Here is a 56603-nt window from a genome sequence, read left to right as displayed (position 1 = left end):
CGATCGTCACCTTCCTGATGGTGTTCCTGATCCAGAATGCGCAAAATCGGGATGGCTCAGCCATTCAGGCGAAAATGGACGAACTGATACGCGCCCTTTCGACAGCACGGAACGAGTTCATCGGTATCGAACATCTGACCGAAGCAGAACTGGAGCAGATAAAGTCCATGCTGGAAAAGGAATGCGGTGACGATGCAACGCATCATGAATCGATAGCGCGACTGATCAACCGGCTTTGACAGAGGGGTCGTCACGACCAGAGTATCGTGGGGAAATGCGGGGACGCTTAATGGGTCAGATCGACCAGATTTTCATTCTGACGCCTGTAGGCATCGATCTGATCCGTATAGCCGCGCGCAAGACCCTCATAGGCTTCCCGGCCCTTCGCCGACCGGCTCATCTGCGCACGGATCAAGGCGACCTGCTGCCTGTGCAGCAGATAATTTACATCCATCTCCCTATTCATATTCACCCTCCTACCTGATCGTTGAAAAGATTGGCTGGAGTTCGCATCAAGTGCGATTCGCTCTGCGGCAGCGTCAGGATAACACCGGCCCAGTAGCTATACGATTCCGTCCGACGCATGGGAAAGGCGGCTGGACGAGTAAATCAGGATCTTCAGCGGTATTTGGCACGTCGCAGGACAAGATATCCCGTCACGGCCGAAAGCCGCAAGCCAGCGAGAATGCTGCCGAAGATGCCGATCTGCTTGCCCAGACCGCGCTTCAATTCCGGCCCGGCCTCCGCATGAACAAAGGCATGATGGAGATGCCCCGCAGGCCCCGGCAAATTGGCGAACAGCATGGCCAGGGCGACAGCCCCCATCAGCAGGAGGCGGCCGCCCGCCCCGCTTCGCTTTTCAGAAAATCACGCAGCGCCGAGGAGCGCCGATTGATCATGCTGCTTGCTCCTGTGGGAGTGGGCTGGAAGAGGGCTGAAGATCGATGTTCATTCCGATGTCGCAACCAATAAATGTTTGAGAATCAATTCTTTGCTGCCATAGCGCGTCCGGGGAATACAGGGAGCCGCATTCCGTGGGGGAGACCATCTTCGTTATTCTGGGGAGGGTTCATCATGAAATTCTGCTGTTCGCGGTTGTGGGACTGGCGATTGGCGGGATCGATGATTTCATTATAGACTCAGTTTTCCTGTGTCGTCGGCTGTGGCGCAAGCTGATTGTCTATTCGCGCCACGAGCGAATGACGACGGCGACCCTGCCGGCTTCGCGGCAGCCGGGCCGCATCGCCATCTTCATTCCCGCCTGGCAGGAGGCCGATGTGATCGGCCGAATGTTGCGCAATGCGCTGAACCGCTGGGGTAATCAGGACTACCGCATCTTTGTCGGCATCTATCCCAATGACCGAGCCACTCTGGATATACTGACGCCCCTCGCTTCCGGCGAAGAGCGGCTGATCCTGTGCATCAACGAACGCGACGGGCCGACCACGAAGGCCGATTGCCTGAACCGTGTCTGGCGCGCCATGCTTCAGGAGGAAAGACGTACCGGATCGCGCTTCAAGGCGATCGCCCTGCATGACGCGGAAGACGTGGTTCACCGCGATGAAATCCGACTGTTCGACGTGATGACGGACCGATTCCAGCTCGTTCAGCTTCCGGTCCTGCCCCTGCCCGGCAATGGCGGCTGGTGGTCGAAGCTTATCGCCAATCATTATTGCGATGAATTTGCGGAGAGCCACGGCAAGTTCCTGACCGTGCGTGAAGCCATGGGCGCCTCCATGCCCTCGGCTGGCGTAGCGTGCGCATTTGAACGGCAGATGCTGGAGCGGCTGGCGAATGCCGGCCCCGGCGGACCATTTGATCCGGAATCGCTAACGGAGGATTATGAGGTCGGCCTGCGCATCAGCAACATGGGCGGACGGGGCATCTTCGTACGTATGCGCGACGGAAATGGCGATCTCGTCGCCACCAGGGAATATTTTCCCGACAATCTGAAGGCAGCCGTCAAGCAGAAGGCGCGCTGGATGGTCGGCATCTCACTTGCTGGCTGGGACCGCATGGGCTGGCAGGGCGGCCCTGCCGAATGGTGGATGCGCATGCGGGACCGCGCCGCCGCCCTTTCCGCCTTCGTCCTGTTTACCGCCTATCTCGCGCTTCTGCTCTGGGGCGTGCTGCTCGTCGCAGGCCTGTTCAGCGATGTCACTTTCGCCAGGATCTCCCCCGTCATCGAAGTCCTGCTGTGGATCAATTTCGGGTTCATGAGCTGGCGAATGGCGATGCGGGCGATTTTTTCCGGCATGGCTTATGGATGGGTTTTCGGACTGGGCGCCATACCGCGCACGCTGATCGCCAATATCATTGCCATGATGGCCGCCAGACGGGCCATGCTCCTCTATCTTCGGTCGCTCATCGGCAGGCCGCTGACCTGGGACAAGACACAGCATCGTTTTCCGGATCTGGAATCCCAGGCATGAACAAGGCGGCCAGCGGACGCCCGGTCCGCTTCTTCACGCTTGTTATAGCCGATTGGGTCGCCATCCGTCTGGCGGGGACCGGCTTCGACCTTCTCGGCGGCGCAATGGGCGGTCCCGGTGAGGGTCCATTCCGTCCTACGACTTATGCGACCAACGTAGGAATCACAGCCGAAGGGCATGGTCCGCCAGTTCGGCAGAGCGGGCCGCCGCAAAGGCTGACATCTGCCGCCGCAGCGCCGGGACTGGCGCTCATGGCATCGTCACCATGGGCCAGAGCAACAAGGATCAAAGCAGCCTTGGCACCCGCCGCACCCGCTACAAGGGAAGCGGCGTCGACCGAGGAGGTTTCGGGCAAGGTCATGGGAGCCGCTCCATCGATCAACCCTTCACCTGCCTTGCCCATGGCCTACCCGCCAGCCGCTGGCACCAGCCGTTGGCATGGCAGTGCCTGGCTGCTGTGGCGCGACGACAGTGCCCCCCGCGCCGATGCCGCGACCGGCGGACGGCTGGGCGGATCACAGGCGGGTTTCCGCCTCGATTTCGACCTGACCCCGCGCGCCTCCAGCCGAGCGACCGCTTATGCTCGCGCCAGTGCTGCATTGAACAAGCCGGTCTCTCCCGAAGGCGCGCTGGGCTTGGCATGGCAGCCAGCGCGCACCGTCCCCGTCAGCTTCGCCGCTGAACGACGGTTTGCCCTGGGCCAGGGCGGACGCAACGCCAATGCCGTGCTGGCGGTCGGCGGTTTCGGCCCGACGCGGGTCGCGCCGTCCCTGGAAGTCGAAGCCTATGCGCAGAGCGGCATGGTCGGTTTCCGGTCACGCGACCTGTTCGTGGACGGCAAGATCTCGCTGCTGTCGCCCCTCGGCAACGCGCCCGTGCGGCTTGGCGCAAGCCTTTCCGGCGGGGCGCAGCCGCAGGTGGAGCGACTGGACATCGGCCCGGAACTTCAGATCCGCCTGCCCATAAAGCCTGTCGGCACCAGGCTGAGCGTCGAATGGCGGGAACGGATCGCGGGGCGTGCCGCGCCGGCTTCCGGTCCGGCAGTAACGCTTGGGGCTGATTTTTAAGGCAGAGCGCCTTTATCTCTCCGCATATTGGGCTTAACCCAGGGATTGCATGGATCTCTATCTGCCCATCGCCAACCTGTCGGTGAATGCGCTGGTCATCATTGCCCTGGGCGGCGTGGTGGGCCTGCTTTCCGGCATGTTCGGGGTGGGCGGCGGATTCCTGACCACGCCTTTGTTGATCTTCTACGGCATTCCTCCGACCGTCGCCGCGGCTTCGGCGGCCAGCCAGGTGACAGGCGCCAGCGTATCCGGCGTCTTCACCCATATGTCGCGCGGCACGGTCGACTTCCGCATGGGCGGCGTGCTGATCGCCGGCGGCGTGGTGGGCGCGGGCCTGGGCGTGCTGATCTTCCGTCTGCTGCAGGCCATAGGACAGATCGATACGGTGATCGGCATTCTTTACGTGCTGATGCTGGGCGGCATCGGATCGTTGATGGCAAAGGAATCGATACAGGCGCTGATAGCGCTGAAGACCGGCAGGAAGATCCAAGCGCGCAAAAGGCGGCACCATCCGCTTGTCGCGGCCTTGCCAATGCGGTGGCGCTTCTATCGGTCCGGGCTGTATATTTCGCCGCTGGCACCACTACTGCTGGGCATGGCGACCGGCATACTCACCATGTTGCTCGGCGTCGGCGGCGGGTTCATCCTGGTTCCGGCGATGCTCTACCTGCTGGGGATGACGACCCAGTCCGTGGTTGGCACGTCGCTGTTCCAGATATTGTTCGTGACCATGGCGACGACGATGATGCACGCCATGACCACGCATGCGGTTGACCTTGTCCTGGCCCTGCTGCTGCTGATCGGCAGCGTGACCGGCGCGCAGGTCGGAACGCGCATCTCGATGACGATCCGGCCGGAATATCTGCGCATCCTGCTTGCCGCCATCGTGCTGCTGGTGGCGGCGCGGATGGCGCTGGGCCTGGGGTTCCGACCGGACGAAATCTATACGGTGGAGCTGCGGTGAGGCGCCGGGCGCTTCTGGCCCTTCTCCCCGCCCTGCTGCTGCTGACGGCGGCAGACGAACCCATGCTCGTGCCCGACGTGTCCCAGCGCGAGGTGGAAATACAATATAGCTTCACGGGTGCGGACCTGCTGCTGTTCGGCGCGATCGTCTATCCCGACGGGCGTCGGCCCAGCAAGCCGCCGGACATCATGGTCGTTCTGAAGGGGCCGGATCAATCGATCACGATGCGCGAAAAGCAGAAGGTCGCCGGCATATGGATCAACGCCGACAGCGCGCGTTTCCGCTCCGCTCCCAGCTTCTACGCCATCGCATCGTCCCGCCCGATCGACAGGATGGTCGATGAACGGACGGCGGCGATCTATGAAATGGGCGTGGACAAGCTCCAGCTTTCGCCCTCTTCGCTCAATGAAAGCGCGGAGCTGGATCGGTTCCAGAAGGGTTTGATCGACCTCAGGGAAAGGGCCGGTCTCTATGTCGAGCGCCCCGGAACGGTAGAGATCACGGACGGCGTGTTATACCGGGCGCGACTGCCGCTTTCGGCCCGGGTAATCGTCGGCGATTACACGGCGGAAACCTTCCTCGTGCAGGACGGCCGCGTGGTGGCCGCCGCCGTGCGCGACATCACCGTCCGAAAGTCGGGGTTCGAGCGGTTCATGGCCGTCTCTGCCGAACAATGGCCCTTCGCCTATGGGCTGGCGGCGATCATGCTGGCGGTCGGCATGGGATGGGCGGCGGGCGCCATTGCCAGACGGGTCTAGCTCGCACCGTTCGAATGTCGTTCAGCCGCGCTTCCCCCTATGCACGCCAGGCGCGGCGTCGTGCCCGTCATCGCCGTGCCGCTTTCCTGGGCCGCAGCGCATCGCGCATCGCGATGCTGCTGTTGATCCGGGTGACGCCGGGCATGCGGGAGAGGATCTCGCTATGGATCGCCTCATAGGCCGCCACGCTCTCCGTTTCCACTCGAAGCCAATAATCGACGCCACCGGTCATCAGGAAACATTCCCGGATTTCCGGGCATTGCCGCACGGCATGCTCGAAACGGGCAAGATAATCCTCCGTCTGCCGATCGAGCGTCACCTGCACCAGCACATCGACGGCGCGGCCTTCCTTTTCCATAGGCGTCGTCACGATAGTATAGCCGCGGATCACGCCGGCATCCTCCAACATCCGGATACGCCGGTGACAGGCCGAAGGCGAAAGACCGACCTCCGCCGCGATTTCCGAATTGGGCCGCCGTGCATTCAGCCGGAGCAGGCGGATGATCGATCGGTCGATGGCGTCCAGCGATTCTGACATTTTATTGCATTTCCTACGAATAACCTTCGAAATATTTGCTCTTATTAGACGATCCTTCTGTCATTTGAGAGCATTTTCGCAAGGAGGCACGCTACTTTCCCCTTGAAGGGGGAAGGATATGCCGTCCATCGATACCGCCGCAGCCGTGCTCCGCATCGATCTCGACGCGCTGGTCGAGAATTACCGGATGATCCAACGGCAGGTAGCCCCCGCCGCCGTTGCCGGCGTGGTCAAGGCGAATGGCTACGGCCTGGGTGCGGACATCGTCGCGTGCAGTCTGCAAGAGGCGGGATGCCGCCACTTCTTCGTCGCGCATCTCGGCGAAGCCATGGCGCTCCGGACCATGCTCGACAACGGCACCGCCCTGTTCATCCTCAACGGGCTGCAGCCCGGCATGGAAAGCGATTGCGCGGCCATCGGCGCCATTCCGGTTCTGAACTCGCTCGATCAGATCGCGCGCTGGTCGGAAATGGCCCGGACCCTGAATCGACGCTTGCCCGCAGCGTTGCAGGCAGACAGCGGCATGTCGCGGCTCGGCCTGCCCCCGGAGGAGGTCGCCATCCTGCGCGCGGAGCCGGAACGCCTGGCGGGCATCGACCTCCGCCTGCTGATGAGCCACTTGGCCTGCGCCGACGATCCCGATGCCCCTTCCAACAACAAACAGCGCCAAAGTTTCGAGACATTCAGCAAGGATTTCCCGGATGTGCCCCGCTCGCTGGACAATAGCGGCGGCAGCTTCCTGCATGCGAGGCATTTCGACATGGTGCGTGCCGGCATCGCCCTTTATGGCGGGGCCCCCCAGGGCGATGGCCCGATAATGCAACCGGTCGTCTCGCTGAATGCCGGGATCATCCAGTTGCGGACCGTTCCGGCCGGCGCGGCCGTGGGCTATGGCCTGACCCATGTTTGCGAGCGGGCGACGCGCATCGCCACGATTGCGGTGGGCTATGCCGATGGCTGGCCGCGCCATCTCAGCAACAGGGGCTCGGCCTATATTGGCGGCCATCGCGCGTCGATCGTGGGACGGGTGTCGATGGACAGCATCACGCTGGACGTGACCGACATACCCGACGCCCTCCTTTATCCGGGTGCGCCAGCTGAACTGCTGGGCCCCCATCAAACGGTGGATCAGGTGGCGGCCGACGCCGGCACCATCGCCTATGAAATCCTGACACAACTCGGACATCGCTATCACCGCACCATCCAGGGCGCGGCGACGATCCGGCACCAGCGGAGCATGAAGGCATGAAGATCGCCATTCTGGGGAGCGGCGTCATCGGCGTCACCTCTGCCTGGTATCTGTCGCAGGCAGGGCATGAAGTGACGGTGATCGACCGTCAGGACGGCCCGGCGTTGGAGACCAGCTTCGCCAATGCCGGCGAGATTTCGCCCGGCTATGCCTCACCCTGGGCGGCGCCGGGGATACCGATGAAGGCACTGCGCTGGCTGTTCATGAAGCACGCCCCTTTGATCCTGCGGCCCCAGATGGACATGGCCATGCTGCGCTGGATGGCGGCGATGTTGGGCAATTGCAACGAACGCGCCTATGCGATCAACAAGAGCCGGATGGTGCGGCTGGCCGAATATAGCCGTGACCGGCTGATCGACCTGCGGCGCGAAACCGGCATTTCCTATGACGAACGGTCGCAGGGCACCTTGCAGCTTTTCCGCGAGCAAAAACAACTCGACGGCATCGCCAAGGACATCGCTGTTCTGCAGGCGGACGGCGTGCCCTTCGAAGTGCTCGACGCAGCAGGATGCATCGCGGCGGAACCGGGCCTGGCGGGCAGCGGCGTGCCTCTCGCCGGGGGCCTGAGGCTCCCCAATGATGAAACCGGCGACTGCTTCAAATTCACCAATGCGCTGGCGGAGATGGCGAAGGCGAAGGGCGTGACCTTCCTCAACGGACGCACCATCGGCCGGATCGCCGTCACGGACGGGAAGGTCAGCCATGTCGAGACCGATAGCGGCCCTGTCCGGGCCGATGCCTATCTGGTCGCCATGGGCAGCTATTCCCCGCTGTTGCTGGCGCCCTTGGGGATCAGGCTACCGGTCTATCCGGTGAAGGGATATTCGATCACCGTCCCGATCGTCGATGAAGCGCGGGCGCCGGTATCGACGCTGCTGGATGAAAGCTACAAGGTCGCGATCACGCGGCTGGGCGACCGTATCCGGGTGGGCGGCATGGCGGAACTGTCGGGCTATTCCAAAGGACTGCCCAGGGCGCGGCGGGATACGCTGGAATATTCGGTGGGTTCGCTGTTCCCGGGCGCAGGCGATCTGGGCCGCGCCAGCTTCTGGTCCGGACTCCGTCCGATGACGCCGGACAGCACGCCGGTGATCGGCGCCACCAAAATCCCCAACCTCTTCCTCAACACCGGCCATGGCACATTGGGTTGGACCATGGCATGCGGGTCGGGGCATGTGATCGCGGACATCATCGGCGGGCGCGAGCCCCGGATCGAGACCGCAGATCTTGCAATCAGCCGCTATTCATAACCAGAAAAGGAACCTTCCTGCATGACCATCTCCCGCATCGGCCGCGGCCCGCGCATGAGCGAAGCCGTCATTCATGGCGACACCATCTATCTGGCAGGGCAGATCGGCGCGCCCGGCGAAAACGTCACCGCCCAGACCCGCGCCGTGCTGGCAGAGATCGACGCGCTGCTCGAACAGACGGGCAGCAGCAAGAATCATATGCTGATGGCGCAGATCTGGCTTGCCGACATGAATGATTTTGCCGAGATGAACGCGGTGTGGGACGCATGGATCGCCGATGCCGAGGCACCCGCCCGCGCCACGGGCGAGGCAAAGCTCGCCAGCCCCGACTACAAGGTCGAGATCATCGTCACCGCTGCCAGGGCCAGGTGAACCATATGGGGATTGCCGTGCCTAAGGGCATGGCAATCCTCACAAGGCCCCGCAAGATGCAAACGGTAATTTGGAGATTCGGCACGTGGTCGGATGCCGCCATCTGCCCGGCCTCTGATGCAGCACCGGAGGCTGCGGGCCCCGTCTCGCCAACTGTTGCGCCATACCCTCCTTCGACCGCCTGCGCCTCCGACGACCTTTAGCCCGCCTGGGCCTACGCCATGGCCGCGACCGGAGCCTTGCAATCCTCCTGCCTGGTGAGCAATGCCCGGGCGGCAGGAAAGGCGATCATTCCCGGCGGCGAAGTCATCGTGCTGCAGGCGATCGAGCAATTCGCGCTCTACACCGGCATCCGCCCGACACCGGAACAGCTGCGCGAGGCCGCGCTGTTCGCACATGGACCGGCGTGGCGGCCAGTCTGGAACCGTGAACGGATCGTCCCGCGTCCCGGGAGTACCACGAATTGGCGCTTTGCCGATGCGCGCGGGACCGCTACGGCATCGCTGGTCCCATGCATGGCGAGCGTCCGCGCGCCATATTTTCTTGAGCGAGTAACCCGCCCTATGCAGTCTGTAACCCTCACCCGCTTCCTGATCGAGCAGCAGCGCCAGGCGAACGCCATCCCGCCGCAATTGCGCCTGCTGATCGAAACCGTCGCGCGCACCTGCAAGACGATCAGCCATAGCGTGTCCAAGGGCGCGCTGGGCGAAGTGCTGGGCAGCCTGGGCAGCGAGAATGTGCAGGGCGAGGTGCAGAAGAAGCTGGACGTCATCGCCAATGAACTGCTGCTGGACGCCAATGAATGGGGCGGACATCTGGCCGCAATGGCTTCGGAGGAGATGGAGACGCTCCATCGCATCCCCAACCGCTATCCGAAGGGGGAATATCTGCTGCTGTTCGATCCGATCGACGGGTCCAGCAATATCGACGTCGACCTGAGCGTGGGCACCATCTTCTCCGTGCTCAAGGCGCCGGAGGAATGTTCCGGTCGCGAGGTGATCGAACAGGACTTCCTCCAGCCCGGCACGCAGCAGGTGGCGGCCGGCTATGCGATCTACGGGCCGCAGACGCTGCTGGTGCTGACCATCGGCACGGGCGTCTTTGAATTCACGCTCGATCGGGAAATCGGGTCCTGGCGAATGACCGACGGCCCGATGCAGATGCCGCAGGGCAATGCCGAATTCGCCATCAACATCGCGCGGCGGCGGCAATGGTCGCCCGGCATCGCGCGCTATGTAGAGGAGCGGATCCAGGGCACGGAGGGGCCGCTGGGCAAGGATTACAACATGCGCTGGACCGCTTCGATGGTAGCCGACGTCCACCGTATCCTGAAGCGCGGCGGCATCTTCCTGTATCCCGCCGATCACCGCCAATCGGGCAAGGCCCGGCTGCGGCTGATGTATGAGGCGAATCCGATGTCCTTCCTGATCGAGCAGGCGGGCGGGGCCGCCAGCGACGGCCATCAGCGGATCATGGAGGTGACGCCCACCGGCCTGCACCAGCGCGTCGGGGTCGTGCTGGGCGACAAGGCCGAGGTGGAGACTGTCACCGCCTATGGAAGGGCCGCGTAGAGCAACGCTCCCGCGACCCGTAGAATTCCGCCATTTTTCGTCGAAGTTCACACCATATGCGCGCGCGTGCCGGGGCGCGCGTATGCGTGTGAGCGCGATATGCCTGACGTTTCAAAGAGGAGCGCGGGATAGAACCGCGAACGCGGAATAGGACAGAGCGATTTCACGCCTGTTCAGGAAATAGGATGTTTTTTGAGGGACCTGTTGCTGCTGGGTCACATGATGCTGATGGAGCCATGCCGTCCGGGCCGGGATGTTAGGGGGACGGTCTGGAAGCGACCATTTTTGGACATTTGGCTGCGTCGTTGAATCGCCCAAAAGCTGACATGCAGCGGTTTCAGGTGCTATCGTAAATCTTCAGCGCGCACGCGGATTACGCTCGTGCCAGGCGCGGGCGCCCAGCGAACTGGAGGCAAATTAAGCCAATGAAAAATTGCCCTGCCATTCCGCTCGAAAGGAGCAACCTTGTTGAGCAGGGATGGCGTGAATATCTTCAATGTAGCAAATGCCATCCGAAAGCGCGAAATCTGAGGATCGGGTACCTCGGTATATAGTATGGTTCCGGTTGGATCGACAAGCGCCCGTGCTGTCACCACGCCTCTTATTGCATCCAACTCTTCTTTCTGGCCTGCGAGAAGAAGCTTCTTTCCTCCTAACTCGTCCAGTGTGACTTGTTGGGGAGAAGTCGGGATGTCTTGCTCCGGGGCGTTATATTGCCGGGCGGCTCGCAGCATCAGATCGTAATAGGGTCGACTGAGGCGCTGAAAATGAGCCATCGCCCTGACTGCCTCTTCGGGATGAGGGGATCCAAATTTGCCCTCCATCTCGAATTCTGCGAATTTCCGTGCCGCGAATATATCGTCTGGTTGCGCCGACAGAAGAGAGCGTGCCCGTGCAGGTTCGCGATCAACGACCATCTCAGCCAACAGCACGATACTGCCCTGCTTTCCGGCAGCAGCGGCCGCTTCAATCCATCGGAAGTTTTCCGGCTTACGCGCTACAGTGAGCAGTTGGTCGTTGGGAGATGTGCCCCAGTCTTCCGCAGTCAGGTTCCAGATGCCCAAAGCCCTTGCTTGCAAAAAATATTGCCTCGCGCGCACCGCGTCGGCGGAGACACCGACACCACGACGATTTGCAATACCGAGCCAATAATAAGCGTTGTTTGGCCCCTTATTCCGCCCTGGCTCATCCCCTATCAAAAATTCCATCAGTTTTACCCCTAGGGCGGGGTTGGGCGGGCATTTCACAAGTGAGGACGGATCGAGGGCGCGTTCGGGGTTTGCTATGCTCGGCTTTAGGAGCGCGCCCGCATAGAGGTACACATCGTGTGCCCGTTTCTTGTCCAGTAGGTTTGCCTCCTCGCCTGCCCTTGGCAAAGATGCGGCAATCATTTGCGCAGTTCGCGTTTCTCCATCACTATATTCACCCCCTGAACAGCTTGACGCGATTTCAGATAGGAGGCGGGCATCCTCGGTACTCCATGGCGCTCCTGCAATGGCGTTTGTCGGGATGGCTAAAGCCAAAAAAGAAACCAGAATAGTCCTGATGGTCATCAGCCGCCCGCATTCATATTCTACTATCGGCCATGTCGGCTATTCAGGAACAAAGCTCAATAGCCGACCGTCCCATAACCACCCAAATCAGCCGTTCCCGCGACGGCCGAAATCGCGTGTCAAAAGAAGCACCCTCCCCTGAGATCCAGCCTTCACTGGCGCGGCCAGTTGTGGGGGGATACTCCCTTCCCCATCGTCCAGGCGGCGTCGTCAGGAGCCGGTCAGCACGCCGTCATAGGCGCGGTCTTCCAGAGCGCGACCTGCTCCCATGGCGACGCAGATCAGGGGCTTTTCGGCGACCGTGACGGGCAGGCCGGTCGCGTCGGAAAGCGCCTCGTCCAGACGCTGGAGCAGCGCGCCGCCGCCGGTGAGCGTGATGCCTTCCTCGATGATGTCGGCGGACAGTTCCGGCGCGGTCTGTTCCAGCGCGGTCATCACCGCCATCTTGATCTGGCCCACCGGCTCCGACAGGGCATCGGCGATCTCCGCCTCGCTGATGGACATTTCGGACGGGCGGCCGTTCACCAGGTCGCGGCCCTTCACCACCATGCGGCGGCCCTCGCCCTCCGGCGGGGTGGCGGCGCCGAGCGCGCATTTCACCCGTTCCGACGTGGCTTCGCCGATCATCAGATTGTGGGTGCGGCGGATGTGGGAGGCGATTGCGTCGTCCAGCCGATCGCCGCCGACGCGCGCGCTGTTGCTATAGGCGATGCCGTTGAGGGAGAGGACCGCCACCTCCGTCGTTCCCCCGCCAATATCGACCACCATCGCCCCGCGCGGTTCGGTGACGGGCAGTCCGGCGCCGATCGCAGCGGCCATGGGTTCCTCGATCAGCTGAACGCGATAGGCGCCTGCATTGGAGGCCGCGTCGCGCAGCGCACGCCGCTCCACCATGGTGGAGCCTGTCGGCACGCAGATCACCACTTCATGGCGGCGGCCGAAGCGGCTGTGGCCGTCCAGCGCCTTGTCCATGAAATGCTTGATCATCTGCTCCGCAACGTCGATGTCCGCGATCACGCCATCGCGCAGCGGGCGGATCGCCTGGATGCCATTGGGGGTCTTGCCCATCATCAGCTTGGCTTCGTTGCCGACGACCTTCACCTTGCGGATGCCGTCGCGCGTCTCGATCGCAATGACCGAGGGCTCGTTGAGCACGATGCCCCGGTCACGCACATAGATGACCGTGTTGACGGTGCCCAGGTCGATGGCCATGTCGCAGGCGGACGAGGAAAAGAAGCGCGGCAGTTTCATGCGGATGATGGACATTCTGTGCAGGGGGAGCGGGATGGCTCCCCCTGCACAGCCCCCTTGTCAAGCAGAAGCAGGGTGCGACAACACGTCCGGTATCCGGGTCCAGTTGAGGTTAATAGGACCGGCGGGTATAGCTGATCGACAAGGCCGGCGTCTGATACACAATGAAGTTCAGCGGCCGGGAATAGGTCATGGTGATTTCGGTATAGGGCAGGCCATATTGCGTGCCGTGGGTAATCGTCGGATCGTTGGTATAGGCCGGGTCCAGACCGAATTCGCGCGCATTGACCTTGGCGATGATGGCGGCATCGGAGGGCGTGGGATAGATGCTGGCATAGCGGGCACCTTCATCCACCGCATGTTGCAGGCCAGTGCGCGCGCAGGCGATGATGCCCATTTGCAGCGCACCCATAAGCAGAATGATGAAAGGCGGCACGGCAAGGACGAATTCGATCGCCGCGGCCCCCCGCTCGTCGCGTACCAGCCGGATCATTGCAGCCGCACCGATGCGGAGCCGGTGAGCGCGATTCCCTGCGACGACCATCGGCTGTTGGGCGCGAGTTGGGCGAACATCGGCGTGTAGCTTCCCGAAATGTTGATCGCGACATAGCGCTTGGTCTGCTGACCATCGGGGCATGGCACTTCGGGACTGGCGGTCTGGACGGTGGCGTCGCAGAGCAGCGTAGGCGTGATGGTGACGTTGCTGGTCGAAACGCCCGCCGCCGCCGCCGCGTCGGCGGCCAGATTGTTATAGGCCGCCTGCGTCCTTGTGGTATCGTTGGTGTAGCCGCCCGCCGCCGCCAGTTGCGCCGTGCGCTCCGCCGCGCGCTGAAGCCCGATCTTCGCCTTGAACGCCATGGCGACATCCCCCGCCAGGCAGGTCAGCAGCACCAGGACCGGCATGATGATCGCCAGTTCGATGGTGCTGTTCCCGGCTCGGTCCGAAATCAGGCGCATCATCATCCCACCAGCCTCACCAGCGTGGCGGTGATCTTGTCGACGCCCTTGTTGGTGCATTGATTGACGATATTGCTGTTGCCGATGAAGGTCACCCGCTTGCTCACCATCTTCACGCAGTCAGTGGTCATTCCCGACGTGCCGCTGAAGGACAGGGCCTGGCCGGGGAAATAGAAGGCGCCCTGCAGTACCGAACTCGCATTGCCGTTGATGGTGTTGGTTCCCGAATCCACGGCGCGCCGATCCTGGTAGAAGAGGACGCCATGATAGGGGTTGGTGGTGTCCGTCGGCGCCTTCAGGTTGAGCGTCGCGCCGCCGTTGATATTGACCGTCGCGATGGAGCTGGGGTTGGTCACCGCGTTGCTGCTGGTCAGGATGATGGTGACGTCCGTACCGTTGATGACCGCCTGCGAACCGGCGTTGAAGGTGCCGCCGTCGATATAATATACGCCGGGCGCCAGGTTGAGCGTGCCCTTGACGTCGAAATTCTTGTAGCAGCCAGCCGTGATGGAAGTCGTGTCGCCGGGTTTGTCATTATAATTCTTGCAACCCGTCAGCTCCACCGCAGTGGGTGTGGGTAATCCAGCATAGGGATCCTGTACGGGCAGGCTGTAGGGCAGCAGGGTGGTCGGGGAGACATAGTTGGAACTGGATGAGAGCCCGCCCACCGCCGCCACGGGCGTTGCCGTCACAACGCTGCTGCCGCCTGCATAGACCGCGTTGGATGCCCGCGAGTTGGTGGCGATGCCGCAGCCCAGATTGACCGTGGCACTGCCCTGAAGCGTGATGCCGACCGTGCTCGTCTTTTCCAGCGCAACGACGCAATAGTCGCCGCTGCCCACCACGGCCGCGGTCGCTTCGCCATAGATGACCGGCGCCTTCACCCCCAATATCTTCGAAAAGGGCAGTTCCGCCCATGTTTGCAGCACCACCCGCACAGCCTTGTTGTTGCCGGCATAGGCACCTGTCGTGGGAGCATTTTCGATCGTGGGCGTCTGCGTCAGCGTGACAAGCGACATGCGGTTGATATCCGATGTCGCGCTGTCGGAGGCGCTGAAGCCCTGCGCCACCGCATAAGCGCCAGCGAGCGCGGCGCTGTCCGCCTGACGCTGGATCTGCCGCTTCCACAGGGTCCATTGCACCGTATCGGTGGCCAGTCCCGCCGCCCCGATGAATATGGGCATGGAGGCCGCAGCCATCATCAGGACATTGCCCGTCCTGTCACGCAGCAAACGCCCCACTGCTCCGCCCAACATTCCCATATCCCTTTCGAGAAGCATTGCTCCGGACCGAGGCAGGAATTTAAATAATGTGGGTTAATAAAATATGATCTTGTCACAAAAATTGACTATAATATTAAATATATATCTTTTGATATAAATGTATATTACTCTTAATGATACAATATATTGTGAATATATATCTCGAATTTTCCATTATAAATTCAATTATAATGCATCCATTAGATCTACATTTATAGATTTTTTGCACGCAAACATTATAGTTGATCACAATATTGCGGAAATCGTCCTTCCGATCACACGGATCGTTTCAAGGCAAATTTCAAAGCGACTGACGCGCCATGGATTTACCGATCGCTCATGCTGTCGGAAAAGGCGACGGGCTGCGATGCATCCGACAGGCTTTCAGCCAGGGATACGGCCCGGCAATGCCATCGACCTGCCAGCGCAATATGTCACTGCGCGAAACAGCGCCTAACGGTCCTTCACCGTTTCCATCGCGACGAAAGTCGAGGTGCTGGCGACATGCGGAAGGCTCGATATCTTTTCGCCAAGCACGAAGCGGTAGCGGCGGATGTCGGCGGTGCGGACTTTCAACAGATAGTCGAAACTGCTCGCGATCATATGGCATTCCTCCACCTCGGGAATGCGGCGCACAGCAGCATTGAATTCGCTCAGAGCATCTTCCCGCGTGTCCGACAGTTTCACTTCGGTGAAGGCGACATGGTCCAGCCCCATCTTTGCCGGATCCAGGGCAGCATGAAAGCCCTTGATCACGCCGGAATCGATCAATCTGCGCATCCGAACCTGGCAAGGCGTCTTGGAGAGACCGACGCGCTGGGCGAGATCGGTCACGCTGATGCGGCCGTCCTCCATCAGAACGGCGACGATCTTATGATCGAACCCATCCATTTCGACTTCCGATCCGCTATTTCTTGTCACTATTTCCTCCTGATCTGACCATCATAAGTCAAATAACCAGAAGTTTCACAATATTTCGGTCGGATCGACAAGCCGTTGGTTGCTATATTGCCAGCATGACAGAGCAGACTCCATTCGCCGCTTTCGCCCCCGCCATTCGAGAGCAGACCGTGCTCCGCAAGCATATCACCGCTGCTTACCGGCGCGATGAGGCGGAATGCATGGCGCCCTTGCTCGCTGCAGCGACGCTGGATGACGCGACGAAACTCGCCATCCACGATACCGCCCATAATCTGGTCGCAACGCTTCGCGCCAATCACAAGGGGACCGGCGTCGAGGGCTTGGTCCAGGAATATTCCCTGTCGAGCGAGGAAGGCGTGGCGCTCATGTGCCTTGCCGAGGCGCTGTTGCGGATTCCCGACGCGGCAACCCGCGATGCGCTGATCCGCGACAAGATCGCAGAGGGCGATTGGGGTTCGCATCTGGGCGGTGGCAAATCGATGTTCGTCAATGCCGCGACCTGGGGTCTGGTCGTCACCGGCAAGCTGGTCGGCAGCGTGGACGATCGCGGCCTGGGTGCGGCGCTGGCCCGGTTGGTGGCGCGCGCCGGTGAGCCCGTGATCCGCCGCGGCGTCGATCTCGCGATGCGCATGATGGGCGAGCAGTTCGTCACCGGCGAGACGATCGGCGAGGCGTTGAAGCGCGCCCGCGAGCTGGAGGCGAAGGGCTTTCGCTACAGTTACGACATGCTCGGCGAGGCTGCCACCACAATGGCCGACGCAGAGCGTTACCATGGTGATTATGAACGCGCGATCCATGCGATCGGCAGGGCGTCGAACGGGCGCGGCGTCTATGCGGGGCCCGGCATCTCCATCAAGCTGTCGGCCCTCCACCCCCGTTATGTCCGTGCCCAGGCCGATCGCGTGATGGGCGAACTGCTGCCGCGCGTGCGCGCGCTCGCGCTACTCGCCAGGGACTATGATATCGGGTTCAATATCGATGCTGAGGAGGCCGACCGGCTCGAACTGTCGCTCGACCTGCTGGAGGACCTGGCGCTCGACGCCAAGCTTGCCGACTGGGACGGACTAGGCTTCGTGGTTCAAGGCTATGGCAAGCGCTGCCCCTTCGTGATCGACTGGATCGTCGATCTCGCGCGCCGGGCGAAGCGGCGGATAATGGTGCGGCTGGTGAAGGGCGCCTATTGGGACGCCGAGATCAAGCGCGCGCAGGTGGACGGACTGGCCGACTTCCCTGTCTACACGCGGAAGGTCCACACCGACGTCGCCTATATCGCGTGCGCGCGCAAGCTCCTTGCCGCCCCCGACGCGGTGTTCCCGCAGTTCGCGACCCACAATGCGCAGACGCTGGCCACCATCTATCATCTCGCCGGGCCGGATTTCGCGGTGGGGCGATATGAATTCCAGTGTCTGCACGGCATGGGGGAGCCCCTCTACGAGCAGGTGGTCGGCCGGTCGAAGCTCGATCGGCCCTGCCGCATCTATGCGCCGGTGGGTACGCATGAGACCTTGCTCGCCTATCTCGTGCGCCGGCTTCTGGAGAACGGCGCCAATTCCTCCTTCGTCAACCGCATCGCGAACCCGGCGGTGCCGATCGACGAGATGGTGATCGACCCGGCCGACCAGGTGCGCGCAATGCCGCACCCGGGCGCTCGGCACGATCAAATCGCGCTTCCCGCAAATCTCTATCCGGATCGCCGCAATTCGGACGGTATCGATCTCAGCGACGAAACCGCGCTCGCCGCACTCAGCAGGGCGCTTCGCGAGAGCGCCACGCTCGCCTGGAAGGCGGCGCCGGCCGACGGGGTGGGCCAAGAACGGCCGGTGCTCAATCCGGCGGATCATCGCGATCTGGTCGGCCGCGTTGTCGAGGCATCCCCCGACCAGGCGACCGCCGCCGTCGCTGCCGCCGCGCGCTCATCCTGGGGCCGGACGCCGGTTGGCCAACGTGCTGAGATACTCGATCGCGCGGCCAACGCGATGCAGGCGCGCATGCCGACCCTGCTTGGGCTGATCGTGCGGGAAGCCGGGAAGTCGCTGCCCAATGCCATTGCCGAGGTGCGCGAGGCGATCGACTTCCTGCGCTATTATGCCGCTCAGGCCCGCTCGACCTTCGGCAGCGACCAGCAGCCTCTCGGCCCGATCGTCTGCATCAGCCCCTGGAATTTCCCGCTCGCGATCTTCACGGGCCAGATCGCCGCCGCGCTCGTCGCCGGCAATCCGGTCTTGGCCAAGCCGGCCGAGGAAACGCCGCTGATCGCCGCCGAGGGGGTGCGCCTGCTGCACGAGGCCGGCATTCCCGCCGATGCGCTCCAACTGCTGCCGGGTGACGGCGCCATCGGCGCGGCGCTGGTGGCGGCGCCGGAGACGGCCGGGGTGATGTTCACCGGATCCACCGAAGTCGCCCGCCTGATCCAGCGCCAGCTTTCCACGCGCCTCGCCCAGGGCCGACCTGTTCCGCTGATCGCCGAGACAGGCGGCCAGAATGCGATGATCGTGGATTCCTCCGCGCTGGCGGAGCAGGTCGTCGCCGACGTCATCGCCTCCGCCTTCGACAGCGCCGGCCAGCGCTGTTCGGCGTTACGCATCCTCTGCCTGCAGGAGGATGTCGCCGATCGCACCCTGATCATGTTGAAGGGCGCGCTCAAGGAGCTGCGGATCGGCCGCACCGATGCACTCAGGGTCGATATCGGCCCCGTCATCACGGCCGAGGCCAGGGAAACGATAGAGAAGCATATCGCCGCGATGCGGAACGCGAGCGCACCCGTCGAACAGCAGGCGCTTCCGACCGAAGCGGCCCACGGCACCTTCGTCGCGCCAACGATCATCGAGATCAGGGATATTTCCGAACTGAAGCGGGAGGTGTTCGGACCGGTCCTGCATGTCATCCGCTACAGGCGGGAACATCTCGACACGTTGATCGACGCCATCAACGCAACGGGCTACGGCCTGACCTTCGGCCTCCACACCCGGCTCGACGAGACGATCGCGCATGTGACCGGGCGCGTGAAGGCAGGCAATGTCTATGTGAACCGCAACGTGATCGGCGCCATTGTCGGCGTGCAGCCATTCGGCGGCCGCGGCCTGTCCGGAACGGGTCCGAAGGCGGGCGGACCGCTCTATCTCGGCCGCCTGGTCGCGCGGCCGCCCATGTTCAGCGCGCGAGCAGGCCAAATTGATACGCCGCTCCACGCATTCGCCGACTGGCTGGAGGCGGAAGGCGAAATGGAGAGCGCCTCCATCGCGCGGCGCTATGGCGAGGCTTCGGCCCTCGGCCTTGCCCTCACCCTTCCCGGCCCGGTCGGCGAGCGCAATCTCTATGCCCTGCACCCGCGCGGCCTGATCCTGATGGCGCCGGCGACCCGGACCGGACTTTTCGAGCAGATGGCCGCCGTGCTCGCGACAGGCAATCGCGGCGCGGTGGAGGACATGCCGCTCCCGACGGGCCTGCCGGCCAGCGTCGCGGCCTGCTTCCCGGCAAGGACGAACGAACCGTTCGCCGCGGCACTGGTCGAGGGCGACGCGAGCGCAGTCAACCGGCTGGTGGCGAAGGTGGCGGCCTTGGCTGGTCCAATCGTCTCCGTTCACGCCGCGCAGACGGGCGAGCCGCTCGCCTACCCGCTGGATATGTTGCTGGAAGAGGTATCGACCTCTATCAACACCACGGCGGCGGGCGGCAATGCCAGCCTGATGATGATAAGTTGATATGGGTCAGACGTTCAGTTTCCAAATATGGAGGGATAGCTTGCCATGCGGGAATCTCCACGGAACGGGGACACCGCAATCCGGCGCCGCATCCGCTACGACGAGACGAGTGTCCCCCGACCTTAGTTCGGATTGAGGACCATCGGCTCGCGCTGCGGCATCATATCCGTCCGATCCTCCCCACCTACCTGCGGCACGCATGCGCGAAGGAACCGAAAGAGACCAATAACCGGGGCCAATCTTGGCCAGGTTTCGCGATAGAATGGCCGATTTTTGACATGTCAGCACGACCCGTATCCGGCAGTGTCCGGCCCAACATCATTGCAGGCTCGGCAGGTTTGCGCGCCGGCTGAGCTGAACTCGTCCACTCGGCTTTTCCGATCGCCGCGGCTGAAAAGGCCATCGCGATTATGGTGCCGGTGAGTTGAATTTCGGTTGATCGTTACAATCGAAAACTCGGGACAGTTTTGAATTTGAACGGAGCCAAGCCATGGCCGAAATGCGCCATCGTGGATTTTGTACGCTTTGCCGGTCCCGCTGCGGCGCCATTTTCGTCACCCGGGATGGGCTGCTCAAGGAAGTACTGCCCGATCCGGAGCATCCGACCGGCGGCGCCTTGTGCGCCAAGGGTCGCGCCGCGCCCGAAATCCTGGCCGACCGTGGCAGGCTGACCCGACCCCTGCGCCGCACGCGGCCCAAGGGCGACCCGGATCCCGGATGGGAGCCCGTATCCTGGGACGAGGCGCTGGCGGATATCGCGCGACGATTGTCGGAGATACGCGATACGCATGGGCCGAACGCCATGCTGTTCACCAGCACGACGCCAAGCGGCACGGCAATCGGCGATTCGTTCGAATGGATAGAGGGCTTCGTACGCGCCTACGGATCGGCGAATTTCGTCGCGGCGATGGAGATCTGCAATTTCCAGAAGGACTTCGGTACGACGCTGACGACGGGCGGCTCGCTGGGAACTCCGGACTATCTCCATGCGGACGCGATCGTCCTGTGGGGCCATAATCCCGCGCGGACCTGGCTCGCGGCATCGTCGCAGATCAGCGCGCGCCCCGCCGGCGTGCCGCTGGTCGTCATCGACCCGCAAAAGCAGGGCAGCGGCACCGACGCCGATCTCTGGCTCGGACTAAGGCCCGGAAGCGACGGCGCCCTGGCATTGGGGGGCATCCGTCACCTGCTGGCCAGCGGAACTTTCGACAAGGACTTTGCGAGAGATTGGACCGACGCGGCGCTGCTCGTGAATCGCGCCACTGGCCGGAAAGTCGTTCCCCGGGACATCGGCATCGATGCCGATGGATTTCTGGCGATGACCAAGGCCGGGCCAATCGTCGTGGACACCAACCAGCCGCCGGCGCCGGACCTGGCGCCCGAACTCTTCTTCAGCGGCACGGTTGCAGGCATGGAATGCGACAGCGCGCTGGAGTTGCTGCGGCAGTGCGCCCAGCCGTGGACCTTGCCCGCCACCGCCGAAGCCACGGGATTGTCTGAAGCAGCCATTTCCCGCTTCAATGATCTGCTCTCAAGCGATGCGCGCATAGCGCTGGCGCATTGGTCGGGCCTGTCGCAAAGCGCCGCTTCGAGCCAGACGGTCCGGGCGATCTCCTGCCTGTTCGCCCTGCGCGGCGATGTCGATCGCGCGGGCAGCAACCGCTGGTTCCCTGGGCCGCCGCTCCGCCCCTTCGCCGCGGCGTCGCGCGCCGATCCGCTGGGCACCGAGCGGATTCCGCTGGGGCCTCCACGGTTCGGCTATGTCGTGACGCGCGACGCGATCGAGGCGATCGAGACGGGGATTCCCTATCGCCCGCGCGGGCTGTTCAGTCTGGGAACCAATCCCGCGGCGTCCTATCCCGATTGGGCGCGCGCCGCAGCCGCGCTCGCCAGCCTCAACTTCCGGGTCCATTGCGACGTGCGCATGACCCCGATGGCGGACAGTGCGGACTATCTGCTCCCGGTGACCTTGCCGTGGGAACATGCTTCGCTCCGGCCGGGGTTCGAACTGGACGCCGAAAGCGCGCTGCACGTGCAGTATCGCCCGGCCATGGTGGAGCCGACCGGCGACCAGCGGCCCGACTATGCCATATTGCGGGAGATCGCGCAGCGAATGCAGTTCGCCGATCCGCTCTGGCACGGTTCGATAGATGAAGCCTGGGAGATGCGACTGGCGCCGAGCGGGCTTGATCTCGCGACGCTCAAACAGAATCCGGGTGGCCTGACCCTTCCGGTAGCTCAAGTCGACCGGAGCTACGCCGCCGTTGCCGCGGACGGCCGGGTCAAGGGTTTCAACACGCCATCCCGCCGTGTCGAATTCCATTCCAGCCTTCTGGCAAATGTCGGTGAACCAGCAATTCCGCTGTGGACGCAGCCGCCGGCCGATCCCGCCTTCCCGCTCCTGCTGACCACCGCCAAGCGGGGGGTCTATACCCAATCCTCGCTGCGCTATGTTCCCTCGCTGGCCAGGCGCGCGCCCGCGCCCGAACTCGCCATGTCGCCAGCGACGGCAGATGCAGCATCGCTGGTGCCCGGCGACTGGGCAAGGATAGTGATCGCCACCGGCAGCGTCAGCATGAAGGTGCGGGTGGACGACACCCTGGCTGACGGCGTGCTGGTGGGCGAACATGGCTGGTGGCAGCAGGCCGATGCCGGTGACCGGCTGACCAGTGGAACGAACCTCAACAGCATTTTGCGCAACGGCGACGATGATCCCGTCAGCGGCGCGGTCGAATTGCGGCGCATAGCGTGCCGTGTCGAACGCGACGAGGAACGCTCGCGCGGCAACTGGAACGGCAAGCGCGATTTCCGCGTCGTCACGCGGCGCGACCATCCGGGCGACATCGTGGAACTGGTGATGGAGCCAGAGCATGGCGACTGGGTGCCGACCTTCATCCCAGGTCAGCATGTCGCCTTCTCGATTCCGGGCGTCGAACTCGAACGCCATTATTCTCTGGTCTCGCCGGGGCGGCAAAGTGCAACGTCGCTGGCCGTGGCAATCCGGCGTTCCGGGGCGGGCGGCCTTTCCGACCACATATTCGCGAACATGCGCGAAGGCGAAAAAGTGCAGTTGACCGTCCCGTCGGGGCGGTTCCGCCTGCCGCTGGAAGCCACCCGGCCCGTACTGCTCCTGGCGGGTGGAATCGGGATAACGCCGTTTCTCGGCTATTTGCGCGCCCTGGCTGGCGGAGTGGGCCACCCACCCCCTTCCGTCACGCTGGTCTACGCCACCCGCGACAGGGCTTTCGATCCTGAACTTCGATCTCTCGACATCCCGAACTTTGCCTATCGGCAAGTGGATTCGGGACGAAATCTCGCCGCATTGCTCGATGGGGTTGCCCCAGGCACGCGGGCGTTCCTATGCGGCTCGGAACCCTTCATGGGCGCGGCGCGGGAGATCCTGCTCGAACGAGGTGTCGACGCGCAGTCGATCCAGCAGGAGCACTTCACAGCCCATACCCCAGTCACGACTGGCCTCGCGCCGGCCATCGTGACCCTGGCCACGTCCGGCGAGAGCTTCGTCTGGCAACCGGACCAGCCTTCGATCCTGGCGGCCGCGGAATCGGCGGGTTTCCGGCTGGCTGCGGGATGCCGCGCAGGCGAATGCGAAAGCTGCGCTCTTCGTTTGATCGCCGGCACGGTCAGCCATGCGCGCGAGGTCGAGGAGGGCAACTGCCTGACCTGCTGCGCCATTCCGATCGGAGACATCACGCTGGACGCCTGAGCGCGAAGCCATTGGCGTCTCACCGCGCTCGACAATAATGATGTGCAAGCCTAATCTGGGTGAGCAGTCGCTCAACAAGTTGCAGGGAAGGAGCAACGGAGCGGGCACCCGGAGAAATGGCGTGACGTCGAACTCTTTTGATCTGCATTACCCTGACACCATTGCCAGGCCGGTTTTGGGATTTCAGGTCAGGACCGACGAATCCCGCGCCGACCGCTCGCACAGTCATGCGAAAGCGCAACTGCTTTATACGGTGTCAGGCTTTGTGGAGATCGAGTCCGACGCCGGCAATCTGGTCGTCCCGCCCGGATCCGTAACCTGGATACCCAGCGGAGTCGCGCACTGCGTGCGTGCCGGCGTGCTCGCGCGATTCGGGTGCGTGTATCTGGATCCTGACCTGTCATCGGACCTGCCGGACAGGACCGAATTGTTTCAGATCAACCCCCTGGTGCGGGAACTGCTTCTGCGGTTCAGCGGTGGCCCTTCGCAAGATGAAGGAGACGAAGGCAAGCAAGCCCGCATGGCCGGGGTGCTTGTCGATGAGCTTGCATCCTCTCGTTCACCCGCAAACGCCTCGCCCCTTCCGCGAGACCCCCGATTGTTGCGCCTCGTCAATGCATTGCTCGCCGAGCCGGAACGCCGCCTGACGATAGAGCAATGGGGCAAGCAAGTGGGCGCGAGCCACCGAACGCTGAGCCGCCTGTTCCAGAAGGAAGTCGGCAAGTCCTTCTCAGCCTGGCGACAGGAACTGCACGTGGATCTCGCGGTTCGCGCGCTGGAGGCGGGCACGCCAGTCGCCACCATCGCGTTTCAGCTCGGATATGACAGTCCGAGCGCGTTCATCGCCATGTTCAAGAAGAACACGGGGCACACGCCAGGCAATTATGCCGGCGCAAGGCTTGGTGGGGTGCGGCGTCCGTAGACGGATTTCGTCGCGATTTCATGTGAGCAGTTAACCCACCCCGGCGTGGGCGGAGACCCGACTCCCGAGAGGAAGGGCCAATGTACGCGAAATCAGCGCGAGCGACGACCCGATCCCGTCTCCCACCTTAGTGGCAGCATTTCGATGCCGTTCACTTGCGCGGTCTGATGAATGACAGGATATTTGGAATCCACCTCGAAGTCAGGAATGCGCGACAGCCATTCCTGAAGGAGAATACGCATTTCCATCCGAGCCAGATTGGCCCCGGCGCAGCGATGGGGGCCAAAACCGAACGTACCCGTCAGCCCAGGCTTGCGGGTAAAATCGATCTCCTCCGGATTGGGAAAGAGGTTTTCATCCAGCCCGTGAACACAATTGGGAAGCAGAACATGCTCGCCCTTGTGGACCATGACTCCATCGATCTCGACATCCTGAGTGGCGGTACGGGTGTTGTTGGCCACTCCGTGCCTGCGCATCAACTCTTCTGTCGCAACCGACACCTGGCTGGGGTTTTCCACGATCCAGCGCCGAACTGCGGGGTGCCGCGCGAGATAGTGCATCACGAAGGACATCATGGCCGCCACTGTATCCAACCCCGCGGCCATAAGCAGCACGCTGGTGCCGAGTTGCTCCTCCTCGGAAAGTGGACGGCCATCCACCTCCGCCCGTATCACCTGAGATAAGATGTCGTCGCCCGGCTTCGCCCTGCGTTCTGCCAGGCGCTGAGACACATAACCGAACATGCTGATATTGGCTTCTTCGATTGCCTGTCGGGTCTTGCCGCGCGTGGCGGCATGCACCCAGCGCTGGAGCATGGCCCGGTCCTCCATGGGCAAATCCACCATCCACAGGAAGACTGACAGCGGCATGACCAGCGCGAAATCGGCCACGAACTCGCATTCGCCGGTCGGCCAAAACCCCTCTATCAGGTCGATGGCAAGTTTCCGCGCGCGCACGGCGTAGCTTTGCACCGCTGCCGGCCTGAGCGCCGGATCAATGATGGCGCGAAAAACGCGGTGTTCGTGACCATCCAGTTGCAACGGTCGGAACTTGAACGGAAGCGGTTCCGGCGGCAGGTTCGGCACGCTGCTGGAAAACAGATCGGGCGAACGGTAAATCTGCTCAACCACCGCTCCGTTCGTCGCGATCCAGTGACCCTTTTGCCGCGGCGTCCAGATTAGCCCATATTTGCTGCCAAGCGCCCGCCAGGCCTTTTGCGCGTCCTGGGCGCCACCCGGCACAGCCAGCATGTCCACGTCCACGATCCGGTCGGCTGGCACCTGCTCCTGCGGGAGCGCTACGGTTGAGTTCATACTTGCCTTCCTGCTTGCAACTGGCTCCGGCTCGGCGGCGCGCTTCCCGCAGCAACTCTTCGGCCAAATGACTGGCTGTTCGAAGCGCGGCACATGGGCCTCTACCAGCGTGCGATGGCTTGTAAGAGTAGCATTATGTAAAGGGGTTAAGTAGTTTCAGGCATTCCGGGTGTAATTATCCGGTCGAGTTCATGGTGCAGCCTGCCGATGATACGGGTGAAGGCGCCAAGATCATCCGCAGAAAGCCGCGAAAGCGCGTGTACGAGTTTGGCATCCCGCAAGAAGGTGTCGACGGACATGTCCGCAATGCGCTCTCCCGTCTCGGTCAGGCGGAGCGCGAAGGCCCGCTTGTCGTCTGACAGCCGAGACTTTGTGAGGAGCCCTGCACGGACGAGCCGTTCGATCCGGGCGGACAAGGTGGCCTGCGACACATTGAGGACACGCGCGAGATCGATCGCGCGCAACGGCTGCGCCTGGTCGATGCGGACCGTCCCAAGCAAGTGAATATCTGCGATGCTCAGTTCAAACCGCCGCGCAATACGGTCCAGATCCGTCGCCACGATATGGCCAAGCGTGAAGATGTGCCACATCGGTGCGATCATGCGCGCATCGATGTGAGGAAGCAGATTGCCGTAGAACTCCGTGCCCGCTTCGACGGCCTTGGCAGGTGTATCATTCATCATCGCTGGTCCGGAATAGTTCTGATCCATTCGGGATCATAATCAATCCGATGGGCGGAACGCACGCGCCCATTCATTCACCAGACGGAACTGACGAGATCACTACACCCCTCTGAACCCCGGCGCTCTAATCGAAATCATATCCGAATTTCAGCCCGAAAAATTGTGGCTTGGTGGGATAGGTCCGTGCAGAGAAGCCGCAAATCTCCGTCGCGCAGATGGTGTTCTTGCCAAGCGCGCCATGGCTGGAGAAGGCATTCTGGATGAAGGCCTCGATCCGCATATGGTCCCAATGGGTGCCGATCGAAAAATCCGCCGTGGTGAAGGGCCTGGTCGGACCCACCGCCGCATAATCCGCATCGGTCAGGAAGGTGCGCGTGCCGCCCTGATGGGACACAGATCCCTGCACGAAGGCTGTCATCGACCCCAGCGGCCATTCATAACGCGCGGTTGCCGATCCCTTGAAACGGGGCATGATCGGCAAACGCGTGCCCTTGGCGGCCGCCGGCGGCGTGCCGGGGACGCAAATGATATTCTTGGTGACGGGGTCGACCTGGCAAAAATCGCTGGTCAGTTGCGCATCGACATAGGTGGCGCTGGTCGACAGGGTCAGGCCGCCCCAGCGCGCGGACAGGTCGCCCTCCACGCCATAGATGCGCGCATTACCCGCATTATAGGTGTTGGTGACGCCATTCTGCCCCACCGGCACCAGCCCGAACTGAAGGTCACGCCATTTCTGGTAGAAGGCGGCGCCGTTGAAATAAATCCGCCCGAAATGGGTTTTCCAGCCCAGTTCGAAATTGTCGAGCTTGTCCGACTTGAACGGATTGACCCCCGGTCGCCGGTTGTTGCCGCCGGGCCGGTAGCCGCGCGACACGGTGCCGTAAAGCATGACATCGGGGCTAACCTGCCATTTGATGCCGCCGCGCCAGATGACGCCGTTCTCGACCTGTTTCTTGTGAACGTTGGCGCAGGGCACGTCCGGGATGTTCGTGGGCAGGCAAAAGGCGGGATCGGTGTTGCCGGCGCTGTTGGTCCCGGAAAAACCGTAGATCGTGTTGTCCGCGATATAGCCGCGCACGCCTGCGATCAGCGTGACGTGAGGCAGGATGTCATATTCGCCCTGCGCGAACATCGCATAGTCGCGATCCTTGCGCTTGACGCGGGTCAGGAACACGGTGTCGCTATTGGGAAAGGGGGTCAGCCAGATCGGCGTCGGAATCTGGCTGATGCCCACGGTCTGATAGTCGGCGCGGATCTTGTCCGTCTGGACCTGCATGAACATGCCCGTGGCCAGGCGGAAGGGCATGTCTGTGGGCGAGTTGACCCGCAATTCCTGGGTGAACTTGGTATATTTGTCATTTTGGTGCGCGGTTTGCGTCGGGTCGAGGAAACCGCCATTGCCGTCGGGGAAATAGGTGGCAAAACCCGGCTGTGTCACGCCATTGTCGTCGACATAGGTGTAACTGTCGTACGCCACCGAATAATAGGAATAGTCGGCGATATTATCGACCTTGCGCTCGAAATAGCCGCCCGAATAGGTGACATCCCAATCGCTGAGCTTGCCCTGGATGGTCAGCGCCGCCTGCCACCAGCGATCCTTGTTGCGGCTGGGCAGATAATCGGTGACCTTCAGATAGCCCTTTCTGGGATCATAGAAGAAGCCGCCATGGGCGATCTGGCTCTGATAGAGAAATTGCGGCGTGACCGTCCAGTTGTCGTCAAGGTCGACGCGCAGCGCGGCGCGGCCACCATAGGTTTCGACGTCGTTATAATCGTTTTTGACGAGTTTGCTGTTGTTGACGGTGAGATTCGTCGCCGGGTCGTTATCGTCCAACGTGAAGGTGCGCGTGCCGGGAATATTGTCGATATAGCCGCCGGTCCGGTCATAGAAGCCGACGACGCGCAACGCGGCATTGTCGCTGACCGGCAGGTTGATATAGCCTTCCGCCGATCCGCCGAAATCGCCCTTGCCGAACTTGTTGACCTGCAGGTCGATGCTGCCGGTCGTCTTGCCCAGTTCGGGGCGGTTGGTGATGATGCGCAGCGTCCCCGACAGCGAGCTTGCGCCGAACAGCGTGCCCTGCGGCCCGGCCAGCGCCTCGATCCGCGAAATGTCGTAGAGATGGACGTCGACCATGCCACCGATCGTCGTGACGGGGATTTCATCGACATAAGTGCTGCTGGTCGGCAGCGGCCCGATATGCAGCGGCGGCCCGCCAGAGCCCGTCGCCACGCCGCGGAAGAAGACCTGCGCCTGGCTGGGGCCGAAGGACTGGATGGACACGCTGGGCAACAGCTTGGCATAATCGTCCAGCGCCTTGGCATTGGCCTGTTCCAGCTTGGCCTGCCCCAGCGCGTTGATGCTGATCGGCACGTCCTGCAATCGCTCTTCGCGGCGCTGGGCGGTGACGACGATCACATCGCTGTCCGCACCCGCCCCCTGCGCGCTTTCCTGTGCCCATGCTGGAAATGCGATGGCCGTCGTGGCCAGAAGCGCAGACGAAAATTCGATCAACCGAACATATTTTGACATCGGCTACCTCCCCACAGGTGCACGAGTTTCTGGAGCGAAACTGTCATCATCTGTCGGGCGGGCGCAACGAAAAATCATTGCGCTCCGGCAATCATGCGCTTTTTCAGTCGATTGTTACCCGAAAGCCACGATCAGGGCGCATCGGGATAGCTGTCCAGCACCGGACCAAGCGCCGCGACCAGCGGTTGGAGCCGCGCTTCGACGGCGCGCCACTGGCCCTCTCCATCGCGATTGATCGGCCGGCGCACCTGCTCGCTGCTCGCGGTCCGCACGGCGCGGCGGTTCTCATGGAAGCGCAGGCACGCCTCCTCGAACGGCAGGCCCAGCGCGGCGAGCAGCGCGCGGACTTCCCCTTCCGGATCGTCCAGCAGCTGCTCATGGACGACACGATGGATGCGTCCGGGCAGCACCATGTCGAAATGCGCCATCAGCCGGACATAATCGGCATAATATTGGCCGATATCGCCAAGATCATAGCTGAATGCCTGTCCCCGCGCGAAATGTTGGCGGAAATTGGAATAACCGCAGTCGAGCGGATGGCGACGCGCATCGATGATCCGCGCATGGGGCAGGATCAACTGGATCAGGCCGACATGCAGCCAGTTATTGGGCAGCTTGTCGATGAAATAGGGAAGCCCTTCGCGTCGCTGGATGCGGGTGCGCTCCATATAGGCCTCCCCCAGCGCGCGCAGGCGTGCGGGGTTGAGGTCGCCCATCATGGTCGGCCAGTCGCCCTCCTGCCGCAGCTCCGCGACAAGGGCCGGCAAATCGGGCAGCTCCATCGTCCCTTCCACCTGACTGTGACTGGAGAGGATCTGTTCGATCAGCGTGGAGCCGGTGCGGGGCAGCCCGATGATGAAGATCGGATCGGGCGCCGGACAGCCCATGTCCCGCCGCTCGGCAAAGAAATCCGGCGTCGACAGGCCGATCACCGCATCGACCATCCGGCTGGTGCGCGCCGCCTCATAAGGCTGGGCGGTACGGCGCAGCCTGTTTGCCTCCGCATAATGGGTGAAGGCATTTTCGGCTTCGCTTCGGTCGCTCAACGCCTTGCCCAACGCGAAATGCAGGTGGAAGCGATCCTCGACGCTGGCCTGCGCATCATGCAGCGCGCCTTCCATGGCGGCCAGGTCGGCCGCATCAAATGGCTCCGTTTTCAGATTGGCTATGCTCCACCAGGCTTCGCCAAAGGCCGGTCGCAGTGCCGTGGCGCGGCGATAGGCGGCAACGCTGTCCGCCGTGCGCCCCACCGTCTTGAGCGCATGGCCATAGCTCATCCAGATTTTCGGCTGGCCTGGAACCCGGCGCACCATATCCTCGTAGAGCGCGATGGCTTCATCGAAATCACCCAGCCGTCCCAGCACCGCCGCGCGCAGATTGGCATAAGCGGGATTGACCCGGCCCTGCAGCGCATCCTGCAGCCGGTCCAGTTCCGCCAGCGCCTCCGCCGTCTTGTTCTGGCGGTGCAGGGCCGTCGCCAGATTGACGCGGGCGGCGGTGAAGCCGGGAGCCAGTTCCAGCGCGCGGCGCAGCAGATTTTCCGCATCGGCGTTGCGCCCGATCCGGCCGGCCAGTTCCGCCAGCATGCGGATCGCCGCAACATCGAACGGATTGTCCTTGAGCCGCCCGCGCAGGATCGGTTCGGCCAGATGCAGCCGGTTGTCCAGCAGGGCGATCGCCGCCTGCTGCAACGCATCGTCAGCCGCAGCGGCGTCGATCGCCGCAAGTTCGTGCCGTTCAGCCTCGCCGTCCCGCTTCAGCGCACGCAGGGCGCGAGCGGCCAGGCGGTGCGCCTCGGCATCCTGGGGATCGTCCTTCAGCAATTCCCCGCAGCGCGCCAACGCCTGTACAGCGTCCTGCGCCAGCAATCGCCGCACAGCATGATAGGTTTCGCCCCGCATCGCATATAGAAATGTCAAGCCGGCCGCGACTTAGCAAGCAGCTAGTGAATTGGCCGACAAGCTGTTCTGGCAAGCAGGGCCACCCTCGTTGCCGATCCACAAGAACCGGAAGATCAACAGAATCGGCCGCGTCCGGAATTCCATCATTCGAATAAATCGAACGCTGGGGCATATTTTATCAGGATACGCAGCAGAAATCTCTCCCGCTAAACCTCCAATCACACTGGAACGACCCGAGTGTAGGAAATTTCGATTGGAGACCGACATGACCATCAAAGCGACCCCGACCCCCGGAAAATCCCTGATCAACCCCAGCGACCACACCCTTGTCATGATTGATTTTCAGTCGCAGATGGCTTTTGCCACCAAGTCGATCCCGACCGAACTGCTGCGCAACAACGCCGCCCTGGTCGCGAATGCAGCCGCCGGCTTCAACGTCTCGACAATCCTGACCACGGTTGCCGTCGACAGCTTCTCCGGCCCGATGTTCAGCGAGATCACCGACGCTTTCCCGAACCAGCCGCTGCTCGACCGCACTTCGATGAACAGTTGGGAAGATGCCGCCGTCATCGACGAGGTCAACCGGATCGGCAAGGAGCGCATCATCTTTGCAGGGCTGTGGACCTCGGTCTGCATTGTCGGCCCCGTCGCCTCGGCGATCGATCAGGGCTTCGACGTCTACTTCATCTCCGACGCCTGCGGTGACATCTCCGAAGAGGCGCATGAGCGCGCCGTCGAGCGGATGATCCAGCTGGGCGCCAAGCCGATGACCTCCCTCCAATATCTTCTCGAGCTGCAGCGCGACTGGGCCCGGACGGAAACCTACGACATGACGACCGGCTTCGCGAAGAAGTGGGGCGGCGCCTATGGCCTGGGCATCACCTACGCCAAGACCATGTTCAACGCTTCCGAGGGCGCCCACTAAGGCCCCGGCCTCCCGGCGGCCGGGCACATCCCCCCTTCCCCGCGTTCGGCCGCCATCCCGCTACCCTTACCGTATAAAGGAACCCGCCATGACCAGCTTCATCACCACGGCCGACGGCACGCAAATCTTCTACAAGGACTGGGGCAGCAAGGACGCTCAGCCCATCATGTTCCATCACGGTTGGCCACTCTCATCCGATGACTGGGACGCGCAGATGCTGTTCTTCCTGTCGAAGGGCTATCGCGTCGTTGCCCATGACCGCCGCGGCCATGGCCGTTCGGCTCAGGTCGATTTCGGACATGACATGGACCATTATGCCGCAGACGCTGCTGCGGTTGCCGAGCATCTCGACCTGCGCAACGCCATCCACATCGGTCACTCGACCGGCGGCGGCGAAGTCGCGGCCTATGTCGCCCGCTTCGGCATTCCGCAGGGCCGCGTCGCCAAGGCGGTGCTGGTGAGCGCTGTCCCCCCGATCATGCTGAAGACCGATCGCTATCCCGGTGGCCTTCCCATGGATGTTTTCGATGGCCTGCGCGCCGGCCTTGCCGCCAACCGCTCGCAATTCTTCCGCGACGTCGCCTCGGGGCCCTTTTACGGCTTCAACCGTGAGGGCGCGGACGTGAAGCCCGCCGTCATCGACAATTGGTGGCGCCAGGGCATGATGGGCAGCGCGCTCGCCCATTATCAGGGCATCAAGGCCTTTTCCGAAACCGACCAGACCGATGACCTGAAGGCGATCAGCGTGCCCACGCTGGTGCTGCATGGAGACGACGACCAGGTCGTGCCCTACAGGAACGCCGGCCTGCTCCAGGCTGAAATCCTGCCAGACGCCACGCTCAAAATCTATGAAGGCTTTTCGCACGGCATGCTGACGGTGAACGCCGACGTGCTGAACGCCGACATCCTCGCCTTCATCCAGGCCTGACCCAGCCAACGCCGGAGAACCGACATGAAAGCCTATATCCTCTCCCTGGGCGCCGGCCTGATCGTCGGGATCGTCTACAGCCTCATGGGCGTCCGTTCTCCGGCGCCGCCGGTCATTGCGCTCGTGGGGCTGACGGGAATCCTGCTGGGTGAACAGCTGCTCCCGGTCGCCAGGCGCATGGCCAGCCTTCCCGAACTGACCCGCTTCGTGCGACAGGACTGCGTCCATCATGTGCTGGGCGAACTTCCCATGCACGGAAAGCGCGACGCATGATGAACCGCCGCCAGTTGCTCGCCGGCGCCGCAGCCGCGACCGCCCTTCCCCTTGTCACGGAAAGCTTCGCCATGACCCAGACCGACCTCATCCTTACCAACGCCAAGGTCACGACCCTTGACCGCGAGAACCCTCAGGCGGAGGCAGTGGCGATCCGGGGCGGGAAATTTCTCGCTGTCGGTACGGAACAGGAAGTCCGCGCCGCTGCCGCACCCAATGCCCGCGTCATCGACGCCGGCGGCCGGCGCCTCATCCCCGGCCTCATCGACAGCCACATCCACGTCATCCGCGGCGGGCTGAACTATAATATGGAATTGCGCTGGGAAGGCGTGCCCACGCTCGCCGACGCCATGGCCATGCTGAAGAAGCAGGCAGAAAATACGCCGCCGCCGCAGTGGGTACGCGTGGTGGGGGGCTTTACCGAACATCAGTTCGCGGAAAAGCGCCTGCCCACCATCGCGGAGATCAACGCCGCCGCGCCGGACACGCCCGTCTTCATCCTCCACCTCTACGACCGCGCCCTGCTCAACGCGGCTGCGCTGCGGGCGGTCGGCTATACGAAGGACACGCCCAATCCACCGGGCGGCGAGATCGTCCGCGATGCGCAGGGCAACCCCACGGGGCTGCTGCTCGCCCAGCCCAATGCCACCATCCTCTATTCGACGCTGGCGAAGGGGCCGAAGCTGCCGCAGGACTATCAGCTCAATTCGACGAAGCATTTCATGCGCGAGCTGAACTCGCTGGGCGTCACCAGCGTGATCGATGCGGGCGGCGGATCGCAAAATTATCCCGACGATTATGAAGTGATCGAAAAGCTGCACGAGGATGGCGATCTGACCCTGCGCATCGCCTACAACCTCTTCACGCAAAAGCCGAAGGAGGAGCTCAAGGATTTCGCGACCTGGTCGACGCAGATCAAGCCGGGCGATGGCGACGACAGCTACCGCCACAATGGCGCGGGCGAGATGCTGGTCTATTCGGCCGCCGACTTCGAGGACTTCCGCGTCGCCCGTCCCGACATGCCGCCGGAGATGGAAGGCGATCTCGAACCCGTCATCCGCCTGCTTGCCGAGCGCCGCTGGCCCTGGCGTCTCCACGCCACTTATGACCAGACCATCTCCCGCGCGCTCGACGTGTTCGAGAAGGTGAACCGCGACATTCCCCTGAAGGGCCTCAACTGGTTCTTCGACCATGCCGAAACGATCAGCGATCGCAACATCGACCGGATCGCCGCGCTGGGCGGCGGCATCGCGGTGCAGCACCGCATGGCGTTCCAGGGCGAATATTTCGTCGAGCGCTACGGCGCCAAGGCCGCCGAGGCGACGCCTCCGATCAAACGGATGATGGATGCCGGCCTGCCCGTGGGTGCGGGCACCGATGCCACCCGCGTCGCCAGCTACAATCCCTGGGTGTCGCTCAGCTGGCTGGTGACCTCGAAAACCGTGGGCGGCCTGGCGCTCTATCCGACCCGCAACCGGCTCGACCGCGAGACGGCGCTGCGCCTCTGGACCGAGAAGAACACATGGTTCTCGAACGAGGTCGGCAAGAAGGGGCAGATCAAGGCGGGCCAACTGGCCGATCTGGCCCTGCTTTCCGACGATTATTTCAGCGTACCGGAAAGCGAGATTGCGCATCTCCGTTCGGTGCTCACCGTGCTGGGCGGCAGGATCGTCTATGGCGAAGGCACCTTCGGCCCGCTCGCGCCGCAAGCGCCAAAGGCCATGCCTGACTGGTCGCCGGTCGCGACATTCGGCGGCCACTGGCGGCGGGATGAAAGCGCCAGGACGATGGCGTCGGCCTGCGGCTGCGCCTCGTCCTGCAACGTTCATGGCCATGATCATGCCGCGGCACTGGGCGCGAACGTACCGGCCTCGGACGTCCAGAGCTTTTGGGGCGTCATGGGCTGCGGCTGCTGGGCCGTCTGATTGCAACAGCGCCCCTCCCCGACCAGAGGGGCGCCATTTTTTTTCGATATTCTGGAACACGATGTCCGATTTTATTCGGATAGTTCGGATATCAACGAGTGCGTAGACAGTCTTCGCGACCTCATCGCACGCCGAACAACACTCTACGGAGATACTGATATGACCCGCATCGCCCTCATGGTGGCAACCGCCCTGGTCGCCATCAGCCCTGTCGCCGCGCCTGGACAAACCACGGCACCCTCACCGCAATCCACCACCGACTTCGCCGTCGGTCCGCAATATGACACCACCCATGTTTATGTCGCGCCGGAGGATTTCGACCGCTTCGTCACCAGCTTCACCGCCACCTTCGGCGGCACGACGAGCAAACAGGGCGTCTTTCAGGTCACGCCGACCGACAGCAAGACGAAGTCGCAGCTCGCACTGACACCGGCCGGCACGGTTTCCGTCTTCGGCTTCCTCACTCCGATCCCCGCGCCGTTCGGCGCCGAGCGTACCGGCTATCTCGTGACCGACCTGGATGCCGCGGTCGCCTCCGCGATGCGGCATGGCGCGACGCGCCTCATCACCAGCTTTCCCGACCCCATCGGCCGCGACGTCGTGGTGCAGTGGGCGGGCGGCGTGAACATGCAGCTCTACTGGCACACGACCAGGCCAAGCTATCCCGCCCTCGCCACCGTGCCGGAAAACCGCATCTACCTGACCGCCGATGCCGCAGACCAGTTCGTGAAGCAGTGGCGCGGCTTTGCCCATGCGACGGTGACCTCCGACGACAAGACGGCGCCGGGCGCGGAGATCGGCCAGCCGGGCAAGAGCTATCGCCGCATCCGCATGACGTCGGGCTATGGCAAGATGAGCGTGATCATATCGGACGGGCAGCTTCCCTGGCCCTATGGCCGCGACATGACAGGTTATGAGGTCGGCGATCTGCCCGCGACCCTTGCCAGGGCGACGGCGGCTGGTGTCGAAACGCTCGTTCCCGCGCATGGCGAGGGTGACCGCCAGGCCGCGATCGTCCGCTTCCCCGGCGGTTATATTGCCGAGATCCACGCGCCGGTGAAGCCATGATCGGCGTGCAGGAACCCCGCTTCGTCGATGCCATCCTCGATTGGCCCCCCACATGGTTCCTGGCCCGTCTGGCGCTGGTCGGGGCCTATCTTCTGGGCGGCATCGTCAAAGCGACCGATTGGCCGTCCGCCGTCGCCGAACAGGCGCATTTCGGCATGAGCCCGCCTGCTTTCTGGGCAGCGCTGACCATTGGCGTAGAGATTGCGGGGCCGATCCTGATCCTGACCGGGCGCTTCATCTGGCTGGGCGCAGGCATGCTGGGCGTCTTCACGCTGCTGGCCGCCTTCACCGCCAACGCCTTCTGGGCGATGCCCCCGGGTCAGGAACGCTTCATGGCGACCAATGCGTTCTTCGAACATATCGGCCTGATCGGCGGCTTCGTCCTCGTTGCACTTGTCGCCGAGCGGGACCGACGCCGTGCTTAGGTTGATCATCGCGGCGGGGCTGCTGGCGGGAGCCACCGTGGCGCCCGCCAGCGCCCAGCAACGCGAAGCATGGCAGGCACCCACGCTCAGCATCACGCGCTATGATGAGGACTGGTCCGACCTCGCCGATGCGGAGAAGCGCGCGCATCACTGGAGCGGTCCGTTCAAATATATCCCGTTGGGCCAGGACAGCTGGGTCACGACCGGCATCGAATTGCGCGCCCGCAGCGAGGATTATCACGACAATCTCTGGGGCGGGACGAGCTCCCCTGACGACCAGTATCTATGGCTGCGCGCATTGCCCTATGCCGATCTGCATCTGGGCAAGGCGCGCGCCTTCGTTCAGCCGATCCTCGCCTACGCCGTCGGCGTCTCGCCATCCGCCAGCCCGATCGATCAGACGCGGGCCGATCTGCTTCAGGGATTTGGCGAACTCGATCTCGGCCCGGTCAGGCTGCGCGCCGGGCGCCAGATGCTGTCGCTCGGCACGGAGCGGTTGGTCGGGACGCGATATGGCCCCAACGTGCCGCTCTCCTTCGATGGTGCACGCGCAGACGTGACGATCGGGCGCGCCAAGATCAGCCTTCTGACCATGCGGCCCGTCCAGCCCGGTCCCGGCAGCTTCGACGACGCGACCTCCCGGAACAAGGCGTTGTGGGGCGCCTATGCGACCCTGCCTGAACTGGACATCTACTATCTCGGCTATCGAAACCGGCTTGCACGCTTTGGTGGGCTGGAGGGGAGCGAAGTTCGCCACAGCATCGGTCTGCGCTCCCATGGGGTGCGGGGCGACTGGCACTGGAATATCGAGGGTGTGGCGCAATTCGGCCATTTCGAGGGGCAGCGGATCGCCGCCTGGACGCTCGGCACTGAGATCGGGCACAGTTTTCCAACGCTCCCCACCGCGCCGGACGCCACCCTGCGCGTCAATGTCGTCAGCGGCGATGGCAAAGCCCATGACGGCAAGATCGGCACCTTCAACGCGCTGTTTCCCAAGGGCAAATATTTCGGCGAGCTTTCGCCAGTCGGACCGACCAATATCATCAACGTCAATCCCCGCGTCAGCGGCACATTGGGCGGCGGCGTTTCGTTCAGCCTCGCCGCGACGGCCTATTGGCGGTACAGCATTGCGGATGGCGTCTACGACATTCCCGGCAAGCTGATCCGCCCCGCAAACGGGAGCGCGGCGCGATTTATCGGCAAGGAAGCCGAAGCGACGATCGCATGGCAGGCAACGGCTGAGTGGGAATTGTCGGCATCCCTGTCGGCCTTTGCGCCGGGGGATTTCATCCGCGAAACCGGTCCCGACAGGACGATCAGGATGCTTGGCCTGGAAAGCAATTTCCGGTTCTGATCTTTTCCATTTTATCGAACGACGGCATCTATCTTATTCGACTGCATCAACAGCGCGGTTGCCGGTAGACGCAGCCATGGACATCCAAGGGAGACAGTCATGACCGCCGACAAAACCGCCACATTGCCTTTGCCCTGGCTGCTGCTGCTCCTCTCCGTGACGACGGGGCTCGTCGACGCCATATCGGTGCTCGGCCTTGGCAAGGTCTTCACGGCGAACATGACAGGCAACATCGTCTTCCTCGGCTTCGCCGCGAGCGGCACGCCAGGGTTCAGGGTTGCCCCCTATGTCTTCGCCATTGCAGCGTTCATGGTCGGCGCCCTGATCGCCGGACGCGTGGGCAAACACCATATGGGCTCGCCCCTTCGCCGGTGGCTGTTCATCGCCGCCTCCATCGAGGCCGCGCTGCTCTGGATTGCAGCCGCTGTCGCCATCGGCTTCGACGTGGCGACACAGTCCCCCGGCTCCAGCGTCAACATCATCATCGCGCTGACCGGGCTCGCCATGGGCTTTCGCAATGCGACCATCCGTCAGCTCAAGGTGCCGGACCTCACCACGACCGTCCTCACGCTCACTATCACCGGCCTGGCGGCTGATTCCGGCCTTGCTGGCGGAACCAATCCGAACTGGGCACGGCGCATCGGCAGTGTGGCGGCGATCTTCCTTGGCGCCGCCATCGGTGCCTATCTCGTCACCCATGGCGGACTGGTTGCCCCGCTCATTCTTGCCGGCACGCTGATCTTCGCAGGCACGATCGCCTGCATGCTTCACCCCGCCGCCGCCAGGCCACTCTGATCCGCTAACACGCGCTCGGCCCAGCGTCAGGCCGCGCTTCGGTGTGATCAGATATCGCCCATCCCCTCTAGTTCCATGTCGTCCGCGCCCAGAGCGACGAACTGGTCGAGCAGCCAGGAGGCCGCCGGTCCCGGCGGAGCATCTCGACGCCACACGCCCGCAAAGCGATATGTTCCGCCGACATGATCGGGCATGGCAAGCCGCACCAGCGTGCCGGCGAGAAGGTCCGGTTCGATCATCGACAGTGGCATGTTGCCCCACCCGATCCCTTCACGCAGCAGCGCATGTTTGGCGCCCAGATCCGCGAGGCGCCATGTCTTGGGACTCGTGACTGAATAATCCTGCCCCTCCGTGAACCGGGAACGGTCCGTCAGCACCAATTGGGTATGCTCCCGCCCAGCGCCTGGGGGTATCCGCTCCATGCGGCCAAGCGGATGGTCGGGCGCCGCAACCGGTACCATCGGAACCGATCCGGCCGCGATGCACTCGACGCCTTCCACGCCCGCCGCCAACGGCCCGGAGATCCCGATTGCGGCGCCGCGATCCAGCACCATGGCCGTGATCGCGCCCAGAGCCTCGACATGCAGGCGCAGTTGCACCGTCGGAAACTCGACCGCGAAATTGCGGAGGATTTTGCCAAGGCGTTCTGACGGCACCATGACATCCACGGCCAGGTCAACCTCCGCCTCCAACCCGTCGAGCAGGCCTTTTACCTTCGCGCGCAGTCCATCAAAACCATGCGATATGCTGCGAGCCTCGGCCAGCAGGGCACGGCCCTCCACCGTCAGTTGCGGCTTGCGCGTGCCCTCCCGGTCGAACAATGTCAGCCCGAGCTGCGCTTCCAGATTGGCGATGCCATAGCTGATCACCGACACGGCACGATTGAGCTTCCGTGCGGCGGCCGCAAAGCTTCCCGTGTCGACGATACTCAGGAAGATGCGGAGTTGGTCGAAGGTCGGCGTGCCGGGCGTATTCATTGCTCCACTTTCTCGAACGAATAGGCCGGCATTTATCCATGCAGGCCGAAGGGTTCGCAAGGCAAAACAGGCCTCCATCGACGGTTCGAGGCCGTCCAACGGAGACATGTCGGCGAACAGGGACCGATCCGCCTGACCGGCTGTCACGCCATGGCTGGCAAAGCGCCTTCGGACCATGATCGCGCTTCCGCCATGGCCTCATCCAGCAGCCAGCGCCGAAATGACCGCATGGCGTCGCTTTCCCTGCGCGATAAAAGGCGCGTCAGCCAGTAGCGGCCGGCATCGACCGCAATGTCGAATGGCTGGACCAGGCGTTCCGCCATCAGTTCGCTGGTGAACATCGCGGCCGGCGCCAGCGCCACCCCCAGTCCATTTGCTGCCGCCGCGACCATCAACGCGGAACTGTCGAATACCGGGCCGCGCAGCACGGGTTGAGGGGTACCCGCTGCCTCGAACCAGCGGCGCCATTCGTCCGGCCGGTACGAACGCAGCAAGGGTTCCTGGCTCAGGTCGCGGGGGCTGCTCAGGCGGTTGGCGACCGATGGCGCGCAGAGCGGCGTCAACCTCGCTTCGAACAAGGGTTCGGCAAGGACCCCGTGCCAGGCGCCGTCCCCGAACCGTATCGCGAAGTCGAGCGCTTCCGCCGCCATGTCGACGCGATTATTGTTGGTCGAAACGCGCAGGTCGATGTGAGGACAGGCGCGCGCGAACCCATCAAGTCGAGGAAGCAGCCAGCCGGTCGCGAACGTGCCGACAACACCGATGTTCAGTACCTCGCGAAACCGTCCATCGGCATATTGGTCGAGCATCGCGCCCAGCCGATCGAACATGTCGGCCAGCACGGGCGCCAGCGCCTGTCCGTCGTCGGTGAGTGCCAGACCACGCGGCAGCCGATGGAACAGGCGCGTGCCGAGCCGCCGTTCGAGCTGCGCAACCTGATGGCTGACCGCCCCTTGGCTGACGCACAGTTCGATCGCCGCGCGCGTGAAGTTGAGATGGCGCGCCGCCGCGTCGAAAGCGCGCAGGGCATTAAGAGGAATCTGGGCACGATCCATCGATCATCCATGAACTCAACTCATGGCTCTGTCGAGAAATGATGCTTTGTTTCCGCGTCACTCCTGCCGCAATCCTGCCCGTGAAGGAGATTTGCGAATGTTGAAGATGCGACTTGCAACGGCCGCCGCCCTGGCCGCGCTATCGAGTTCGATCAACGGTTTGGCGCAAACGGGGGAGGATCCGCTGACAAAGCCCATCATCGGCTCTCGAACCGCAGAATGGCTTTCTCCGGCGCCGCCACAGAAGATCTTCGGTAATAGCTATCTTGTTGGCTTCGGCGGCCTGAGTGTCGCCCTGATCGACACGGGTGCGGGCCTGATCCTGATTGATGGCGCGCTGCCACAGGCTGCACCCGCCATCCTCGACAATGTCAGGCGCCTGGGCTTTCGCCCGCGCGACATCAAATATATTCTCAGCACCGAACCCCATTTCGACCATGCCGGCGGCATTGCGGCGCTGGCGCGCGACACAGGCGCGACTGTCGTCGCCAGTCCGCGGGGCGCGGAAGGGCTGCTGGCCGGTCGCCATGCAGCCGACGATCCGCAACACGGCTATGGCGGCTCCTGGCCAGCGGTCGCAAAGGTGCAGACGATCCGCGGCAACCAGAGCTTGCGGCTGGGCAATATGACAGTCACCGCATTGGCGACGCCAGGTCATACGATGGGCAGCATGAGCTGGCGCTGGCAGTCGTGCGAACAGAAGTTGTGCCGGACGATCATATTTGCCGCCAGCCTGAACCCGGTATCGACCGACGACTTTCGCTACACCGCGCCGACCGCCCGCCCGATCGTCACCGGCTTCCGTAAAAGCTATGCCACGATGAGCGAAACGCGCTGCGACATCCTGATTTCGGCTCACCCCGACAATGCCGGCCCGGGTCGGTACAACGCCCGGCCAGGGGCCTGCCGCGCTTATGCGGAACGCTCCCGCAAGGCGCTGGATCAGCGCATGAAATCAGAGCGGCGCCAGGGTCAGGACTCACCGATCAGAGTCAGAAGATAACGGTTGCGGCGCCTGTAGCGGCGCTTGTCATATTTGACGGGCGCGTTGTGCGATCTTCGACCGGGGATGCAGGGTTTGACGCCCTTTGCCTGCAAGACATCCCGGAACCTGTCGGCGTCACGGCCCATGCCGCCCGCGCCCAACCTCTGTCAGGGACCTTTGCTACCACCCTCATTGGCCTTCGCCAGCGCGATTGCGACCTCAATCTCGCGAGCGGTTGCCATCAGTTGCGAAAGCTCCTTGAGATTGAAGGGACCGGGCGACGAACTGTTTCTGGATGCGGAAATGGCCGCCAGCACCCGGCCGTCCGGCATAACCACGGGAACCGCCACGCATGAAAGCCCCTCGGCGGTCTCCTCATGATCGAATGCTACGCGTTCGCTGGCGATGCAAACCAGTTCATCGCGCAGCTGGGCCGGGTCGGTGATCGTGCGATCGGTGAGTGCCGGGAATGGGCCCGTGGCAAGATAGGCTTCACGCTGGGCTTCGGGCAGATAAGCAAGAAGCACCTTGCCAATCCCCGTGCAATAGGCCTCCAGCTGCAGGCCGACTTGCGTAAACAGGTCGTCCGCGCGGGGGCCGGTCTTGAGACGGTACGTCACCATCTCGTTCTCGAGCGTGCCAAGCTGTACAACGCAATCGAGCTTGTTCGCCAGGCGCGAAAGCTTGCCTACGGCCGCGGCGGCGATGATCTGCTTCTCATCGATCAGTTCGAGAAGGCGCAGCAACCGCGCACCCGGACCCAACTGGCGCCCCGAAATACGGGCGAGAAATCCATCGGCAACGAGGGTCGCCACCTGCCGATGCGCCGTTGCGATAGGCATATCAAGCGATGCGGCTATCGCGGCGACGCTCCGCCCTTCCCTGTCCACAAGCACCGCCTCCAGCATCTGGAGGCTGCGCGAGAGCGCGTTGATCGTAGGCGTTCCGGGCGTGCGCATCAGGCGTCCAGCTTTATGTCTCCGATGGATACGGAACAGTGGGTCAGGCAGACGTCGTCGTCAACTTCACGGGCGTGACTGACGACGCCCCCACGAGCCGGAGCGCACAGCTTTCGCATTCGCCTGTCCAAAACTTCGGGTTCTGGCTGCGACACCCGCAAGCGCCATTTCTCTTTTTTAGTCGAGCGATAGCATTCGGCTCTGTCGAGCCGTAAAAATCAAGCAACCTTCAGAAAAAAGGAGTTATTTCATCGCCCCGCGATCAAATATTATCTCCAGATGCTCGATTTTCCCCAAGGTTTCATCGAACGTAAAAAGATCTACAAGACTGGATGCCAGTGACTGGCTGTCCTTCCGCGTCCACTTATAGTCAAAATGTGCGGCCCAAGCATTCTCATTGGCCACTGAACCGTAGATATTGATAATATCCACTTTCGCGCTGGTCGTATCACCGTAGAGCCGTTCGTAAAACGGCTCGACCGGCATGCTGCCATAGACCGGTGACTTGACAGTCGCGCCCAAGGCGAAACAGGCAAGCGTCGCTGCCATGTCGCCATTCTCCATCGCCTGGAGATAGGACCTGATGACCTCTTCGCGTCCCATCTGAAACCTCCTCTCGGCTTTGCCGCATGGCTCACCGGAAAATGCAATCTGGCAAAGACCGGACGATCATGTTCCGGTCTTTGCCACCTCAGTTCACTTCGGGTCGAAGGCGATCGCCTTCATCTCGACCAGCAGCAGCGGGTGCGGCAGCTGGTGGACGGCAACGGTCGTCCGGGTCGGCCCATTCTCGCTGAAAAATTCCGCCCAAACTTCGTTGAAACCACCAAAATCGTTCATGTTGACAAGGAACACGCTGACCTCGACGACGTCGCTCAGCGCAAGGCCGGCATGCTTGAGGATCTCGCCGATGTTCCGGATCACGGCACGGCTTTGCTCCTTGATATCCAGCTTCGTGACGCCCATTGCGTCAACTTCGGCTCCTTCGAAGGTACCGTCCTGGCGGCGCGAGCTTGTGCCGGACACGAAGACCAGATCGCCGGCCCGCCGGTAGTGCGGAAAGGCACCGCGAGGTACAGCGAGTTCGCTGATGACAGCTGCCTCAGGCGCTTTTACACCGGCAACAGCGGCTGCCTTGCTCTTGATAGTTTCTACAGTCATTTTGCTACCTGGAATTCGGCAGTACCGAGGTTCTGCACGCCAAGGGAAACGCTTACACCGGGCCGCAGGGCCTCGGCCGAGGTCGCTGCGCCAGCCAATACGATGTCGCCGGGCATCAGGCGCTCTCCGGCCAGGGCCACGAGGCGCGAGGCATCAGCCAATGCGCGATAGGGCTGGCCAAGGATCGCAGCGCTCGAACCGACCTGCACCGGCTTGCCATCGAAGCGCATCACCATGCCCAGGTTGGTGATGTCGTCGATCCGGCGATGCCACGACCCCACGACAAAGCCTGAGGAAGAGGCGTTATCGGCCACGACGTCAGTCCAGGTAAACTTGAACCCTTCGTAGCGTGAATCGATGATCTCGATTGCGGGCGCGATCGCCTCAACCGCATTCTGGGCTTCCAGAAGTGTGATCGGGCCAGCAATTTCCTTGCCGATCAGGAACGCGATTTCCGGCTCGCAGCGCGGGTGCACGTAGCGCTCCATTTCGATGGTGCCGCCGTCGTCCACGCGCATCGCATCGGTCAGGCGGCCCCAGATGAGGTCGGACACGCCCATCTGAACCATCTTCGCGCGGCTGGTGAAGCCCATCTTCACGCCGACCCGGCGTTCGCCACGAGCGATGCGACGCTCGATCGAGCGGGCCTGGATGCGGTAGGCATCTTCGACGCTCAACGCATCGCCAAGCTGACCGATGGGTCGAGCATGAAGCGCGGCAGTGTCCACTGCCTCGGCCATTGCATCAATATCGACCAAAACTCTGCTCCTCAAAACACTGCAACTTCATTTCCCCGCTCGACACCTTCTCAGGAGCGCTGGCTGGAGGGAAGCACTCAAACATTGTCATCCAGTGGCCGGCAGGAAATTCACCGAAACGCTGCCCAAGCCGTTGATGTCGGCTTCGTAAGTCTCGCCGGCCTTTACCGGCACCATCGGCCCCAGAGCACCGGTAAGCACGACGTCTCCGGGCTGGAGCGGCTGCTCGACCTTCGCCATGGTCCTTGCCAACCACAGAGCGGCGTTCAGTGGGTGACCCAAGCATGCGAGCCCTGCTCCGACGGAAACCGGCTCGCCGCGATTGGACAGTGCCATCCCGCACATTCCGAGGTCCACATCTGCCAGCTTCACGGGCCGGTGCCCAAGGACATATGCGCCGCATGAAGCGTTGTCGGCAATGGTGTCGACGATCGAGATATCCCAGTTGGCGATGCGGCTGCCGACGATTTCCAGAGCCGGAAGAACGAATTCCACCGCACCGATCAGTTCCGCCAGCGTCGTATCCGCATGACGAAGTTCCTTGCCGATCACCAAAGCGACTTCCGCCTCGACCTTGGGCTGAAGAACCTGCTCAAAAGCAATGCTCGCGCCGCTGGGCGCTTCCATGTCGGCAAAGAGCACGCCATAGTCGGGCTGGTTCACGCCAAGCTGCCTCTGCACCGCAGCCGAAGTCAGACCGATTTTCTTGCCCGAAATCCGGCGCCCGGCGGACACGGCAAGCTGGGCATTGATCTTCTGCACTTCGTAGGCAGCGGCAAGATCGTCCGCAGGAAGGAACGTCCTCACCGGCGCGCACGGGCTCTTTGCCGCCTCGGCATTGCGCAGCAATTCTGCGGCTTTTTCAATCATGTTGGTCATAGCTTCACGCAAATATTCTTGAGTTCGGAGTAGAAGTCGAGCGAATGATGCCCGCCTTCGCGGCCGAGGCCGGACAGCTTCGTGCCGCCGAAAGGAGTCCTCAGGTCACGCAGGAACCAGGCGTTCAGCCAGACGATCCCGACGTCGATCTGCGCCGCAACGCGATGCCCACGCTTGAGGTTCGAAGTCCACACGGCCGAGACGAGGCCATATTTGCTGTCATTGGCGAGCATGACGGCTTCTTCTTCGGTGTCGAACGGCAGCACGTTGCAGACCGGCCCAAAGACTTCTTCCTGCATGCAGCGCGAATCCTGCGCGAGGCCGGTCCACACGGTCGGCTCGATGAACCACCCACCAAGGCTTTCGCTCGCAGCGTGGATACCGCCCCCGGTCATCACTTCTGCCCCTTCCTCGCGGGCGAGAGCCATGTAACCGAGAATCTTCTCGCGGTGCTTCTGCGAGATCACCGGGCCAAGCTGGGTATCCTTGGCCCACGGATCGCCAATGCGCATCCCCTTGGCATGCGCGGTCAGGGCAGCCACAAACTTCTCGTAGATCGGCCGCTCGACATACACGCGCTCGGTGCACATGCAGACTTGCCCGGTATTCAGGAAGCTCGACCGCGCAACGCCAGCGACCGTCTCTTCGAAATCGCAGTCCGCGAAAACGATGGCCGCATTCTTGCCGCCCAGTTCGAACGATACGGGACGCACGCCCTCGGCAGCCTGCCGCATGATCGTTGCACCGGTCCCGGATTCGCCGGTAAAGGTAATGCCATTGACCTTCGACGACCTGACGATCGCTTCGCCCGCGGAGTTCGCACCGAAGCCGTGGACGAGGTTGAACACGCCGTCCGGCACACCCGCTTCGGCAATGACCTCAGCCAGCAACGTTGCCGTGCCCGGCGTTTCTTCGGAAGGCTTGGCAATGATCGCATTGCCGCAGGCGAGCGCCGGAGCGACCTTCCACGAAAACAGCAGCAGCGGCAGGTTCCATGGCGAAATGACGCCGACGGTGCCGAGCGGACGACGCTGGGTGTAGTTCAGCGCAATCGATCCATCCGGCGTCGGGGTCTCGAAAACCTCGCCGCCGGTGGTGCGGATCATCGAGGAAAACGCGCGGAAGTTTGCAGCGCCCCGTGGCACGTCCAGCGTGGATGCCAGCGATGCCGGCTTGCCGGTGTCATGAACCTCGGCTTCAAGGAAGTCCTGGAAGCGGCGCTCGATCCCGTCAGCGATCTTGTCCAGCAACGCGGCACGCTGCTCGGGAGTGGTCTTGCCCCAATCCCCCTTGAGCGCCTTCCGGGCATGGTCGGCGGCTTCGTCCACGAGGTCGGCTCCGGCCTCGTGAACTTCAGCGTAGACCTTGCCTGTCGCCGGATTGATATCTTCGAAGCTGCGGTTGGTTGCCACGAACTGGCCACCAACGAAGTTTCGATATTGGGTATTAGACATCCGATGCACCGATTCAGCTTATCAAGTTGCAAAAAGGCTTATAGTTCGAATTGAACCACCGCAGCGCCCGCACCATAGGTCGGCCCATAGGCCAGCGTTTTGGCCCCGCGGAAGCCGCCCGTGGCTCCGAGAATCCACGCAAGATGCTTCATGCCCATGTCGGCGCCCGTCGCCTTGGCATAGTCGGGCAGCCAGGCTCGCAACGCTGCCACGTCCCCCGCTTCCATGAGCGACAGAAGTTTCCGGTTGTGTACGTCGTCATTCTCGCCGCCGAAATGGTCAGCAGCGATGTCGATCTTTTCGTCGATATATTTGCCTGACAACCCGCCGACGGCAAGCACCGCCACCCGCTTGCCCTGCAATTCGGCTTGCTCGGCGGCCAGCTTTGCCAGTTTTTCGGTCATGGCAAAATCGTGATAGAGATTGTTCGCTGCGGCCACTGCCTTGATCTCGCCGGTCGGGTTGACGAAACCGGTGGCGACGATAGTTCCCGTATCGATCGGGAAACCGTCATAATCTACAGCCTTCGACTTGATACCTGCAGCAACGGCGGCCTCGACGCAGGCGTGGACCAGGTCCACATCGGCCCTGAGATTGGCCTGCAGATCGCCAAAGGCGTACCAGTTCTCATCCACATGGATATCGGTGCTGTGTTCGCGTGCCTGCCAAAGCTGATCCAGCACCGCCATCCATTGGGTTGAATAGATGAGCAGAACATCAGGCCTGGATTCAGCCAGTGCCTTGCCGGCTGCCCGCGCGCCCTCTGCCAGGGCCGCCCACGGCGGATTGTCGGGACGAAGGAACGGCAATGGGTTACCCGGGATGAGAAACGCGGAAACAATGCTCATTTCATAAACCTCCAAGGAACCAGGGGTCAGGCGGCGAGACGCCATTCCATGACCGCGTTGCCTGTCCCGATGACCGAACCATATCCGTGCAGCACGGCCGGGATGGTGGGGTAATCCATCGCTGACATCATCCACGGGAACGCGCCGGATTTCACTTCGGCGAAGGCCTCATCGACCCACTGCGGGAAGAGGTCCATGACTTCGCGGATCTTGCCCTCGCGCATCAGGTTGATCATGCGGACGTCCCACTTGTACCCGTCATATCTTTCCGGGTGTTCGCGGCTCATATCTTCCGGCGGAACCGGCTCTTCCTTGAAGTGATAGTGTGAGAAGGTATTCGAGGCGAGCAACACGGCCCGCTTTCCGCTCTTCCGAATAGCCTCACGCGTTGCCACGCCCAGGCGCTCCATCTGCTCCATGCCTTCGCCAAGCTGCAGATAATAAGGCGAATTGTTCGCCGAGATGCCGACGACAGGAATATCCCACTGTGGGCGAACCATGTGCAGCGTGGTGATCGTGCCATAGTCGACGCGAAAATTGGGATTGCGCATCATCTGAGACACCAGGCCGGCCGCTTCGGCTTCCGCACAGCAAGCCTCGGCCAGATCCACATCGATCTGCATGTCGAAATTGTAGCGGAACAGGTTCGGGAAGATCGGATCGACCGATTTCCCCTTCAGATCCTTAACGCCCAGGAAATGATGGCCGACCTGCGTAATCCAGTGCGGTGAATGGACCAGCAGGACATCGGGCTTCAGTTCGTCGATTGCGCGGCGAACGTGGTCATATGCCCAACGAAGCGTTTCCCAGCCACCTTCCGAGCGGGGCTCGTTCTGCGGCGGATTTTCAGCATAGACCAGATGGGGCGGATGAGGTGCAACAAACCCCGCGACAATCTTGCCTTCTCCCGACATAACCACTGGCTCCTTACAAATCTCAAAGAATGAGAGAATGAACTCGTAATCTGTGAGAACAACCTTACACGGCTTTGGCCGGCAGTCAACAGGGCCGGCCCGCGCTTTTGGCGATCCGATGGGTCACGATGCCATTTGGAGAGTGAGGTCAGGCAACAGAGCGTCACCTTCATTTCCTACTGAAATCTCAGCATTTTTGACACTTTCAGGTCCGCTTGACGCCAGATTGCAACATCATTATATCCCATCAAAGAAAATTTATATCTTAATATTGAAGATTTAAAACCGAAGCTGCAAGGGCGCGAGCAAGGCCGGGAAAGTCCGGTTGCAAGGCTCTCAGGCCGATTCTTCCGGGAGTGGAGTCATCGACCCTCGGCCGGGTCTGGTCACGCCAGTCTACCGCGAGATTGCAGCAGCGGCTCGAAACGATTGCTTGCCCCGCACGATGCACCGCAACGTGCGATCCCTGTCCGCCCGTCCCAGAGACGCATCGCGAGAGGCGAATTAGACATGACCCACGAAAGTGTTTCGGAACAGATTGAGGACCACGCCCTGGAACCGGTCCCGGTGGAACTGCGCCAGGGATGGTTGTCGCTCACATGGAACACGACCGGCATGGTGGTCTCCCTGGTCCAGATCTTCTTCGGCGCCCTGGTGACCTTTGTGGCGGGCATCAAGATCGGCCTGATCGCCGGAGCGATCGTGACGATACTCGGCGCGCTGCTTGGCTGGGCCTGCGGTCACATCGCCTATCGCTCGGGCCTGTCCAGCACGGTCCTTTCGCGCTTCTACGGCTTCGGTCGGCAAGGTTCGGTGATCTCATCGCTCATTTACGCGTTCATGATCATCGGCTTTCTCGCCCTCGAAAATGCGCTGCTCTATCACGGCTTCGTGTTCTACTTCCAACTCGAGGACACGGTCACGACCAAGATCCTGATCTATGGCGGCATGACGCTGCTGTGGATCCTGCTTACGGCCTATGGCTTCAAGCTCGTGGCCAAGGTCTCCTCGATCTCGCTGATCCTCTCGCTGCTGGTCCTCGCCTACGTCATGTATGTGGCGGTTGCGGGCAGCCATTACACCGTCGGCGAACTGCTTTCCTTCGGCTCGCAGTTCCCGCCCGAGGCGCTTGAGAAGATGGGCGCGGCCACGGACAAGGCAAAGTTCATCTTCGCCATCAACGTCCTGATCGGCTCGGCCGGAGCGCTCTCCCTGTTCGATGCCGACCTTGGCCGCTATGCGCGTCGCTCGGTCGACATCGGCATTGCCGCCCTGATGGGCAACATCGCGATGGACCTTCTGATGATGGTGACCGGCGGCGTGATCCTTTATGCTGGCGGCCCTGCCCTGATCCAGTTCTACACCCAGGTTCAGGGACTGACGGTCGAAGCTGCGCGGCATGCCGCTCTCCAGAGCCCGGATAGCATCACAGCAGCCTTCGTCGTGCTCGGCGGGACGATGGGCGCGCTCCTGCTCGTTCTCGCCCAGGGCAAGACGCAGGTGCTCAACACCTACAGCGCCTCGCTTTCGCTTTCGAACCTGTTCGACGCCCTCAGCTTCCGCCCCGGCCGCCTCGCCTTCGTGATCCTCGGCAACATCATGGGCCTGCTCATGATCTATGGCAATCTGCTCGAACTGATCAATTCATGGGTGACGATGCTGGGCGTGCTGACCACGGCCTTTGCCGGGATCATCGTCGCAGATTTCTACATCGTCCGCCGCATGTTCGACAACGATCTGGCGACGAAGGTGGCAAACGCGGAAGCCGTCAACTGGTCGGGTGTCGCCACCCTCATCGCAGCCGTATTCATGTCGCATTATGTGCTGTCGGGCATCCTGCCGATCGAGGGTTTCACGACCCTGGCAATGTGCCTGATCATCTATCCGCCGCTGCGCCTGCGACAGCTGAACTCGCTGGTGCCGGCTCACGCCTGAAGGCATTCCTCGTTCAAATCCCGATTTTGCAAAGGTATATCAATGGCAGGACGCAGTATCACTCTCGCTCAGGCACAAGCCCTGGTCGAAGCAACGCTGAAGGATGGCCGCGCGCGCAACCTTCAGCCGCTGACGGTCGCCGTGCTCGATCCCGGTGGCCATCTGCTTGCCCTGGCGCGCGAAGACAATTCCTCCAACCTGCGTCCGCAGATCGCGATCGGCAAGGCCAATGGGGCGCTCGCCCTTGGCCTGTCCTCGCGTGCCCTGAACGAAATGGCAGCCGAGCGGCCCACTTTCGTCAATTCGCTGGGCATGATCAGCCCGGGCGGCATCGTCCCTGCTGCGGGTGGCCTGCTGATCCGCAACGCCGACAAGGAAGTCGTCGGCGCGGTCGGGGTTACCGGCGACCTCAGCGACAATGATGAGTTGGCCGCCATGGCTGGCATAGCTGCCATCGGTTTCTGACCATCAAGGCCCGGAAAGCAGAAACGCTTTCCGGGCCTTTTGCTGTCAGGCAGGGCAACAGGGAAATGCAGGCCGGCAAGGCTGCATTCCGACAGAGCCCCCAAAGCGCCAGGACAAGCCATGCCGATCGCCAGCATCCAGATCCTCAAGGGCAGATCGTCCGAAGACCGCAAACTGCTGATCTCGCGCGTGACGGACGCGATCGTGGCCACGCTTGAGGTCCAACCCGTGCAGGTTCGGGTCATCCTCTCCGAGGTCGAACCCGAAAATTGGGGCGTCGCCGGAGTCACGAAGGCGGAGCCCCCTTTGGCCTGAAGCCCTCCTCCGGCAGTTGTTGCCGGAAGCAGAAAGAGCCCAGGCACGCCATAGCGCCTGGGCTCTTTTTCGGCTTTGATCCGCCAGCGGCCCGGAGCCGCCGTGAACCGCCAATTCTCCTCCCCGCGGCAAACCCGCGAGGAGGAGACCGATCTTAACGCTCGACCAGTGCCAGCACGCGGCACGGGCTGCCCGAACCCTTGATGATCTTCAGCGGCGGCGTGATCAACACGGCGCCGGTCGCCGGGAGCTTGTCCATGTTGGCAAGGCTCGAAAGACCGTAACGGTTGGTGCCGTGCATGTGGTGGTGGCAAGGCCAGCGGGTTTCAAACGAATGGGCCGCACCAGCGTCGGTGCCCACCGGTTCGGTGCCGACGCCGATGACCTTGCGCTCATGCGCGAGGAAGCCCGGAACGTCAGGGTGCTGGCCCGGCCAGCGGCTGTTGTCCAGGAACTTCTCGGTCGGATAGCGAGACTGCCAGCCGGTGCGGACGAGAACCCAGGCACCTTCCGGGATCATGCCGTGTTCGTCTTCCCATTCCTTCACGTCGTCCAGCGTCATCAGATATTCGTCGTCGGCATCGACCTTGGCGGTGACGTCGATGACGATGGCCGGCGCGATCAGCTTCTCGGCGGGGATCTTGTCCACCGAGCCGTCGGGATAGTCGCGGCCGGTGATCCAGTGGATCGGCGCGTCAAAGTGCGTACCGGTATGTTCGCCCAGATGGATGTTGTTCCAGTACCAGTTGGGGCCGCGTTCATCGAAGTTGGAGATTTCCTCGATGCGGAACGGCAGCGTCTGGTTGAACGGTTCCGGCAGTTGGATGACCGGGGTAGCGGGTTGCAGCGTATGGCTCATGTCGATGATCTCGACCTTCCTCGACTTCAACGCCTGGACAAATTCCTGAAGAATTGAACTCATGGTGAACTCCTTTGATTCCAAGTCCGGCATCGGGGGAATTCCCTGGCGATCCTGCAGCACATTTCAGCGTTGCGCCCGGTTGGCCGCTTGCGCCGCGGACGGTCACGTCCGGCTCATGCCTCTTGCTCGGAGACACTCCCAACAAACGACTACTGATGTGCTGACCCGAACCTCAGAAACCCCCAGCTCCCTCCGACTCCAAAAGCATATCTTACTAAATGAGATAATTAGATTATGCATTGAGATCGTGCCATCATGCTTCAGTCATGTCAACGCAACTGTTGGCAGCTTTTCGCGGCGATTCCGGCGTTCCCGCCAGGTGCCTCAGCAACTTGCGCGTCACCTAGCCCGCTGATATGCCGCAGCGGCAGTTTTACGTCCGTTCTTTCAAAGGAAGCACATCATTCGCGGCCCCCTTCTAACCCCCAAAAACAGCTCCGTAGGAAAGGCATTCGCCCTCCTCAGGACCATCGCATCGATGGGCCGGGACGTGTCAGCCACGGAGATCGCGCAGGCCACGGGCTCCAATCTTGCAACCGTGCATCGCTTCCTGCTGACGCTGGAGAGCGAAGGCGCGATCGTGCGGACGCGCAACGGACGGTTTCAGCTTGGTCCGACGCTGTCGGATCTGGGTGGCAAGGTCGATGGCGACACCATTCTACTCGACGCGATCCAGCCGCACCTTGAGGAGCTGGCTCTCGAATTCCGCGAAGCGCTGCATTGCGTAGTCCGCGTCGGCAACGAGGCGATGAATTCCACGATTGCGCTGCCCGACAGATCGCTGCTGATCAATCAGGACGTGGGCCGCCCCTTCCCCCTGCACTGCACTGCCGGGGGCAAAGTGTTCCTTGCGGCAATGGGTGAAACACAGCGCAAGGCCTTTGCCGCCAACCTCGAACTCGTGAAGTTCACTGAACACACGATCACCTCGCCCGAGGCCATGACCGCCGAACTGAACCGGATTGCAGATCGCGGCTACGCGGTCGACGATGGTGAATGGGAAGACGGTCTCCGGTCCGTCGCGGTCCCGTTACACAATTCGAGCGGCAGGGTAATTGCCGCGATCGCGCTTTCGGCGCCCGCCTCACGGCTCGATGACGACCGCGTGATCGAAGTGAAGAATCGCCTGCGCGAAACCTCCAAAAGCGTGGAGCGCCACCTGTTCTCGCAAAGCAAGATCTTCGGAGGCCGTGCAAGGCCGCTCGGCAACTATCCGCACCTCAAGCGCGTGGACAATTTCATCTTCATTTCCGGCACCAGCGCCCGCCGCGAGGACAACAGCTTCGAAGGCGTCCGCTTCAACGAAGATGGCACCTTCGACATCGATTTCCGTGAACAGACCCGCTACATCCTCAATTCGCTCGCCGAGATGCTGAACGATGTGGGCTCCAGCATCTCGGATATCGTCGATCTTCACGCCTATCTGACCGACATGTCGGCCTATGGCGTCTACAACGAAGTTTACGCCACCTTCTTTCCGCCAGACGGCCCGACCCGCACCACGGTCGGCGTCAACGAATTCATGCACCCGCATCAGGGGATCATGATCAGGGCAGTGGCTTACAGCCCGCAATCCTGAGTGATCCGGGCGCGGCTACACTGTGTGACGGGGGTTTCTCATCCAATGAGACGGCGCGTCATTTGGCCGTTGACGAGGTCGTCGCTCTTTCGAACTCTTGATGCCGATCTTTTGCAGGATGCAGGTTTATGACCACTGAAGAAATGATTGCGCTCTGGGAGGAACATTGCAGCTACGAGTTCGATACGCGTGATGTCGACGCGACGATGGCGACGATGGTTGCCGAACCCTATGTCAACCACATCCCCACTCTTGCAGGGGGCGTGGGGCACGATGCACTGAAGCGCTTTTATCGATATCATTTCATTGGCGGCAATCCTGACGACACGAAATTGACCCTCGTCAGCAGGACGGTGGGCGCGAGCCAGATCGTCGACGAGATGATTTTCAGCTTCACGCACAGCTCACAGATCGACTGGATGTTGCCGGGCATTGCACCGACCGGCAAGCCCGTCGAAATTGCCATGGTCGCTATCGTGAACTTCAGGGATGGCAAAGTCGCGCATGAGCACATCTACTGGGATCAAGCATCCGTACTCGTGCAGATCGGCTTGCTTGACCCGGCAAGCCTGCCGATCGCGGGTGTAGAAACTGCCCGCAAGGTTCTGGATAACAGCCTGCCCAGCAACGAACTTTTGGGCGCAGCCTGGACCAGCAGCAAGCACAAGCCTATCTAGTTCCAGATTCTTTGCGACACCTCCTGCTCGCAAACAAGTCGTTGAGGGGACTCCGGGGGCCTGCAAGTCGGCAGGGCCTGGACTCAACCCGCCGCGGTCAAGTCTGAACAATGGATTCAAGCCCCATGTTGAAGTGGTTTCTGCTGATCCTCGCCTGCCAATTTGCCGGTGAGGTCGTCGTGCAAGTCGTCCGCATTTCCTTTCCCGGCCCCGTGCTCGGCATGGTCCTGCTGCTCGGACTTCTCGTTGTCTGGGGCGACCTGCCAGAAGACCTCGAAAAGGCTGGAGATGCGTTGCTGTCCAATCTCTCACTACTGTTCGTGCCCGCAGGCGTCGGCATCATGGGCAGCGTCGCCATCCTGAAGGCAAACCTGCTTCCTCTGGGCGCAGCCATCGTCTGTTCGAGCCTGCTGACAATCGCCGTAACCGCTGCGACGATGGCAAGGCCGAACCGCGGCCGTCGAAAGAATTGCCATGCGTCTCCGCAAACCGCCAACGACGCTGGCGCCAATGACTGACGTGCAAACCATCTGGGACCATCTGGTAAAAGGCCCGCTGCCACATATCGTCCTGACGCTGATCGCATATCAAATCGGCAGCTGGGTCTATGAGAAGTCCGGCCGGAACTCTGCTTGCAATCCTGTCCTTCTGGCAATTGCGATCGTGATTGCTGTTCTGACACTGACCAACACCACCTACCCCGTTTATTTCGATGGCGCCAAATTCATCCATTTCCTGCTGGGGCCGGCTACCGTGGCGCTTGCCATTCCGCTTTATCGCCAGATCGACACGCTTAAACGTTCGGCGCGCGCGATCCTCGTCAGCCTGTTCGTCGGATCAGTGACAGCTTCGGCAAGCGCAGTCATCATTGCCTGGGCTCTCGGTGCCGACAGGGCAACGCTTGTCACGATTTCCCCTAAGTCGGTAACAGCACCTGTCGCAATGGCGATCGTGGAGCAACTCGGGGGAATTGAAGCACTAACAGCTGTGTTGGTAATCCTCACCGGTATCTTTGGCGCAATTGCCGGACCGGTCTTGATGAACCGCATGAAGATCGACGATTGGGAAGCCCGCGGCTTTGCACTGGGCATCGCCAGTCATGGCATTGGCACCGCTCGAGCGCTGCAGGTCAACAAGACCGCCGGAGCATTTGCTGCACTCGCCATGGCGCTCAATGCGATCCTGACATCTGTATTCCTGCCCATCGCCTGGTCGTTGATCGTTTGAGGGACGGTATAGAGCGGGACCGGTGCACATCGCCCTTGTCGACCCGTGCCGACAGCGCTCCCTTTGCATGGCATGGGCAGATGTATTTGATCCGACACCTCGTTCCTTCAACACGTGTCAAATAAACGTGGAAAGAGTGCCAGCTTCCAGCACGACGCGTGTTAAAGCGATTTCCAAGCGATCGGAACCGATCGCTGGTTAAGAAATCGCGGAAAACAAGGAATCCAGAGCGGCGATCTGATTCAATCAGATCGAAACCGCTCTAATCCACGACGATGCTTGTGAAGCCATTTGGCGCAAAACTCCGGATCGTTTCCCACGACGTCGCATCGCAACACAAAAGCGTGGTCCTCGACCGCGTCAGCGGATAGCGGCCTAAATTATACCGCACCTCAAGGGCGAGCCCTGCCCTTCCGTCAGGCGACCAGACGTGCGCTGTGCCGACGCGCTGGGGGCGCCATGGTCATCGCACTGCTATCCCGGCCACCTGGCGAACCCGGCCCCGCATTCAAAATCTGATCTTCACCGATCCCCGTTGCGGGGGCATTTCATGCATATGGCTCACTCCACTTCTGCGGTTTGGTGCCCGACAATCCTGCTGCTCAGGCGCCGGACATTCACGGGGATGGCGGTCATCCGTGGGATGGCGTTGACGCGCTGATAGAATTCATCGGCGACGATGAGGGCGCCGATGGAGACCCCGCCATCCTCGTCCATCTCACCGGTGGCCGGACCAAAGCCGTGCGGGATAGAGATCACGCCCGGACGCATCGTCTCGTCCGCCTCGGCGATCGCGGTGATCTTGCCGACATCGGATTCCAGTTCGATGTGATCGCCATTCTCTATGCCCAGCTCAGCCATGTCGGCCGGATGGATAT

Annotated in this window: 53 protein-coding genes and 1 pseudogene (1 of these 54 running past the window's edge); 28 read left to right on the top strand and 26 right to left on the bottom strand. The window is 62.2% G+C overall.

Features of this window, described 5'->3' with window-relative positions; translation table 11 throughout:
- Window positions 1-239: the 3' portion of a low affinity iron permease family protein gene (locus tag MRBLSP13_RS07540; RefSeq protein ID WP_363735691.1), read on the top strand. It extends 160 nt beyond the left edge of the window; only the last 239 of its 399 coding nucleotides appear in the window; its start codon lies beyond the left edge, outside the window; its stop codon occupies window positions 237-239.
- A 47-nt stretch (window positions 240-286) separates the two neighbouring features.
- Here the strand turns inward: MRBLSP13_RS07540 and MRBLSP13_RS07535 are convergent, their stop codons facing one another.
- Complete coding sequence (locus MRBLSP13_RS07535; protein ID WP_133651642.1) at window positions 287-466, bottom strand: hypothetical protein; 180 nt, start codon at window positions 464-466, stop codon at window positions 287-289.
- Between the two features lie 152 nt (window positions 467-618).
- Window positions 619-825 (bottom strand): hypothetical protein, encoded by a 207-nt coding sequence (locus tag MRBLSP13_RS07530; protein ID WP_363735690.1) that lies wholly within the window; start codon window positions 823-825, stop codon window positions 619-621.
- Between the two features lie 209 nt (window positions 826-1034).
- On the opposite strand from MRBLSP13_RS07530, the gene MRBLSP13_RS07525 reads away from it, so the two are divergent.
- Genes MRBLSP13_RS07525 through MRBLSP13_RS07510 form a run of 4 tightly spaced genes read left to right on the top strand, consistent with a single transcriptional unit; the run spans window position 1035 to window position 5221 of the window.
- Complete coding sequence (locus tag MRBLSP13_RS07525) at window positions 1035-2432, top strand: glycosyl transferase family protein (protein WP_363753776.1); 1398 nt, start codon at window positions 1035-1037, stop codon at window positions 2430-2432.
- Window positions 2429-3499, top strand: coding sequence for a hypothetical protein (locus tag MRBLSP13_RS07520; RefSeq protein ID WP_363753774.1), 1071 nt, complete (start codon window positions 2429-2431; stop codon window positions 3497-3499). Before MRBLSP13_RS07525 ends, MRBLSP13_RS07520 begins: the two co-directional genes overlap by 4 nt.
- Before the next feature lie 49 nt (window positions 3500-3548).
- Window positions 3549-4463 carry a sulfite exporter TauE/SafE family protein gene (locus MRBLSP13_RS07515; protein ID WP_363735626.1) on the top strand — a complete coding sequence of 305 codons (915 nt, stop codon included), beginning with the start codon at window positions 3549-3551 and terminating at the stop codon, window positions 4461-4463.
- The gene (locus MRBLSP13_RS07510; RefSeq protein WP_363735625.1) at window positions 4460-5221 is read left to right on the top strand and encodes a TIGR02186 family protein; all 762 of its coding nucleotides are present in this window, start codon (window positions 4460-4462) and stop codon (window positions 5219-5221) included. Before MRBLSP13_RS07515 ends, MRBLSP13_RS07510 begins: the two co-directional genes overlap by 4 nt.
- Window positions 5222-5288: 67 nt before the next feature.
- Here MRBLSP13_RS07510 and MRBLSP13_RS07505 read toward each other — a convergent pair whose 3' ends face one another.
- Window positions 5289-5759: an Lrp/AsnC family transcriptional regulator gene (locus MRBLSP13_RS07505; protein WP_363735624.1), complete on the bottom strand. Its 471-nt coding sequence runs from the start codon at window positions 5757-5759 to the stop codon at window positions 5289-5291.
- Between the two features lie 118 nt (window positions 5760-5877).
- Between MRBLSP13_RS07505 and alr the strand changes: the two genes are divergently transcribed.
- The 4 genes from alr to MRBLSP13_RS07485 all read left to right on the top strand — a co-directional run bounded on the left by alr (window position 5878) and on the right by MRBLSP13_RS07485 (window position 10201).
- Window positions 5878-7008, top strand: coding sequence for an alanine racemase (gene alr, locus MRBLSP13_RS07500; protein ID WP_363735623.1), 1131 nt, complete (start codon window positions 5878-5880; stop codon window positions 7006-7008).
- Window positions 7005-8258: a D-amino acid dehydrogenase gene (locus tag MRBLSP13_RS07495; protein ID WP_363735622.1), complete on the top strand. Its 1254-nt coding sequence runs from the start codon at window positions 7005-7007 to the stop codon at window positions 8256-8258. The genes alr and MRBLSP13_RS07495 overlap by 4 nt, the downstream gene beginning before the upstream one ends.
- Window positions 8259-8279: 21 nt before the next feature.
- Window positions 8280-8630 carry a RidA family protein gene (locus MRBLSP13_RS07490; protein WP_363735621.1) on the top strand — a complete coding sequence of 117 codons (351 nt, stop codon included), beginning with the start codon at window positions 8280-8282 and terminating at the stop codon, window positions 8628-8630.
- A 563-nt stretch (window positions 8631-9193) separates the two neighbouring features.
- Window positions 9194-10201: a class 1 fructose-bisphosphatase gene (locus MRBLSP13_RS07485; protein ID WP_363753784.1), complete on the top strand. Its 1008-nt coding sequence runs from the start codon at window positions 9194-9196 to the stop codon at window positions 10199-10201.
- Window positions 10202-10545: 344 nt separating this feature from the next.
- Here MRBLSP13_RS07485 and MRBLSP13_RS07480 read toward each other — a convergent pair whose 3' ends face one another.
- From MRBLSP13_RS07480 to MRBLSP13_RS07455, 6 genes are all read right to left on the bottom strand, one after another.
- Complete coding sequence (locus MRBLSP13_RS07480; RefSeq protein WP_363753772.1) at window positions 10546-11754, bottom strand: SEL1-like repeat protein; 1209 nt, start codon at window positions 11752-11754, stop codon at window positions 10546-10548.
- A gap of 210 nt (window positions 11755-11964) precedes the next feature.
- Entirely contained in the window at window positions 11965-13005 is a 1041-nt protein-coding gene (locus MRBLSP13_RS07475; protein WP_363753782.1) for a rod shape-determining protein, read from the bottom strand.
- Window positions 13006-13117: 112 nt separating this feature from the next.
- Window positions 13118-13498, bottom strand: coding sequence for a TadE/TadG family type IV pilus assembly protein (locus tag MRBLSP13_RS07470; RefSeq protein WP_133651630.1), 381 nt, complete (start codon window positions 13496-13498; stop codon window positions 13118-13120).
- Window positions 13495-13968, bottom strand: coding sequence for a TadE/TadG family type IV pilus assembly protein (locus MRBLSP13_RS07465; RefSeq protein ID WP_133651629.1), 474 nt, complete (start codon window positions 13966-13968; stop codon window positions 13495-13497). The genes MRBLSP13_RS07470 and MRBLSP13_RS07465 overlap by 4 nt, the downstream gene beginning before the upstream one ends.
- Complete coding sequence (locus MRBLSP13_RS07460; protein ID WP_363735618.1) at window positions 13965-15218, bottom strand: pilus assembly protein TadG-related protein; 1254 nt, start codon at window positions 15216-15218, stop codon at window positions 13965-13967. Before MRBLSP13_RS07460 ends, MRBLSP13_RS07465 begins: the two co-directional genes overlap by 4 nt.
- 459 nt (window positions 15219-15677) lie before the next feature.
- A complete protein-coding gene (locus MRBLSP13_RS07455) occupies window positions 15678-16115 on the bottom strand; it encodes an Lrp/AsnC family transcriptional regulator (protein WP_363735697.1) in 438 nt (145 codons plus the stop codon).
- 125 nt (window positions 16116-16240) lie between these two features.
- On the opposite strand from MRBLSP13_RS07455, the gene putA reads away from it, so the two are divergent.
- The 3 genes from putA to MRBLSP13_RS07440 all read left to right on the top strand — a co-directional run bounded on the left by putA (window position 16241) and on the right by MRBLSP13_RS07440 (window position 24492).
- Complete coding sequence (gene putA / locus MRBLSP13_RS07450; RefSeq protein ID WP_363753769.1) at window positions 16241-19846, top strand: trifunctional transcriptional regulator/proline dehydrogenase/L-glutamate gamma-semialdehyde dehydrogenase; 3606 nt, start codon at window positions 16241-16243, stop codon at window positions 19844-19846.
- A 490-nt stretch (window positions 19847-20336) separates the two neighbouring features.
- On the top strand, window positions 20337-23570 hold the full coding sequence (locus tag MRBLSP13_RS07445) for a molybdopterin-dependent oxidoreductase (protein ID WP_363753766.1): 3234 nt from the start codon (window positions 20337-20339) through the stop codon (window positions 23568-23570).
- Between the two features lie 79 nt (window positions 23571-23649).
- A complete protein-coding gene (locus tag MRBLSP13_RS07440; RefSeq protein WP_363753763.1) occupies window positions 23650-24492 on the top strand; it encodes an AraC family transcriptional regulator in 843 nt (280 codons plus the stop codon).
- A gap of 92 nt (window positions 24493-24584) precedes the next feature.
- Here the strand turns inward: MRBLSP13_RS07440 and MRBLSP13_RS07435 are convergent, their stop codons facing one another.
- The 4 genes from MRBLSP13_RS07435 to MRBLSP13_RS07420 form a co-directional block, all read right to left on the bottom strand.
- Complete coding sequence (locus MRBLSP13_RS07435) at window positions 24585-25772, bottom strand: cytochrome P450 (protein WP_363753760.1); 1188 nt, start codon at window positions 25770-25772, stop codon at window positions 24585-24587.
- Between the two features lie 179 nt (window positions 25773-25951).
- Complete coding sequence (locus MRBLSP13_RS07430; RefSeq protein ID WP_363735614.1) at window positions 25952-26515, bottom strand: MarR family winged helix-turn-helix transcriptional regulator; 564 nt, start codon at window positions 26513-26515, stop codon at window positions 25952-25954.
- 97 nt (window positions 26516-26612) lie between these two features.
- Window positions 26613-29021 (bottom strand): TonB-dependent receptor, encoded by a 2409-nt coding sequence (locus MRBLSP13_RS07425; RefSeq protein WP_363735613.1) that lies wholly within the window; start codon window positions 29019-29021, stop codon window positions 26613-26615.
- Between the two features lie 131 nt (window positions 29022-29152).
- Complete coding sequence (locus MRBLSP13_RS07420) at window positions 29153-30922, bottom strand: tetratricopeptide repeat-containing sulfotransferase family protein (protein ID WP_363753780.1); 1770 nt, start codon at window positions 30920-30922, stop codon at window positions 29153-29155.
- Between the two features lie 265 nt (window positions 30923-31187).
- On the opposite strand from MRBLSP13_RS07420, the gene MRBLSP13_RS07415 reads away from it, so the two are divergent.
- The 8 genes from MRBLSP13_RS07415 to MRBLSP13_RS07380 all read left to right on the top strand — a co-directional run bounded on the left by MRBLSP13_RS07415 (window position 31188) and on the right by MRBLSP13_RS07380 (window position 38615).
- Window positions 31188-31847 (top strand): isochorismatase family protein, encoded by a 660-nt coding sequence (locus MRBLSP13_RS07415; protein WP_363735612.1) that lies wholly within the window; start codon window positions 31188-31190, stop codon window positions 31845-31847.
- Between the two features lie 88 nt (window positions 31848-31935).
- Window positions 31936-32775 carry an alpha/beta fold hydrolase gene (locus MRBLSP13_RS07410; protein ID WP_133651620.1) on the top strand — a complete coding sequence of 280 codons (840 nt, stop codon included), beginning with the start codon at window positions 31936-31938 and terminating at the stop codon, window positions 32773-32775.
- A gap of 24 nt (window positions 32776-32799) precedes the next feature.
- Window positions 32800-33048, top strand: a complete 249-nt coding sequence (locus MRBLSP13_RS07405; protein ID WP_363753758.1) for a XapX domain-containing protein — start codon at window positions 32800-32802, stop codon at window positions 33046-33048.
- On the top strand, window positions 33045-34973 hold the full coding sequence (locus tag MRBLSP13_RS07400; protein ID WP_363753755.1) for an amidohydrolase: 1929 nt from the start codon (window positions 33045-33047) through the stop codon (window positions 34971-34973). Before MRBLSP13_RS07405 ends, MRBLSP13_RS07400 begins: the two co-directional genes overlap by 4 nt.
- Window positions 34974-35132: 159 nt before the next feature.
- A complete protein-coding gene (locus MRBLSP13_RS07395) occupies window positions 35133-36041 on the top strand; it encodes a VOC family protein (RefSeq protein ID WP_363753752.1) in 909 nt (302 codons plus the stop codon).
- A complete protein-coding gene (locus tag MRBLSP13_RS07390) occupies window positions 36038-36466 on the top strand; it encodes a DoxX family protein (protein ID WP_363753749.1) in 429 nt (142 codons plus the stop codon). The genes MRBLSP13_RS07395 and MRBLSP13_RS07390 overlap by 4 nt, the downstream gene beginning before the upstream one ends.
- Complete coding sequence (locus MRBLSP13_RS07385) at window positions 36459-37820, top strand: alginate export family protein (protein ID WP_363753746.1); 1362 nt, start codon at window positions 36459-36461, stop codon at window positions 37818-37820. Before MRBLSP13_RS07390 ends, MRBLSP13_RS07385 begins: the two co-directional genes overlap by 8 nt.
- 99 nt (window positions 37821-37919) lie before the next feature.
- Window positions 37920-38615, top strand: a complete 696-nt coding sequence (locus MRBLSP13_RS07380) for a YoaK family protein (protein ID WP_363753743.1) — start codon at window positions 37920-37922, stop codon at window positions 38613-38615.
- 47 nt (window positions 38616-38662) lie between these two features.
- On the opposite strand, the gene MRBLSP13_RS07375 is transcribed toward MRBLSP13_RS07380, so the two are convergent.
- Both MRBLSP13_RS07375 and MRBLSP13_RS07370 read right to left on the bottom strand, forming a co-directional pair.
- On the bottom strand, window positions 38663-39592 hold the full coding sequence (locus MRBLSP13_RS07375) for a LysR family transcriptional regulator (RefSeq protein WP_133651613.1): 930 nt from the start codon (window positions 39590-39592) through the stop codon (window positions 38663-38665).
- A 143-nt stretch (window positions 39593-39735) separates the two neighbouring features.
- Window positions 39736-40647, bottom strand: a complete 912-nt coding sequence (locus tag MRBLSP13_RS07370; protein ID WP_363753740.1) for a LysR family transcriptional regulator — start codon at window positions 40645-40647, stop codon at window positions 39736-39738.
- A 97-nt stretch (window positions 40648-40744) separates the two neighbouring features.
- Here MRBLSP13_RS07370 and bla point away from each other — a divergent pair, with 97 nt between their 5' ends.
- Entirely contained in the window at window positions 40745-41650 is a 906-nt protein-coding gene (gene bla / locus MRBLSP13_RS07365) for a subclass B3 metallo-beta-lactamase (RefSeq protein ID WP_133651611.1), read from the top strand.
- Here bla and MRBLSP13_RS07360 read toward each other — a convergent pair.
- The 9 genes and pseudogenes from MRBLSP13_RS07360 to MRBLSP13_RS07320 all read right to left on the bottom strand — a co-directional run.
- Window positions 41650-41775: pseudogene (locus MRBLSP13_RS07360) on the bottom strand (IS5/IS1182 family transposase); the annotation flags it as partial. The gene bla and the pseudogene MRBLSP13_RS07360 sit on opposite strands and share 1 nt — an antisense overlap.
- A gap of 24 nt (window positions 41776-41799) precedes the next feature.
- Complete coding sequence (locus tag MRBLSP13_RS07355) at window positions 41800-42591, bottom strand: IclR family transcriptional regulator (RefSeq protein WP_363753737.1); 792 nt, start codon at window positions 42589-42591, stop codon at window positions 41800-41802.
- Window positions 42592-42834: 243 nt separating this feature from the next.
- On the bottom strand, window positions 42835-43194 hold the full coding sequence (locus tag MRBLSP13_RS07350) for a nuclear transport factor 2 family protein (RefSeq protein ID WP_363753735.1): 360 nt from the start codon (window positions 43192-43194) through the stop codon (window positions 42835-42837).
- Window positions 43195-43287: 93 nt separating this feature from the next.
- The gene (locus MRBLSP13_RS07345; protein WP_133651608.1) at window positions 43288-43752 is read right to left on the bottom strand and encodes a RidA family protein; all 465 of its coding nucleotides are present in this window, start codon (window positions 43750-43752) and stop codon (window positions 43288-43290) included.
- Window positions 43749-44510 (bottom strand): 2-keto-4-pentenoate hydratase, encoded by a 762-nt coding sequence (locus MRBLSP13_RS07340; protein WP_363735603.1) that lies wholly within the window; start codon window positions 44508-44510, stop codon window positions 43749-43751. The genes MRBLSP13_RS07345 and MRBLSP13_RS07340 overlap by 4 nt, the downstream gene beginning before the upstream one ends.
- 87 nt (window positions 44511-44597) lie before the next feature.
- Window positions 44598-45389: a 2-keto-4-pentenoate hydratase gene (mhpD, locus tag MRBLSP13_RS07335; RefSeq protein ID WP_363753732.1), complete on the bottom strand. Its 792-nt coding sequence runs from the start codon at window positions 45387-45389 to the stop codon at window positions 44598-44600.
- A complete protein-coding gene (locus MRBLSP13_RS07330) occupies window positions 45386-46843 on the bottom strand; it encodes a 2-hydroxymuconic semialdehyde dehydrogenase (protein ID WP_363735601.1) in 1458 nt (485 codons plus the stop codon). The genes mhpD and MRBLSP13_RS07330 overlap by 4 nt, the downstream gene beginning before the upstream one ends.
- Window positions 46844-46881: 38 nt before the next feature.
- Window positions 46882-47691 carry a tRNA U-34 5-methylaminomethyl-2-thiouridine biosynthesis protein gene (locus tag MRBLSP13_RS07325; protein WP_363735600.1) on the bottom strand — a complete coding sequence of 270 codons (810 nt, stop codon included), beginning with the start codon at window positions 47689-47691 and terminating at the stop codon, window positions 46882-46884.
- Between the two features lie 26 nt (window positions 47692-47717).
- The gene (locus MRBLSP13_RS07320) at window positions 47718-48605 is read right to left on the bottom strand and encodes a tRNA U-34 5-methylaminomethyl-2-thiouridine biosynthesis protein (protein ID WP_133651605.1); all 888 of its coding nucleotides are present in this window, start codon (window positions 48603-48605) and stop codon (window positions 47718-47720) included.
- A 510-nt stretch (window positions 48606-49115) separates the two neighbouring features.
- On the opposite strand from MRBLSP13_RS07320, the gene MRBLSP13_RS07315 reads away from it, so the two are divergent.
- The 3 genes from MRBLSP13_RS07315 (at window position 49116) to MRBLSP13_RS07305 (ending at window position 51320) form a co-directional block, all read left to right on the top strand.
- The gene (locus MRBLSP13_RS07315) at window positions 49116-50540 is read left to right on the top strand and encodes a purine-cytosine permease family protein (protein WP_133651604.1); all 1425 of its coding nucleotides are present in this window, start codon (window positions 49116-49118) and stop codon (window positions 50538-50540) included.
- Between the two features lie 42 nt (window positions 50541-50582).
- Window positions 50583-51005 (top strand): GlcG/HbpS family heme-binding protein, encoded by a 423-nt coding sequence (locus tag MRBLSP13_RS07310; protein ID WP_363753729.1) that lies wholly within the window; start codon window positions 50583-50585, stop codon window positions 51003-51005.
- A 120-nt stretch (window positions 51006-51125) separates the two neighbouring features.
- Window positions 51126-51320 (top strand): tautomerase family protein, encoded by a 195-nt coding sequence (locus MRBLSP13_RS07305; RefSeq protein WP_133651602.1) that lies wholly within the window; start codon window positions 51126-51128, stop codon window positions 51318-51320.
- Window positions 51321-51474: 154 nt separating this feature from the next.
- On the opposite strand, the gene MRBLSP13_RS07300 is transcribed toward MRBLSP13_RS07305, so the two are convergent.
- The gene (locus MRBLSP13_RS07300; protein WP_363735598.1) at window positions 51475-52272 is read right to left on the bottom strand and encodes a cyclase family protein; all 798 of its coding nucleotides are present in this window, start codon (window positions 52270-52272) and stop codon (window positions 51475-51477) included.
- A gap of 370 nt (window positions 52273-52642) precedes the next feature.
- On the opposite strand from MRBLSP13_RS07300, the gene MRBLSP13_RS07295 reads away from it, so the two are divergent.
- From MRBLSP13_RS07295 to MRBLSP13_RS07280, 4 genes are all read left to right on the top strand, one after another.
- Complete coding sequence (locus MRBLSP13_RS07295) at window positions 52643-53821, top strand: IclR family transcriptional regulator domain-containing protein (RefSeq protein ID WP_363753778.1); 1179 nt, start codon at window positions 52643-52645, stop codon at window positions 53819-53821.
- Window positions 53822-53949: 128 nt separating this feature from the next.
- Window positions 53950-54498: an ester cyclase gene (locus MRBLSP13_RS07290; RefSeq protein ID WP_363735597.1), complete on the top strand. Its 549-nt coding sequence runs from the start codon at window positions 53950-53952 to the stop codon at window positions 54496-54498.
- 125 nt (window positions 54499-54623) lie between these two features.
- Window positions 54624-55016 carry a CidA/LrgA family protein gene (locus tag MRBLSP13_RS07285; RefSeq protein WP_363753726.1) on the top strand — a complete coding sequence of 131 codons (393 nt, stop codon included), beginning with the start codon at window positions 54624-54626 and terminating at the stop codon, window positions 55014-55016.
- Window positions 55009-55725, top strand: coding sequence for an LrgB family protein (locus tag MRBLSP13_RS07280; RefSeq protein ID WP_363753723.1), 717 nt, complete (start codon window positions 55009-55011; stop codon window positions 55723-55725). Before MRBLSP13_RS07285 ends, MRBLSP13_RS07280 begins: the two co-directional genes overlap by 8 nt.
- Window positions 55726-56286: 561 nt before the next feature.
- Here MRBLSP13_RS07280 and MRBLSP13_RS07275 read toward each other — a convergent pair.
- Window positions 56287-56603, bottom strand: a 317-nt coding sequence (locus MRBLSP13_RS07275; protein WP_363753720.1) for a molybdopterin dinucleotide binding domain-containing protein, incomplete at its 5' end; no start/stop codon positions are given.

The sequence above is a fragment of the Sphingobium sp. LSP13-1-1.1 genome (genome assembly GCF_040676415.1).
Lineage (GTDB): Bacteria > Pseudomonadota > Alphaproteobacteria > Sphingomonadales > Sphingomonadaceae > Sphingobium.
This window is presented reverse-complemented; position numbering and strand designations above follow the sequence as displayed.

Coding starts and splice junctions, on each gene's coding strand:
- MRBLSP13_RS07290 (WP_363735597.1), top strand. CDS start 53,950: ATGACCACTGAAGAAATGATTGCGCTCTGGGAGGAACATTGCAGCTAC.
- MRBLSP13_RS07345 (WP_133651608.1), bottom strand. CDS start 43,752: ATGACTGTAGAAACTATCAAGAGCAAGGCAGCCGCTGTTGCCGGTGTA.
- MRBLSP13_RS07475 (WP_363753782.1), bottom strand. CDS start 13,005: ATGAAACTGCCGCGCTTCTTTTCCTCGTCCGCCTGCGACATGGCCATC.
- MRBLSP13_RS07310 (WP_363753729.1), top strand. CDS start 50,583: ATGGCAGGACGCAGTATCACTCTCGCTCAGGCACAAGCCCTGGTCGAA.
- MRBLSP13_RS07300 (WP_363735598.1), bottom strand. CDS start 52,272: ATGCCGGACTTGGAATCAAAGGAGTTCACCATGAGTTCAATTCTTCAG.
- MRBLSP13_RS07530 (WP_363735690.1), bottom strand. CDS start 825: ATGGGGGCTGTCGCCCTGGCCATGCTGTTCGCCAATTTGCCGGGGCCT.
- MRBLSP13_RS07515 (WP_363735626.1), top strand. CDS start 3,549: ATGGATCTCTATCTGCCCATCGCCAACCTGTCGGTGAATGCGCTGGTC.
- MRBLSP13_RS07390 (WP_363753749.1), top strand. CDS start 36,038: ATGATCGGCGTGCAGGAACCCCGCTTCGTCGATGCCATCCTCGATTGG.
- MRBLSP13_RS07445 (WP_363753766.1), top strand. CDS start 20,337: ATGGCCGAAATGCGCCATCGTGGATTTTGTACGCTTTGCCGGTCCCGC.
- MRBLSP13_RS07400 (WP_363753755.1), top strand. CDS start 33,045: ATGATGAACCGCCGCCAGTTGCTCGCCGGCGCCGCAGCCGCGACCGCC.
- MRBLSP13_RS07425 (WP_363735613.1), bottom strand. CDS start 29,021: ATGTCAAAATATGTTCGGTTGATCGAATTTTCGTCTGCGCTTCTGGCC.
- MRBLSP13_RS07470 (WP_133651630.1), bottom strand. CDS start 13,498: ATGATCCGGCTGGTACGCGACGAGCGGGGGGCCGCGGCGATCGAATTC.
- MRBLSP13_RS07280 (WP_363753723.1), top strand. CDS start 55,009: ATGACTGACGTGCAAACCATCTGGGACCATCTGGTAAAAGGCCCGCTG.
- MRBLSP13_RS07520 (WP_363753774.1), top strand. CDS start 2,429: ATGAACAAGGCGGCCAGCGGACGCCCGGTCCGCTTCTTCACGCTTGTT.
- MRBLSP13_RS07455 (WP_363735697.1), bottom strand. CDS start 16,115: ATGGATGGGTTCGATCATAAGATCGTCGCCGTTCTGATGGAGGACGGC.
- MRBLSP13_RS07505 (WP_363735624.1), bottom strand. CDS start 5,759: ATGTCAGAATCGCTGGACGCCATCGACCGATCGATCATCCGCCTGCTC.
- MRBLSP13_RS07315 (WP_133651604.1), top strand. CDS start 49,116: ATGACCCACGAAAGTGTTTCGGAACAGATTGAGGACCACGCCCTGGAA.
- MRBLSP13_RS07380 (WP_363753743.1), top strand. CDS start 37,920: ATGACCGCCGACAAAACCGCCACATTGCCTTTGCCCTGGCTGCTGCTG.
- MRBLSP13_RS07430 (WP_363735614.1), bottom strand. CDS start 26,515: ATGGATCAGAACTATTCCGGACCAGCGATGATGAATGATACACCTGCC.
- alr (WP_363735623.1), top strand. CDS start 5,878: ATGCCGTCCATCGATACCGCCGCAGCCGTGCTCCGCATCGATCTCGAC.
- MRBLSP13_RS07355 (WP_363753737.1), bottom strand. CDS start 42,591: ATGCGCACGCCCGGAACGCCTACGATCAACGCGCTCTCGCGCAGCCTC.
- MRBLSP13_RS07370 (WP_363753740.1), bottom strand. CDS start 40,647: ATGGATCGTGCCCAGATTCCTCTTAATGCCCTGCGCGCTTTCGACGCG.
- MRBLSP13_RS07320 (WP_133651605.1), bottom strand. CDS start 48,605: ATGTCGGGAGAAGGCAAGATTGTCGCGGGGTTTGTTGCACCTCATCCG.
- MRBLSP13_RS07420 (WP_363753780.1), bottom strand. CDS start 30,922: ATGCGGGGCGAAACCTATCATGCTGTGCGGCGATTGCTGGCGCAGGAC.
- MRBLSP13_RS07535 (WP_133651642.1), bottom strand. CDS start 466: ATGAATAGGGAGATGGATGTAAATTATCTGCTGCACAGGCAGCAGGTC.
- MRBLSP13_RS07495 (WP_363735622.1), top strand. CDS start 7,005: ATGAAGATCGCCATTCTGGGGAGCGGCGTCATCGGCGTCACCTCTGCC.
- putA (WP_363753769.1), top strand. CDS start 16,241: ATGACAGAGCAGACTCCATTCGCCGCTTTCGCCCCCGCCATTCGAGAG.
- MRBLSP13_RS07375 (WP_133651613.1), bottom strand. CDS start 39,592: ATGAATACGCCCGGCACGCCGACCTTCGACCAACTCCGCATCTTCCTG.
- MRBLSP13_RS07325 (WP_363735600.1), bottom strand. CDS start 47,691: ATGAGCATTGTTTCCGCGTTTCTCATCCCGGGTAACCCATTGCCGTTC.
- MRBLSP13_RS07485 (WP_363753784.1), top strand. CDS start 9,194: ATGCAGTCTGTAACCCTCACCCGCTTCCTGATCGAGCAGCAGCGCCAG.
- MRBLSP13_RS07460 (WP_363735618.1), bottom strand. CDS start 15,218: ATGTTGGGCGGAGCAGTGGGGCGTTTGCTGCGTGACAGGACGGGCAAT.
- MRBLSP13_RS07285 (WP_363753726.1), top strand. CDS start 54,624: ATGTTGAAGTGGTTTCTGCTGATCCTCGCCTGCCAATTTGCCGGTGAG.
- MRBLSP13_RS07330 (WP_363735601.1), bottom strand. CDS start 46,843: ATGTCTAATACCCAATATCGAAACTTCGTTGGTGGCCAGTTCGTGGCA.
- MRBLSP13_RS07305 (WP_133651602.1), top strand. CDS start 51,126: ATGCCGATCGCCAGCATCCAGATCCTCAAGGGCAGATCGTCCGAAGAC.
- mhpD (WP_363753732.1), bottom strand. CDS start 45,389: ATGACCAACATGATTGAAAAAGCCGCAGAATTGCTGCGCAATGCCGAG.
- MRBLSP13_RS07405 (WP_363753758.1), top strand. CDS start 32,800: ATGAAAGCCTATATCCTCTCCCTGGGCGCCGGCCTGATCGTCGGGATC.
- MRBLSP13_RS07350 (WP_363753735.1), bottom strand. CDS start 43,194: ATGGGACGCGAAGAGGTCATCAGGTCCTATCTCCAGGCGATGGAGAAT.
- MRBLSP13_RS07395 (WP_363753752.1), top strand. CDS start 35,133: ATGACCCGCATCGCCCTCATGGTGGCAACCGCCCTGGTCGCCATCAGC.
- MRBLSP13_RS07490 (WP_363735621.1), top strand. CDS start 8,280: ATGACCATCTCCCGCATCGGCCGCGGCCCGCGCATGAGCGAAGCCGTC.
- MRBLSP13_RS07415 (WP_363735612.1), top strand. CDS start 31,188: ATGACCATCAAAGCGACCCCGACCCCCGGAAAATCCCTGATCAACCCC.
- MRBLSP13_RS07465 (WP_133651629.1), bottom strand. CDS start 13,968: ATGATGATGCGCCTGATTTCGGACCGAGCCGGGAACAGCACCATCGAA.
- MRBLSP13_RS07410 (WP_133651620.1), top strand. CDS start 31,936: ATGACCAGCTTCATCACCACGGCCGACGGCACGCAAATCTTCTACAAG.
- bla (WP_133651611.1), top strand. CDS start 40,745: ATGTTGAAGATGCGACTTGCAACGGCCGCCGCCCTGGCCGCGCTATCG.
- MRBLSP13_RS07480 (WP_363753772.1), bottom strand. CDS start 11,754: ATGACCATCAGGACTATTCTGGTTTCTTTTTTGGCTTTAGCCATCCCG.